This window comes from Micromonospora sp. URMC 105 (assembly GCF_051386295.1).
Taxonomy (GTDB): Bacteria; Actinomycetota; Actinomycetes; order Mycobacteriales; family Micromonosporaceae; genus Micromonospora.
Map to the genome: position 1 here is coordinate 1 of NZ_JBPQTL010000021.1, position 57671 is coordinate 57671.

General features: G+C 70.0%; 48 protein-coding genes and 4 pseudogenes (1 of these 52 running past the window's edge). 23 read left to right on the top strand and 29 right to left on the bottom strand.

From position 1 onward, the window contains the following. From ACSNN7_RS09865 to ACSNN7_RS09895, 7 genes and pseudogenes are all read right to left on the bottom strand, one after another. Positions 1-842 (bottom strand): FGGY family carbohydrate kinase (locus ACSNN7_RS09865; RefSeq protein ID WP_436680374.1); only part of this gene is annotated, 842 nt, incomplete at its 3' end. A gap of 85 nt (positions 843-927) precedes the next feature. Next, on the bottom strand, positions 928-1188 hold the full coding sequence (locus tag ACSNN7_RS09870; protein WP_436680375.1) for a hypothetical protein: 261 nt from the start codon (positions 1186-1188) through the stop codon (positions 928-930). A gap of 61 nt (positions 1189-1249) precedes the next feature. Next, positions 1250-2569 carry a PLP-dependent aminotransferase family protein gene (locus ACSNN7_RS09875; protein ID WP_436680376.1) on the bottom strand — a complete coding sequence of 440 codons (1320 nt, stop codon included), beginning with the start codon at positions 2567-2569 and terminating at the stop codon, positions 1250-1252. Between the two features lie 3 nt (positions 2570-2572). Beyond that, complete coding sequence (locus ACSNN7_RS09880; RefSeq protein WP_436680428.1) at positions 2573-3697, bottom strand: alpha-hydroxy acid oxidase; 1125 nt, start codon at positions 3695-3697, stop codon at positions 2573-2575. A gap of 220 nt (positions 3698-3917) precedes the next feature. Beyond that, positions 3918-4844: pseudogene (locus ACSNN7_RS09885) on the bottom strand (alpha/beta hydrolase); the annotation flags it as partial. A gap of 8 nt (positions 4845-4852) precedes the next feature. Further along, positions 4853-6073 carry a cytochrome P450 gene (locus ACSNN7_RS09890; RefSeq protein WP_436680429.1) on the bottom strand — a complete coding sequence of 407 codons (1221 nt, stop codon included), beginning with the start codon at positions 6071-6073 and terminating at the stop codon, positions 4853-4855. Positions 6074-6142: 69 nt separating this feature from the next. Continuing rightward, complete coding sequence (locus ACSNN7_RS09895) at positions 6143-7426, bottom strand: SGNH/GDSL hydrolase family protein (protein WP_436680430.1); 1284 nt, start codon at positions 7424-7426, stop codon at positions 6143-6145. A gap of 360 nt (positions 7427-7786) precedes the next feature. On the opposite strand from ACSNN7_RS09895, the gene ACSNN7_RS09900 reads away from it, so the two are divergent. From ACSNN7_RS09900 to ACSNN7_RS09915, 4 genes are all read left to right on the top strand, one after another. Then, the gene (locus tag ACSNN7_RS09900; protein WP_436680377.1) at positions 7787-9346 is read left to right on the top strand and encodes a class I adenylate-forming enzyme family protein; all 1560 of its coding nucleotides are present in this window, start codon (positions 7787-7789) and stop codon (positions 9344-9346) included. Further along, positions 9343-10566 carry an MFS transporter gene (locus ACSNN7_RS09905; RefSeq protein ID WP_436680378.1) on the top strand — a complete coding sequence of 408 codons (1224 nt, stop codon included), beginning with the start codon at positions 9343-9345 and terminating at the stop codon, positions 10564-10566. The genes ACSNN7_RS09900 and ACSNN7_RS09905 overlap by 4 nt, the downstream gene beginning before the upstream one ends. A gap of 381 nt (positions 10567-10947) precedes the next feature. Next, positions 10948-20100, top strand: coding sequence for a SpvB/TcaC N-terminal domain-containing protein (locus ACSNN7_RS09910; RefSeq protein ID WP_436680379.1), 9153 nt, complete (start codon positions 10948-10950; stop codon positions 20098-20100). Positions 20101-20157: 57 nt separating this feature from the next. Continuing rightward, a complete protein-coding gene (locus ACSNN7_RS09915) occupies positions 20158-20622 on the top strand; it encodes a hypothetical protein (protein WP_436680380.1) in 465 nt (154 codons plus the stop codon). Between the two features lie 283 nt (positions 20623-20905). On the opposite strand, the gene ACSNN7_RS09920 is transcribed toward ACSNN7_RS09915, so the two are convergent. The 4 genes from ACSNN7_RS09920 to ACSNN7_RS09935 form a co-directional block, all read right to left on the bottom strand. Beyond that, entirely contained in the window at positions 20906-21256 is a 351-nt protein-coding gene (locus ACSNN7_RS09920) for a hypothetical protein (protein WP_436680381.1), read from the bottom strand. A gap of 124 nt (positions 21257-21380) precedes the next feature. Further along, positions 21381-22190 carry a DUF5984 family protein gene (locus tag ACSNN7_RS09925; protein ID WP_436680382.1) on the bottom strand — a complete coding sequence of 270 codons (810 nt, stop codon included), beginning with the start codon at positions 22188-22190 and terminating at the stop codon, positions 21381-21383. Positions 22191-22379: 189 nt separating this feature from the next. Beyond that, positions 22380-23132, bottom strand: coding sequence for a GNAT family N-acetyltransferase (locus tag ACSNN7_RS09930; protein WP_436680383.1), 753 nt, complete (start codon positions 23130-23132; stop codon positions 22380-22382). Between the two features lie 368 nt (positions 23133-23500). Beyond that, complete coding sequence (locus tag ACSNN7_RS09935; protein ID WP_436680384.1) at positions 23501-23941, bottom strand: hypothetical protein; 441 nt, start codon at positions 23939-23941, stop codon at positions 23501-23503. A 175-nt stretch (positions 23942-24116) separates the two neighbouring features. On the opposite strand from ACSNN7_RS09935, the gene ACSNN7_RS09940 reads away from it, so the two are divergent. The 4 genes from ACSNN7_RS09940 to ACSNN7_RS09955 all read left to right on the top strand — a co-directional run bounded on the left by ACSNN7_RS09940 (position 24117) and on the right by ACSNN7_RS09955 (position 26659). Continuing rightward, positions 24117-24725 carry a YdeI/OmpD-associated family protein gene (locus ACSNN7_RS09940; protein WP_436680385.1) on the top strand — a complete coding sequence of 203 codons (609 nt, stop codon included), beginning with the start codon at positions 24117-24119 and terminating at the stop codon, positions 24723-24725. A gap of 92 nt (positions 24726-24817) precedes the next feature. After that, positions 24818-25378, top strand: a complete 561-nt coding sequence (locus ACSNN7_RS09945; RefSeq protein WP_436680386.1) for an SMI1/KNR4 family protein — start codon at positions 24818-24820, stop codon at positions 25376-25378. Between the two features lie 42 nt (positions 25379-25420). After that, positions 25421-25918, top strand: a complete 498-nt coding sequence (locus ACSNN7_RS09950) for a YcxB family protein (protein WP_436680387.1) — start codon at positions 25421-25423, stop codon at positions 25916-25918. A gap of 168 nt (positions 25919-26086) precedes the next feature. Beyond that, a complete protein-coding gene (locus ACSNN7_RS09955; protein ID WP_436680388.1) occupies positions 26087-26659 on the top strand; it encodes a GNAT family N-acetyltransferase in 573 nt (190 codons plus the stop codon). 90 nt (positions 26660-26749) lie between these two features. Here ACSNN7_RS09955 and ACSNN7_RS09960 read toward each other — a convergent pair whose 3' ends face one another. Next, positions 26750-27484 (bottom strand): glyoxalase, encoded by a 735-nt coding sequence (locus ACSNN7_RS09960; RefSeq protein ID WP_436680389.1) that lies wholly within the window; start codon positions 27482-27484, stop codon positions 26750-26752. A 266-nt stretch (positions 27485-27750) separates the two neighbouring features. Continuing rightward, a complete protein-coding gene (locus ACSNN7_RS09965; protein WP_436680390.1) occupies positions 27751-28251 on the bottom strand; it encodes a dethiobiotin synthetase in 501 nt (166 codons plus the stop codon). Between the two features lie 110 nt (positions 28252-28361). Between ACSNN7_RS09965 and ACSNN7_RS09970 the strand changes: the two genes are divergently transcribed. The 3 genes from ACSNN7_RS09970 to ACSNN7_RS09980 all read left to right on the top strand — a co-directional run bounded on the left by ACSNN7_RS09970 (position 28362) and on the right by ACSNN7_RS09980 (position 29704). Next, on the top strand, positions 28362-28910 hold the full coding sequence (locus tag ACSNN7_RS09970; protein WP_436680391.1) for a dihydrofolate reductase family protein: 549 nt from the start codon (positions 28362-28364) through the stop codon (positions 28908-28910). A gap of 66 nt (positions 28911-28976) precedes the next feature. Then, complete coding sequence (locus ACSNN7_RS09975; RefSeq protein ID WP_436680392.1) at positions 28977-29402, top strand: hypothetical protein; 426 nt, start codon at positions 28977-28979, stop codon at positions 29400-29402. 32 nt (positions 29403-29434) lie between these two features. After that, positions 29435-29704 carry a hypothetical protein gene (locus tag ACSNN7_RS09980; RefSeq protein WP_436680393.1) on the top strand — a complete coding sequence of 90 codons (270 nt, stop codon included), beginning with the start codon at positions 29435-29437 and terminating at the stop codon, positions 29702-29704. A 178-nt stretch (positions 29705-29882) separates the two neighbouring features. Here the strand turns inward: ACSNN7_RS09980 and ACSNN7_RS09985 are convergent, their stop codons facing one another. Both ACSNN7_RS09985 and ACSNN7_RS09990 read right to left on the bottom strand, forming a co-directional pair. Next, positions 29883-30056, bottom strand: coding sequence for a hypothetical protein (locus tag ACSNN7_RS09985; RefSeq protein ID WP_436680394.1), 174 nt, complete (start codon positions 30054-30056; stop codon positions 29883-29885). Then, entirely contained in the window at positions 30053-30271 is a 219-nt protein-coding gene (locus ACSNN7_RS09990; protein WP_436680395.1) for a flavin reductase, read from the bottom strand. Before ACSNN7_RS09990 ends, ACSNN7_RS09985 begins: the two co-directional genes overlap by 4 nt. Positions 30272-30676: 405 nt before the next feature. Between ACSNN7_RS09990 and ACSNN7_RS09995 the strand changes: the two genes are divergently transcribed. The 3 genes from ACSNN7_RS09995 to ACSNN7_RS10005 all read left to right on the top strand — a co-directional run bounded on the left by ACSNN7_RS09995 (position 30677) and on the right by ACSNN7_RS10005 (position 35038). Further along, positions 30677-31426, top strand: a complete 750-nt coding sequence (locus ACSNN7_RS09995; RefSeq protein WP_436680396.1) for a helix-turn-helix domain-containing protein — start codon at positions 30677-30679, stop codon at positions 31424-31426. Between the two features lie 1229 nt (positions 31427-32655). Continuing rightward, positions 32656-33918 (top strand): hypothetical protein, encoded by a 1263-nt coding sequence (locus ACSNN7_RS10000; protein WP_436680397.1) that lies wholly within the window; start codon positions 32656-32658, stop codon positions 33916-33918. 514 nt (positions 33919-34432) lie between these two features. Next, positions 34433-35038, top strand: a complete 606-nt coding sequence (locus tag ACSNN7_RS10005) for a hypothetical protein (RefSeq protein WP_436680398.1) — start codon at positions 34433-34435, stop codon at positions 35036-35038. A 122-nt stretch (positions 35039-35160) separates the two neighbouring features. Here ACSNN7_RS10005 and ACSNN7_RS10010 read toward each other — a convergent pair whose 3' ends face one another. Both ACSNN7_RS10010 and ACSNN7_RS10015 read right to left on the bottom strand, forming a co-directional pair. Continuing rightward, a complete protein-coding gene (locus ACSNN7_RS10010; RefSeq protein WP_436680399.1) occupies positions 35161-36261 on the bottom strand; it encodes a hypothetical protein in 1101 nt (366 codons plus the stop codon). A 238-nt stretch (positions 36262-36499) separates the two neighbouring features. Continuing rightward, positions 36500-37219: a hypothetical protein gene (locus ACSNN7_RS10015; RefSeq protein WP_436680400.1), complete on the bottom strand. Its 720-nt coding sequence runs from the start codon at positions 37217-37219 to the stop codon at positions 36500-36502. Positions 37220-37564: 345 nt separating this feature from the next. Here ACSNN7_RS10015 and ACSNN7_RS10020 point away from each other — a divergent pair, with 345 nt between their 5' ends. The 7 genes and pseudogenes from ACSNN7_RS10020 to ACSNN7_RS10050 all read left to right on the top strand — a co-directional run bounded on the left by ACSNN7_RS10020 (position 37565) and on the right by ACSNN7_RS10050 (position 45033). Beyond that, the gene (locus ACSNN7_RS10020; protein WP_436680401.1) at positions 37565-39289 is read left to right on the top strand and encodes an ATP-dependent nuclease; all 1725 of its coding nucleotides are present in this window, start codon (positions 37565-37567) and stop codon (positions 39287-39289) included. Between the two features lie 631 nt (positions 39290-39920). Further along, complete coding sequence (locus tag ACSNN7_RS10025; RefSeq protein WP_436680402.1) at positions 39921-40268, top strand: pentapeptide repeat-containing protein; 348 nt, start codon at positions 39921-39923, stop codon at positions 40266-40268. 485 nt (positions 40269-40753) lie between these two features. Beyond that, a pseudogene (locus ACSNN7_RS10030) lies at positions 40754-41710 on the top strand (replication initiator); the annotation flags it as partial. 222 nt (positions 41711-41932) lie between these two features. Continuing rightward, positions 41933-42991 carry an IS110 family transposase gene (locus tag ACSNN7_RS10035; RefSeq protein ID WP_436680403.1) on the top strand — a complete coding sequence of 353 codons (1059 nt, stop codon included), beginning with the start codon at positions 41933-41935 and terminating at the stop codon, positions 42989-42991. 16 nt (positions 42992-43007) lie between these two features. Then, positions 43008-43619, top strand: a pseudogene (locus ACSNN7_RS10040) (replication initiator); the annotation flags it as partial. Continuing rightward, entirely contained in the window at positions 43616-43813 is a 198-nt protein-coding gene (locus ACSNN7_RS10045; RefSeq protein ID WP_436680404.1) for a helix-turn-helix domain-containing protein, read from the top strand. The pseudogene ACSNN7_RS10040 and the gene ACSNN7_RS10045, both read left to right, overlap by 4 nt. Further along, the gene (locus ACSNN7_RS10050) at positions 43813-45033 is read left to right on the top strand and encodes a tyrosine-type recombinase/integrase (RefSeq protein WP_436680405.1); all 1221 of its coding nucleotides are present in this window, start codon (positions 43813-43815) and stop codon (positions 45031-45033) included. The genes ACSNN7_RS10045 and ACSNN7_RS10050 overlap by 1 nt, the downstream gene beginning before the upstream one ends. A 157-nt stretch (positions 45034-45190) precedes the next feature. Here ACSNN7_RS10050 and ACSNN7_RS10055 read toward each other — a convergent pair whose 3' ends face one another. The 3 genes and pseudogenes from ACSNN7_RS10055 to ACSNN7_RS10065 all read right to left on the bottom strand — a co-directional run bounded on the left by ACSNN7_RS10055 (position 45191) and on the right by ACSNN7_RS10065 (position 47209). Continuing rightward, a complete protein-coding gene (locus tag ACSNN7_RS10055; RefSeq protein WP_436680431.1) occupies positions 45191-45487 on the bottom strand; it encodes a hypothetical protein in 297 nt (98 codons plus the stop codon). Positions 45488-45495: 8 nt separating this feature from the next. Further along, positions 45496-45843, bottom strand: a pseudogene (locus tag ACSNN7_RS10060) (hypothetical protein); the annotation flags it as partial. A 154-nt stretch (positions 45844-45997) separates the two neighbouring features. Continuing rightward, positions 45998-47209, bottom strand: coding sequence for a helix-turn-helix domain-containing protein (locus tag ACSNN7_RS10065; RefSeq protein WP_436680406.1), 1212 nt, complete (start codon positions 47207-47209; stop codon positions 45998-46000). A gap of 429 nt (positions 47210-47638) precedes the next feature. On the opposite strand from ACSNN7_RS10065, the gene ACSNN7_RS10070 reads away from it, so the two are divergent. Then, positions 47639-48655: a hypothetical protein gene (locus ACSNN7_RS10070; protein ID WP_436680407.1), complete on the top strand. Its 1017-nt coding sequence runs from the start codon at positions 47639-47641 to the stop codon at positions 48653-48655. A 281-nt stretch (positions 48656-48936) separates the two neighbouring features. On the opposite strand, the gene ACSNN7_RS10075 is transcribed toward ACSNN7_RS10070, so the two are convergent. The 4 genes from ACSNN7_RS10075 to ACSNN7_RS10090 all read right to left on the bottom strand — a co-directional run bounded on the left by ACSNN7_RS10075 (position 48937) and on the right by ACSNN7_RS10090 (position 52362). Further along, on the bottom strand, positions 48937-49227 hold the full coding sequence (locus tag ACSNN7_RS10075; protein ID WP_436680408.1) for a hypothetical protein: 291 nt from the start codon (positions 49225-49227) through the stop codon (positions 48937-48939). A gap of 270 nt (positions 49228-49497) precedes the next feature. Then, positions 49498-49746 (bottom strand): hypothetical protein, encoded by a 249-nt coding sequence (locus ACSNN7_RS10080; protein WP_436680409.1) that lies wholly within the window; start codon positions 49744-49746, stop codon positions 49498-49500. A 366-nt stretch (positions 49747-50112) separates the two neighbouring features. Then, positions 50113-50637 (bottom strand): hypothetical protein, encoded by a 525-nt coding sequence (locus ACSNN7_RS10085; protein ID WP_436680410.1) that lies wholly within the window; start codon positions 50635-50637, stop codon positions 50113-50115. A 705-nt stretch (positions 50638-51342) separates the two neighbouring features. Further along, positions 51343-52362: a S1 family peptidase gene (locus ACSNN7_RS10090; RefSeq protein ID WP_436680411.1), complete on the bottom strand. Its 1020-nt coding sequence runs from the start codon at positions 52360-52362 to the stop codon at positions 51343-51345. A gap of 242 nt (positions 52363-52604) precedes the next feature. Between ACSNN7_RS10090 and ACSNN7_RS10095 the strand changes: the two genes are divergently transcribed. Further along, positions 52605-53300: an SGNH/GDSL hydrolase family protein gene (locus ACSNN7_RS10095; protein ID WP_436680412.1), complete on the top strand. Its 696-nt coding sequence runs from the start codon at positions 52605-52607 to the stop codon at positions 53298-53300. 49 nt (positions 53301-53349) lie between these two features. Here ACSNN7_RS10095 and ACSNN7_RS10100 read toward each other — a convergent pair whose 3' ends face one another. The 5 genes in view from ACSNN7_RS10100 to ACSNN7_RS10120 are tightly spaced (at most 2 nt apart) and all read right to left on the bottom strand, a layout consistent with a single transcriptional unit that may run on beyond the window. Then, complete coding sequence (locus ACSNN7_RS10100; RefSeq protein WP_436680413.1) at positions 53350-54708, bottom strand: hypothetical protein; 1359 nt, start codon at positions 54706-54708, stop codon at positions 53350-53352. Next, a complete protein-coding gene (locus tag ACSNN7_RS10105; protein ID WP_436680414.1) occupies positions 54705-55679 on the bottom strand; it encodes an alpha-ketoacid dehydrogenase subunit beta in 975 nt (324 codons plus the stop codon). Before ACSNN7_RS10105 ends, ACSNN7_RS10100 begins: the two co-directional genes overlap by 4 nt. Further along, entirely contained in the window at positions 55679-56650 is a 972-nt protein-coding gene (locus ACSNN7_RS10110) for a thiamine pyrophosphate-dependent dehydrogenase E1 component subunit alpha (protein WP_436680415.1), read from the bottom strand. Before ACSNN7_RS10110 ends, ACSNN7_RS10105 begins: the two co-directional genes overlap by 1 nt. Next, the gene (locus ACSNN7_RS10115) at positions 56647-57444 is read right to left on the bottom strand and encodes a DUF3050 domain-containing protein (protein WP_436680416.1); all 798 of its coding nucleotides are present in this window, start codon (positions 57442-57444) and stop codon (positions 56647-56649) included. The genes ACSNN7_RS10110 and ACSNN7_RS10115 overlap by 4 nt, the downstream gene beginning before the upstream one ends. A gap of 2 nt (positions 57445-57446) precedes the next feature. After that, positions 57447-57671, bottom strand: partial view of a phytanoyl-CoA dioxygenase family protein gene (locus tag ACSNN7_RS10120; protein ID WP_436680417.1) — the 3' end only. The gene runs 705 nt beyond the window's last position; the window shows 225 of its 930 coding nt (coding positions 706-930); its start codon lies off the right edge, out of view; it ends in the stop codon at positions 57447-57449.

Genomic DNA, 57671 nt, shown 5'->3' on the forward strand with positions numbered 1-57671 from the left:
ACCGCGCCCGCCGCCGCGGCGGTGACGTGCGCGTCGATGGCGCCGACCGCCACCGGGGTACCCGCCGGCAGACCGGTCCAGCCGGCCGCCTCGGCGGTCAGGGCGCCGGCCCGGGCGCCCAGCGGGACGATCGGCCCGTCGACCTTCGGCAGCAGGCCGGGCAGGGCCGGATGGAGCGCGCCGAGGAAATCGGGTGCCGGGTCGCGGCCGTCCTGGCGCAGCCCCTTGAAGCCGGCGGCGGAGACGTTGCGGGTCTGGTGCCCGCAGAGCCGCCACACGATCCAGTCGGCCGCCTCGATCCAGCGCTCCGCCCGGCCGAAGACCTCCGGGTCCTCCTCCAGCAGTTCGAGGGCCTTGGCCAGCTGCCACTCCGCGGAGACCCGCCCGCCGTAGCGGGCCAGCCAGGCCTCGCCGCGCTCCCGGGCGAGGGCGTTGATCCGGTCGGCCTGGGGCTGGGCGGCATGGTGCTTCCACAGCTTCGGCCAGGCGTGCGGCCGGTCCCGCCACCCGGGCAGCGCGCAGAGCGGGGTGCCGTCGGCGAGCGTCGGCAGCACCGTGCAGGAGGTGGCGTCCACCCCGATGCCGACCACGTCCCGCGGGTCGACCCCGGCGGCGGCGAGCGCGGCGGGCACCGCGACCCGCAGCACGTCGAGGTGGTCCTCGGGGTCCTGCAGCGCCCAGTCCGGCGGCAGCGGGACGCCGGCGGGCAGCCGCTCGGTGAGGACCCCGTGCCGGTACGCGTGCACCGCGCTGCCCAGTTCGGCGCCGTCGTGCACGGCGACCACCACCGCGCGCCCGGAGAGCGTGCCGAAGTCGACGCCGACGGCGTACCGCTGTGCCACCGCTTCCCTCCCGTCGCCGCGCCCGCAGCCTCCCGGGCCGGGAGGTCACGCTAGCAACAACGGGAGGTGAACGACCGGTGCCGGCTCAGTCGACCGGCCGCTTGAGGTGGTAGCGGTGCACCTCGGTGCTGCCCTGCACGTTGTTCACGTCCTCGGCGGCGGAGACCAGCTCCCAGCCCTCCCGGCCGGCCCGGTTGAGGTGCGCGATCGCCGTGTCGCCGTACGCCGTGATGTCTCTGCGCGTCCCGTCCGGGCCGTACCAGACGAACGAGACGTGGAAATTGCGTCCCTGCCCCTGGTAGCGGCGGACCAGCAGGGCGTACTCCCAAGCGACCATGGCGTCCATTATGGCCATTCGATCAGGAGTCAGAAGCCACGGGGGGTGGCGGATCGGCGACGGTGCGGCGTCACCCGGTGGGCAGCGGCGCGCGGTCGAGTTCGTCGGCGACCAGCGCGGCGAGCCGGTCCAGGCCGACGTCGATCTGGTCCGGGGTGACCGCGCTGACCGACAGGCGCAGCGAGTTGACGGGTGCCCCGTCGTCGTAGAAGTGCGCCATCGGGGTCCACAGCACGCCGTACCGCTCGGCCGAGCGGCGCAGCAGCGCGTCGTCGACCGGGAACGGCACGGTCACCACCACGAAGAACCCGCCGGCGGGCGCGTTCCAGCGCACCGGCGAGGGGGCGGGGAACCGCCGGGACAGGCCGGCGAGCAGGTGGCGCAGGTTGCGGCCGTACGCCGCGCGCTGGCGGACGGTGGCGGTGACCAGCGAGCAGTCGTGTTCCAGCAGCGCCCCGCCGACGATCGCCTGGGCCAGCGGCGAGGTGTTCACGGTGACCATGCTCTTGATCTTGGCGAGCTGGTCGGCGAGGAGGCCGACGGTGCCGTCCCGGCCGGCGACCCGCTGGTCGGCGACCACGTAGCCGACCCGCGCGCCGGGCAGCACGGTCTTGGCGAACGAGCCGAGGTAGACCACCCGGCGCCCGGAGTCCAGCGCCTTGAGGGTGGGCAGCCGGCCCTGGTCGCCCGCCGGGAAGAGGCCGTACGGGTTGTCCTCGATCAGCAGCAGCTCCTCCTCGGCCGCCAGGTCCAGCAGCCGGCGCCGGTCGTCGAGGGTCATGCCAGCCCCGGAGGGGTTGGCGAAGTCGGGCATCACGTAGCAGGCCCGGGGTCGCAGCCCCTGGGCGCGGGCCGCGCGGGCCCGGGCGCGCAGGTCGGCCAGGTCGACCCCGGCCGGGCCGCCGGCGACCGGGTGCACCGGCAGGTCGAGCAGGCGGGCCGCGCCGGTCAGCCCGACGTACGTCGGGGCCACCGCCAGCAGCACGTCCCGGGGCCCGGCGCGCAGCGCGCGCAGCACCAGGAACATCGCCTCCTGGCAGCCGGCGGTCACCACCACGGACTCCAGGTCGACGTGGACGCCCTCGTCGACGGCGAGGTTGCGGGCGACGAGGTGGTGGACGATCCCTTTGGTGCGGCCGTACTGGAACAGCGTGCGCCGGACCTGCTCCGGATGCTGGCCCAGGTCCTCGGTGAGGTGCCGGCGGAACCGCGCCAGCCACCGGGGCGGCGCGTCGTCGTCGAAGAACTCCTCGTAGGGCCGCCCGGCGGCGAGCGAGACCGCCTCCGGCCACTGCTGGGCGACCTCGTTGAGGAAGTTCATCGAGTTCAGGGCCGGGTCGTCGACCGCCGGGTGCAGGTCGGCGAGGTCCAGGTCCACCGGTTCGCCCACCGTTCAGCCTCCCGTCATGGTGCGCAACCGCCGGGCCTGCCCGGGGTCGGAACAGCCGCTGAGCGTGAGGGCGTCGCGCAGCTCGGCGGCAAGCAGCGCCAGGGCCGCCTCCGCGCCGGCCCGGCCGCCCGCCGCCAGGGCCCAGAGCATCGGCCGGCCCACCAGCACGCCGGTGGCGCCGAGGGCGAGCGCCCGCAGCACGTCCGGGCCGCTGCGCACGCCGCTGTCGAGCAGCACCTCGGCGCGGCCGTCGACGGCGGCGACCACCTCGGGCAGCACGGTGGCGGTGGCGGGAGCGCCGTCGAGCTGCCGGCCGCCGTGGTTGGAGACCACCACCGCGTCCGCGCCGACCTGCACCGCCCGCACCGCGTCGCGCGGGTCGAGGACGCCCTTGACCAGCAGGGGCACCGGGGTACGGTTCCGCAGCCAGTCGAGGTCGCCCCAGGTGAGCGCGGGCGCGAAGACCGCGCCGGTGTGCGCGGCGATGGCCGACACCCCGGGCGTGCCGGTGTGCGCGAGGTCGTCCCGGCCGCCGGGCAGGTTGGCGGCGGTGACGTGCGGCGGCAGCGCGAAGCCGTTGCGCAGGTCGCGCCGCCGCCGGCCGAGCACCGGCACGTCGACGGTCACCATCAGCGCGGCGCAGCCCGCGGCGTGCGCCCGGTCCAGCAGCTCGGCGACCAGCCCCCGGTCGCGCAGCCAGTAGAGCTGGAACCAGACCGGCCCGTCGCCGGCGGCGGCGGTGACCTCCTCGATCGTGCTGCTGCTCAACGTGCTGAGCGTGTAGGGCACCCCGGCCGCGCCCGCGGCCGCTGCCAGCGCCACCTCGCCGTCGGGGTGCAGCAGCCGCTGGTACGCCATCGGCGCCACCGCCACCGGCATCGCCTGCGGCCGGCCCAGCAGCGGCGCCGCCGTCCGGGGCTCGTCCACCCCGGTGAGCATCCGGGGCAGCACGGCGACCCGGTCGAGGGCGGCCCGGTTGGCGGCGAGGGTGGTCTCGGCGCCGCTGCCGCCGTCGACGTAGTCCCAGACACCCGGCGGCACGGCGGCCCGGGCCAGCTCGGCGAAGTCCGCCAGGCTGACCGGCGGCCGATCGTCGACCGGGCCGGTGGCGGGTTCGGTCGTCGGCAGGTCGGCGCGCACCGGTTCAGCCACCGGCCGGCCCCGTCGCGAGGCCGGCGGCCAGGCCACGGCCGGCCTCTCCGCCTGCGGAGGCGTCGGCGGCCCGCTCGCTGTCGGCCCGCCCGCCGGGCACGGAACCATCGCTGGCACGCCCGCCGTCCGGTGACGAGCCGTCGGGTGCGGAGGCGTCGGCGGCACGCCCGCCGTCCGGCCGCGCACCGTCGACTTCCCGGTGGAAGCGGTCCCGCAGGAACGCGGCGGCCTCGTCCTGCGCCCGGCGACCCGCGTCGAAGACGCCGGGCATCGCGAAGAAGCCGTGAATCATCCCCGGATACCGGCTGAGCGTGACCGGCACCCCTGCGGCGCGCAGCCGCTCGGCGTACCGCTCCCCCTCCTCGCGCAGCGGGTCGTACTCGGCGGTGACGACCAGGGCCGGCGGCAGGCCGGAGAGGTCGTCGGCGAGCAGCGGCGAGGCGAGCGGGTCCGCCGCGTCCGCCGGGTCGGGCAGGTAGTGCCGCCGGTACCAGTCGACGGAGTGCCGGTTGAACAGCAGCGGGTCCTCGTCGCCGGCCGGCGCGCGGCCGGCCCGCTGGTCGGTGTTCGGGTAGACCAGCAGTTGCCCGGCGAGCCGGGGGCCGGCGGCGCGGGCCAGCAGGGTCACCGCCGCGGCCAGGTTGCCGCCGGCGCTGTCGCCGCCGACGACGAGGCGCTGCGGGTCCGCCCCGAACTCCTCGGGGTGCGCGGCGATCCACGCGGCGGCGGCGTGGCAGTCGTGCACGGCGGCCGGGAAAGGGTGCTCGGGGGCGAGCCGGTAGCCCACGGTGACCACCTGTCCGCCGGAGGCGTTTGCCAGCCGTCGGCAGATGCCGTCGGCGGTGTCGATGCTGCCGAGCGTCCAGCCGCCGCCGAAGAAGTAGAGCAGGGTGGGCAGCGGGCCGTCACCGGCCGGCCGGTACACGCGTACCGGAAGGTCGCCGCCGGGGCCGGGCACGTGGGTGTCGCGTACCTCGTGGACCGGCTCGACGTCGCCGCCGCCGGCGCGGATCGCGGCCAGGTCGGCGGCGCGGGCCTCGGCGAGGGTCTGGGTGTACAGCGGCGGCGTGCCGGCCGCGGCCCGCGCGGCCCGGTACGCCACCACCTGGGGGTCGAGGGGCATGTCGTCTCCTATCCGCCGGTCGAGACGAAGAGCTTGTCGATGCCGCGCAGGAAGAGGCTCCCGCTGTAGCTCGGGGTCCGGGTGATCGTCAGTCGTGGGAAGCGGGCCAGCAGCCGGGGCAGGGCGATGCGGCCCTCCAGCCGGGACACCGCGGCGCCCAGGCAGAAGTGCGGGCCGAGGCCGAACGCGAGCGAGGGCGGCCCGTCGCGGCGCGGGTCGAACCGGTCCGGGTCCGGGAAGCGGGCCGGGTCGCGGTTGGCCGCCGCGATCATCAGCAGGACGTTCTCGTCCCGCGCGACGGGCACCCCGCCGAGCTCGGTGTCGTGGGGCGCGGCCCGGGCCAGGAAGTGCACCGGGCACTCCATCCGCAGCACCTCGTCCACGCAGCCCCGGGCGAGCGCGTCGTCACCGGGCAGCGCCGCGACGACGTCCGGGTGTGCCAGCAGCAGCGGCAGGCCGTTGCTGAACAGGTAGACGGTGGTGACGAAGCTGGCGTTGAAGAGCACGATCAGGTTGCCGATCAGCTCCTCCTCGCTCAGCGCGGCGTCACCGGAGTCCACCGCCTCGACCAGCCCGCTGATCAGGTCGTCGCCGGGCCGGGCGCGGCGGTGCGCGATCAGCTCCCGGTAGTAGCCGCGCAGCTCCTCGGCGGCCTGGTTGGCCAGGGCGAGGCGCTGCGGGGTCTTTCCGGCCACGTCCAGGAAATCGTCGATCCGGTCCACCCGCTGCCGGTACCAGGACAGGTCGGCTGCGGGCAGGCCGATGAACTCGGCCATCACCAGCGCCGGCGCGGGGTACGCGAAGTCGGCCACGAAGTCCGTCTCGGTGCCGTCGGCGCCCGCCTCGGCCATCCGGTCCAGCAGCGTGTCGACCACCCGGACGACCACCGGTTCGAGGGCGCCGAGCCGGCGCGGGGTGAAGGTCTTCGCGAAGACCGCGCGCATCCGGGTGTGGTCCGGCGGGTTGACGAACATCATCGAGGACTGGAGGGTGCGCAGGATCTCCTGCTCCTGCCAGCCGGGCGGGGCCTGCTTGTACCACTGCGGGTCGCGCAGCACCTGGCTGACCAGGTCGTACCCGGCGGCGACGGTGGTGATCGTGCGGTGCTCGGTGCGACTCGGGACGGTGCTGATCGGACCGTGCCGGTGCAGGGCCGCGTACCACGGGTAGGGGTCCTGACGGCCCTGCTCGCCGTAGAGCCCGGTCAGGATCTCGCCGACGTCCACGATGCTGCCTCCTCCCCAGGATGGACGGTGGGGGGGGGGGGGGGCCCCCCCCCCCCCCCCCCCCCACCGGTGTCACAGGCCGAGCAGTCGCAGCGGTACGGCGTCCGCCATCGCCTGGTTGCCGGCGTCGTTCGGGTGGATGTGGTCACCGGAGTCGTACGCGGGCAGCAGCCGGCTCGGCTGCGCCGGGTCGCGCAGCACCGCGTCGAAGTCGAGCACCCCGTCGAACTCACTCGCGCCCGCGCCGCGCAGCCAGGTGTTGACCGCCTGCCGGGTGGCGTCCTTCTCCGGCGTCCAGACCCCCGGGTTGCCGTGCCCCTCGTACGGGGTCAGGGTGGCCGCCAGGCTGCGCAGTCCGCGTGCCTTGACCTGCTGGTTGACCTGCCGCAGCGCGGCGATGATCTGCTCGGCGGAGTCGTTCGACATCCAGATGTCGTTGATGCCCAGGTGGGTGACGACGGTCCGCACCCCGGTCTGCGGGAAGACGTCCTCGTTGAGCCGGGCGAGCGCGTTCGGGCCCAGCTCGTTGTAGCCGGGGAAGCCCCCGGCGCCCGGCTCCGGGCCCTCGTGGTTGAGCCGGTTGCCGGCGAGGCTGAGGTTGAGCACGCCGGGGGTCCGCACCTCGGGCCGGGCGTCGACCAGCCGGTCGGCGAGCAGGTCGGGCCAGCGCTTGTTGGCGTTGACCGTGCTGCCGTTGCCGTCGCCGATCGAGTCGCCGAGGACCACGATCGAGCCCGGGCTGTGCCGGCGCTGCACGTCGAGGCCGGAGAGGAACATCCAGCAGCAGTTGGGCCGGATGGTGAAGCCGGCGCCGTCGGCGGCGGTGGTCAGGTCGGTGGCGCCGATGAAGTTGGTGACCTTGGACTGGCCGTGGAAGGTGACCGGCCCGGTGAGCACCGGGAAGTGCAGGGTGACGACGAGGTCCTCCTGCTCCTGCACGGTGAAGTCGAGCGGGTCGCTGAGCAGTTCGGCGCCTTTGTTGATGGTGGCCGAGTTGGCGCCGCCGAAGGTCAGCTCGCGCAGGGTGCCCGCGTCGATGTCGGAGCGGTCGTCCGCGGTCGCGGTGTTCGGCCGGGCGACGGTGGCGTGGCCGACCTTGACGGCCTGGTCGCCGTAGAGGTTGGTCAGTCGGACACGCAGCCGGTCACCGCCGACGCTGGTGTGCACGATCATCCGGATGCTCTGGTTGTTGAGACCGGTGTTGGTCAGGCCGACGGTGTTGCCGCGGGTGACCGCCGCGGCCCAGGTGCCCGCCCACTCGGCCCGCGGGTGCCGGGCGCTGTCGGTGTCGGACGGGCCGGCGCTGGCCACCACCGCCGGGGTGGCCACGACCAGCAGGGTGGCCGCGGAAGCTATGACGTGCCATCTCTTCGGGGTCGACATGGAACCTCCATCGTTGGCAGCCCGGGAATCGGCGTCCATGATCGGCACCGCCCGGACGATGGTCCAGAAACCTAGCCGCTGGCGCTGACGGGCGTCAATCAACCCGATCGACCCGATCAAATGTCCGGCGGGAGCCCTCGGACACCGTTCGGCTCTGTCCTGCCGGGACGTCACGCCCCTAGGCTCGGTACCGGCGGCGGTGCGGTCGCCGGGCCGCGCACCCCGTTGCGTCCGTGGCTCTGACCTGCCCGGATGCCATTGACTGCCGGTCGCCGCGACGCGTCCCACCGGGCAGCTCGCGCCGGCCGCCACGCATCGACTGGGGGCTGTGCGATGACCGATCGACCGACCAGCTACGTGCACCAGGCGTTGGACTTGTTCGCCGGTTTCGGTGAGCGTGAGGCGCTGGTCGGCGACGGCCGGCGGCTCAGCTACGCCCAGGTCGCCGACAAGGTGCGCGGGCTGGCCGGCGCGCTCGCCGGGCACGGCGTACGGCCCGGCGCGGCGGTGCTGGTGATGCTCGGCAACGCGGTCGAGGGGCCGCTGCTCCAGCTCGCCCTGCACCTGCTGGGCTGCCGGACCATGTGGGTCGCCCCGGTCACCTCGCGCCGGGAGGTCGACGAGTTCGTCCGGCTGGCCCGCCCCGACGTCTTCGTGCACGACGCCCGGGCCGACGACGACCTCGGCGCGGCGATCGCCGCCTCGCTGCCCGGGGTGCCGGTGCTGCGCCTCGGCGCGGAGCTCATCCCCGGCGTCCCGGTCGACCTGCCCGAGGATGCGCCCGCGCCGGAGTCGTTCCTGCAGACCAGCGGCACCACCGGCACGCCCAAGCTGGTGCACCACCGGGAGAGCTTCTACCGGCAGATCCTCGCCCTGGCCGCCAACTTCCGGGCGGCCGGGTTCCCGCTGCTGCGGCACCTGTCGCACTCGCCGATGTGGCTGGCCAGCGGGCAGATCACCACGCTGTTCAACCTCTTCACCGGCGGCGTGCTCTTCCTGCGCCGGCAGTGGGACCCGGTGGCGTTCATCGGCACCGTCGAGCAGGAGCGGATCAACTCGACCTTCGTCACCCCGCCGATGCTCTACGAGGTGCTCGACCACCCGGCCCTCGAGGGCGCGGACTTCTCCGCCATGTTCATGTTCAACGTGGGCGCCGGGCCCGCCGCGCCGGCCCGGCTGCGGCAGGCGATCACCCGCTTCGGCCCGGTCCTGCGCATCGTGTACGGGCTCAGCGAGGCCGTCGTGATCACCGCCCTGCCCGGCCTGACCGACGACCCGGCCCACCCGGAGCGGCTGCGCTCCTGCGGCACGCCGTACGGGGACGTCGCGATCGAGATCCGCGACGCCGACGGGCGGGTGCTGCCGGTGGGCGCCGACGGCGAGGTGTGGGTCCGCACCGACCTCAGCTTCGCCGGCTACCACGGCCGGCCGGAGCTGACCGCCGAGACGCTGGTCGACGGCTGGGTCCGTACCCGCGACATCGGCCACCTCGACGACGAGGGCTACCTCTACCTGGTCGACCGGCTCCAGGACCGGATCCTCACCCGGCAGCGCAGCTGGCCGATCTACTCGCGGCCGATCGAGGACGTCCTCGCCGGCCACCCGGGGGTACGCGCCGCCGCGGTGATCGGGGTGCCCGACCCGGTCGCCGGTGAGCTGCCCTGGGCGTACGTGGTGCGCGCGCCGGAGTCCACCGTGTCGGCCGAGGAGCTGATCGGGCTGGTGACCGCCGAGCTGAGCGAGACCTGGGCGCCCGGCGGGGTGGAGTTCCTCGACGCACTTCCGCTGAACCGCTCGGCCAAGGTGGACAAGCTGGCCCTGCGGGCCCGGCACGCCGCCGCGCACCCACCGGCACCGCACGCCGACGAGGCGGGGATCGGCAGCCGGGCGTGACGCCGCGCCGCGAGCTGACGATCCTGGTCGCCGCCGATCTGATCTCCAACCTGGGCAGCCGGATCTCGGTGGTGGCGATCCCCTGGCTGGTGCTGGAGACCACCGGCAGCCCGACGAAGATGGGCCTCGTCGCGGCGGCGGAGACGTTGCCGTACATGCTCTCCAGCACGCTGGCCACGCCCTGGGCCGACCGGTTCGGGCTGCGCCGCACCTCGATCGTGGCCGACGCGGCGAGCGCGGTGGCGATGGCGGTGGTGGCGCTGGCGCCCTGGCTGGGCTTCGGGGCGCTCGTCGCGCTGGTCGCGGTCGCCGGGGGGCTGCGCGGCATCGGCGACCGGGTCAAGCACGTCATGTTCCGTCCGGCCGCGCAGCGCGCCGGGGTGCCGCTGATCCGGCTCACCTCCGCCTACGACGGGCTGGTGCGCGGGGTGACGCTCTTCGGCGCGGTGCTCGGCGGGCTGCTGATCGCCTGGGTCGGGGTGACCCGGGCGATCTGGATCGACGCGGCGACCTTCGCGGTGTGCGCGCTGCTGATCGGCCTCCTCGTGCATCCGCCAGCACCCGCCGAGCCGCCGCCCCGGGAGAGCTACCTGCGGGCGCTGCGGGGCGGCTTCGGCTATCTGCGCACCGACCGGATGCTGCTGACGATGCTGGTGGTGGTCTCCGCGCTGAACATGTTCGCCAACGCCAGCGTGGCGGTCTACATCCCGCTCTGGGTGGCCGAGGTGTTCGGCGACCCGGCCGGCTTCGGCCTGGTGCTGGGCGTCTTCGCCGGCGGCGCGCTGCTGGGCAACGTGCTCTTCACCGCCGCCGGGCCGCGGCTGCCGCGGCAGCTGACGTTCGCGGTGGGCGCGGCGGCCAGCGGTACGCCCCGGCTGCTGGCGCTGGCGGTCAGCGACGAGCTGGCGGTGGTCCTCGCCGTGACGTTCCTGTCGGGAATGGCGATCGCGACGGTCAACCCGCTGCTCGGCGCGGCGCTCTACGAGCGGGTGCCGGAGGCGTTGCAGACCCGGGTGATCGGCATCGCCGGCTCGCTGGCCTTCCTGGGGTTGCCGGTCGGCGCGCTGCTGGGCGGCTGGACGGCGGCGGCACTCGGGCTGATCCCGGCGCTGTGGGTGATGTCGGCGGCCTGCCTGGTGCTGACGGTGGCTCCGCTGCTGGTCGGGGCGCTGCGGCCGGGTGCTCGGGAACCGGTGCCGACGGTGCCGGCGCGCAGCTGACACCCGGTCGCCCGGCGGGCGCGGCAGGCCCGAAGCGCCTCACGCTGAGTAAACGTTACATCCACTATCCGACAGATTTTTTGCTGTCCCGGCCCATGTCGCCCGGTCGTGAGAGCTGTCGATACTGCGTGAGCCCTCGTCCCACGTGTGCCGCCGTAAGGGGTCTCGACCATGTGGCATCCTCCCCTCCCCGGGTTCCGCCTCCACGCTCTGACGAGCCGATGGACCAGGCTGCTGGCCGTCCTCGCGGTACTCGCCCTCGTCTCCTCAGGACTGTCCGCCTCGGTCGCGCGCCCCAGACCGGAGGGCACCAGCGCCCATTCGGCGACCACGCCGGGCCCGGCCTGCGGCGAGAGCGCCAGCACCGCGGCAGTCACCAACGTGGCGGCGTCCCTGCCCGACTACCAGCAGGTGGTCGCGCCCGGCACGACCGCCACCGTCTCGTACGGCGGGGCGAAGCTGGCCATCGGGCCGAAGGCGGTCCGGCTGCCGACCGGGATCGGCGTCACCGTCCTGCCGCCGGGGCTGACCCCGAAGCTGGACAGCGGGATGACCAACGTGACCGGCAAGACGAAGGGCGGCGGGTACCGCTTCACCCCGCACCCGCAGCAGTTCGCCGCCGCCATCCAGGTCACGCTGCCGTACGACCCGGCGCTGCTGACCGAGGAGTTCACCGCCCAGGACATCTACACGTACTTCTTCGACGACGTGCAGACCTGCTGGCAGGTCCTGGAGCGGGTGTCGGTGGACGAGGTCAACCACACCGTCACCTCGCTGACCGACCACTTCACCGACATGATCAACGCGACCGTGACGGTGCCGGAGCACCCGGAGGGCGTGCAGTTCAACCCCAACCAGATCAAGGGCATCCAGGCCGCCGACCCCGGCGCCGGGATCAACCTGATCGCCCCGCCGTCGGCCAACAACCAGGGTGAGAACCACCTCGCGTATCCGATCCAGGTGCCGCCGGGCCGGCAGGGCCTGACCCCGCAGCTCGGGCTCTCGTACAGCTCCTCCTCCGGCAACGGCTGGACCGGCGTCGGCTGGGACCTCTCGGTGCCCAGCATCTCGGTGGAGACCCGGTGGGGCGTGCCCCGGTACGCCGCCGGCACCGAAACCGAGACGTACCTGCTCAACGGCGAGCAGCTCACTCCCGTGGCGCACCGCGGCGCGCCGGTGGCCCGCAGCGCCGAGAAGGTCTTCCACACCCGGGTCGAGGGCAGCTTCGCGCGGATCGTGCGGCACGGCACGAACCCGAAGAACTACACCTGGGAGGTCACCGACAAGAACGGCATCCACTGGCACTACGGCGCGGTGGCCGGTGCCGCCGGCCCGGCCGCCGACGCCAGCCTGGCCGACGACGCGGGCAACGTCTTCCTCTGGTCGGTCCGCGAGGTCCGCGACCCGCGCGGCAACGTCATGCGCTACCACTACGCCAAGGTGGACGACACCGGCCTGGCCGGTGGCAGCGTCCCGGGCCGCAACCTCTACGTCGAGAAGATCACCTACACCGGCCACGGCAACGACGAGGGCCGGTACGCGGTCAGCTTCGACCGGGACCGCGAGCGGGGCGAGGCGCTGCGCACCGACACGTCCATCGACGCCCGGGGCGGCTTCAAGCGGGTCACCGCCGACCTGCTCCGCGAGGTGAAGGTCACCCTCGACGACAGCCTGATCCGCCGGTACGAGCTGACCTACAAGCGGGGCGCGTTCGCCAAGACGCTGCTCGACGCGGTGATCCAGTACGACGCCGACGGCCACGAGTTCAACCGGCACAAGTTCAGCTACCACGACGACATCCGCGACTCCTCCGGGCAGTACCAGGCGTTCCGGTCGCTGCCCTGGACCTCGCCCGGCGACGGGCTGAGCAGCGCGGCGTTGAACCTCACCCCGGAGCAGGCCGGCAACGCCAGCGCGCTGAACGCCAACACCAACACCAGCGGCGGCGGTCACCTCTACGTCGGCGTGGGCAGTTCGCCGAGCAAGTCCGGCTCGGTCGGCGTGAAGCTCGGCTTCAGCCACGGCAGCGACAAGGGCCTGCTGGCGCTGGTGGACGTCGACGGCGACTCGCTGCCCGACAAGGTCTTCCGCGACGGCGGCTCGGTGAAGTACCGCAAGAACCTCTCCGGCCCGACCGGCGAGGCCACCTTCGCCGCCCAGGCGCAGCCGCTGAACCTGCCGGGGATCATGGGCGAGTCCAGCAACACGCTCACCCTGGGCGTCGAGGGCTACCTGGGTGCGGCCGCCGCCCAGCTCGACTACGTCAACTCGTTCGCCACCACCGAGCAGTACTTCAACGACGTCAACGGCGACGGCATCCAGGACCTGGTCAACGGCGCCAACGTGCTGTTCGGCCGGGTGGGCGCGGGCGGCGTCCCGGTCTACGGGGTCAGCGGCGACACGCCCGTCCCGATCGGCCAGGGCGAGGTCGACGCGACCGGGCTGTTCGACTCGTTCACCGCCGACCGGGACCGGATGAGCGACTCGTTCCCGCTGTTGGACAGCGTCCGCCGGTGGGTGGCGCCGTACGACGGCACGGTCAAGGTCGAGGGCGCGGTGCAGCTGGCCCCCGGCACCGCCGCCGCGCGCGCCGAGTCGCGTACCGCCGACGGGGTCCGGGTCGCGATCCAGAAGGAGGGCGCCGAACTCTGGTCGGCGCGCATCGAGGTCGACGACGACGGCGCACGGACGCCGACCGGCGTGGACGCGGTCACCGTGTCGCGCGGCGACCGGCTCTACTTCCGGGTCGGCTCGGCCGCCGACGGCGGACTCGACGAGGTGACCTGGGACCCGAAGGTCAGCTACGTCGGCGTGGGCGACCCGCTGGACGTCAACGGCCTGCCGTCGTACCGCTTCCAGGCCTCGCGCGACTTCACCCTGGGCGGCCGGGCCGCCACGGTGAAGGTGCCGCTGACCGGCACCATGCACCTCTCCGGCGACCTGGTGAAGTCCGGCCCCACCTCCGACGACGTGACCGTGCTGATCACCCGCAACGGCACGCCGGTGCTGGAGCAGACCCTCGCGGCGGGCACCACCGGCAGCGTGCCGGTGAACCTGGACGTCGACGTGCAGCAGGGACAGACGCTGCAGTGGCGGATCCGGGTCGACTCCCCGGTCGACGTGGACAAGCTGGCCTGGACGCCGCGCGCCTACTACACGGCCGCACCGGGCGTCGACCGGCTCACCGACGCCGACGGCAAGCCCTTCATCGACGTGCGCCCGCCGTACACCCTCGACCTGTACCCGGTCGACGGGCTGACCGCGCCGCAGCCGGCGTACACCGTGACCAGCGGCGGGACCCTGAGCGTGGAGCCGACGCTGAGCTTCGCCTTCGGCGCCGAGCACCCCACCGCCCGGGTGGCGTTCACCGTCAAGCGGCGCGGCGAGCTGGTCGCCAAACGGTTCTTCCAGGTCACCAACGGGGTGCTGACCTCACCGGGGGCCTTCGACATCAGCGCCGAGACCGGCGACGAGCTGTGGTTCGACTTCAGCACCACCGACCCGAAGCTGCGCGCGTTCCTCACCGGCCGGTCGGTCACCGTGGCCGGGTCGAGCGCACCGAGCGCCTTCCACAGCTCCGCCGAGGAGGGCGCCTTCCCGCAGCCCTACCGGGGCTGGGGCGCGGTCGGCTACAACGGCAACAAGGACCGGGCCACCCAGCCGATCGTCCAGGACGACCTGGTGGTCGACGAGAACTACGGCGACCAGCTGCCGGACAGCGTCGACCCGCAGGCGCAGAAGGACGACTTCGCCGCCGACCCCCGGGTCGACCCGCCGAAGGTCACCCCGTTCACCCCGTCGCCGAAGGACGGGCGCTGGGGCGCCGGCGAGCACTCCTGGATCGCCCGGAGCAGCGTCAGCAGCTCCCGGCTCGGCGGCGGCTCGATCAACCTGCCCCGCCCGCAGGACTTCGCCGGGGCGACCGCGGTGCCCCGGCTGTCCCGCTCGCAGCAGGTGTCGCTGACCGGCAGCGTCGGCGGCGTCATCGGGTCGATCGGCGGCAGCCTCGCCACCGGTGACAGCACCGGGCAGGTCGACTTCCTCGACCTCAACGGCGACCAGTTCCCCGACGTCGTCGGCGCCGGCGCGGTGCAGTACACCGATCCGGACGGCGCGCTCGGCGACACCCGGGGGACGCTGCCGGACGGGGCGGTGCGGCGCAGCACCAACGTCTCCGGCAACGCCAGCGCCGGCAGCGCGGCCCGGACCATCTCCACCGGCCGCGGCCACGACAGCCCGCCCGGCACCTCGGCGGCCACCAGCGCCCAGTCCGGCAACGACATGCCGCCGCTGGGCGTGGGCGGCAGCTTCGGCGGCACCCGCTCCGACGGCGCGTTCGACCTGCTCGACGTCAACGGCGACAGCCTGCCCGACCGGGTGTACGAGAACGGCAAGGTGGCGCTCAACCTCGGGTACGCCTTCGCCGGCGCCGAGCAGTGGCGCAACCCGGCCGGCCTGAACAAGGGCAGCGGCACCAACGCGGGGCTGAACATCGGCTTCAACACCGACTTCTACGGCTTCGCCGGTGGCGCCTCGTTCAGCCAGGGCCGGTCCTCCTCGGCCGGGACCCTCGCCGACATGAACGGCGACGGCCTGCTGGACCAGGTCCTCTCCGGGAGCCCGATCCGGGTCGGCTTCAACACCGGCAACGGGTTCGAGCCGCCGGTGCCGTTCCACGGCAGCCTCACCGACGTCAACGGTGACCGCAACGCCAAGCTGGGCGGCGGCGTCTACTTCACCTTCGGCATCTGCTTCACCGTGGTCTGTGTCGTGATCAACCCGGGCGCGGACATCGCCACCGGCGCCAGCCGCACCGAGCAGGCGCTGCGCGACATCAACGGCGACGGGTACGCCGACCACCTCTCCTCCACGCGGGACAACCAGCTCGTGGTGGCGGAGAACCGGACCGGCCGGACCAACCTGCTCGCCGCCGTGGACCGGCCGTTGGGCGGCCGGATGGAGTTCGACTACAGCCGCGACGGCAACACCTACGGCCAGCCGCAGTCGCGCTGGGTGCTGTCGAGGGTCTCGGTGGACGACGGCCGGCCCGGCGACGGCCAGGACGTGCAGCTGGTCACCTACGACTACGACGGCGGGGTCTACGACCGGCGGGAGCGGGAGTTCCGCGGCTACGGCACGGTGGTGGAGAAGCACCGCGACCACGCCAACGGCGACGCGGTGGGCCGCAGCGTCACCCGCACCTTCCGCACCGACAGCTTCTACACCAAGGGGCTGCTGGAGAAGGAGCTGACCGCCGACAGCGCCGGCAAGCCGTACCAGGAGACGGTGCAGACGTACACCGCCCGCAACGTCTCGTCGCCCGGCTCGCCGGCCGACCTGGCGAGCACCACGGCGACGCTGTTCCCGCAGAACACCCGCACCGACGTGAAGCATCACGAGGGGGCCGCCAACCCGGGCAAGAGCACCCACGTCACCCGGGAGTACGACGACGTCGGCAACCTGACCCGGCAGTTCGACGCCGCCGAGGCGGGCGCCGGCGACGACCTCGACGCGCGGATCGTCTACACCGCGCAGGACCCGGCGTGCCAGGCGGCGTACCTGGTCGGGATGCCGAAGCAGATCGACGTGCGGGGCGACGGAACGCTGATGCGGCACCGCGAGTCGACGATCGACTGCGCCACCGGCGACCTGAAACAGGTACGGGCCGCCCTCGCCGACGGCACCACGGCCACCACCGACCTGGAGTACTTCGGCGACGGCAACCTCAAGGCGGTGACCGGCCCGGCCAACAAGGCCGGCCAGCGCTACCGGCTGGACTACACCTACGACGACGTGGTCAACACGCACGTCGAGTCGATCACCGACAGCTTCGGCTACCGGTCGACGGCCACCCACAACCTGAAGTTCGGCCTGGTGGAGACCACCACCGACTTCAACAAGCAGCAGATCCGCAACACCTACGACGCGGTCGGGCGGCTCGACCAGGTCTCCGGGCCGTACGAGATCCCGGAGAACCGGTTCACCATCGACTTCGAGTACCACCCGGAGGCGGCGTACCCGTACGCGGTCACCCGGCACGTGGACCGGCAGGCCGACGGCAGCGTCCGCGACGACACCATCGACACGATCACCTTCGTCGACGGCCTGAACCGCACCACCCAGACCAAGAAGGACGCCGCCGTGCCGGCCACCCCGGACGGCGCTCCCCAGGACGTGATGGTGGTCTCCGGGCGGGTCGCGTACGACTTCCTCGGCCGGGCGGTGAAGAGCTGGTACCCGGTCACCGAGCCGAAGGGCCCCGGCAATCTCGCCTTCAACCCGGCGTACGACCCGGTCACGCCGACCGAGGTGCGCTACGACGTGCTGGACCGGACCACCCGCACCACCTTCCCGGACGGCACCGCCACCACCATGGAGTACGGCTTCGGCCCGGACCGGGACGGGGTGACCCAGTTCGAGACGGTGGTCACCGACGCCAACGGCAAGTCCAAGCGCACCTACACCGACGTCCGGCAGATCACCACGGCGGTCAAGGAGTTCAACCCGGCCGGCGGCCAGCCGGTCATCTGGACCAGCTACCGCTACAACCCGATCGGCGAGCTGGTCGCCGCGATCGACGACAAGGGCAACGTCACCCGCTCGACGTACGACAACCTGGGCCGGCGGACCTCGCTGACCAGCCCGGACTCGGGCACCGTCTCCTCCACCTTCGACCTGGCCAACAACCTGGTCCGGAAGGTGACCAGCAAGCTGGCGGCGGTGTCCAAGGCGATCGAGTACGACTACGACTACACCCGGCTCAAGGCGATCCGGTACCCGGTCTTCCCGGCCAACAACGTCAGCTACACCTACGGTGCGCCGGACGCGCCGGAGAACGCCGCCAACCGGATCACCGACCTGGTCGACGGCGCCGGCAAGGTCAGCCGCCGGTACGGCCCGCTCGGCGAGCTGATCAAGGAGACCCGGACCACCCCGGCCCAGGGCAGCCACATCCAGACCTTCACCACCGAGTACCGGTACGACTCGTTCAACCGGATGCTCTCGATGACCTGGCCGGACGGGGAGAAGCTCTCCTACCACTACAACAGCGGCGGCCAGGTCGACTCGGCCCGGGGCGTCAAGGGCGAGTTCAGCTACGACTACCTCAAGCGGCTGGACTACGACAAGTTCGAGCAGCGGATCCTGCTGGAGACCGGCAACGGCACCCGCACCCGCTACTCGTACAACACCGAGGACCGGCGGCTGAGCAAGATCCAGGCGAACCTCTCCAACGGCTACGTCTTCCACAACCTGGACTACAGCTACGACAACGTCGGCAACATCATGTCGATCGTCAACGACACGGTGGCCCCCAGCGGCCCCGAGGTCGGCATGCAGGTCGGCGGTCCGAGCACGCAGAGCTACACCTACGACGACCTGTACCAGCTCACCCACGCGGAGGGCAGCTACCAGCCGCGTACCCCGCAGACCGACCGCTACCGGGTCGACCTGACGTACGACAGCCTGCACAACATCACCAGCAAGAAGCAGACCCACGAGCTGGTCAGCAACGGCAACACCATCGTCGACGGCAAGCTCAGCTACAACTACAGCTACGCCTACGGCAGCGCGAAGCCGCACGCGCCGACCAGCATCGGCATCTACACCTTCCAGTACGACCAGAACGGCAACCAGATCAGCCGGGAGCAGCAGCCCCGGCCGCGCCGGCAGATGATTTGGGACGAGGAGAACCGCCTCGCCTGCAGCCACGAGAACGTGCAGAGCAAGACGCTGCCGCAGACCCCGGCGTCGTGCGACAACGCCGGCGGCACCCCGAACAGCGCCCGCTACTACTACGACGACCAGGGCAGCCGGGTGGTCAAGGACGGGGCGCAGTTCCACATCTACCCGAACCAGAACTACTCCACCCGGGGCAACCAGCAGTTCAAGCACGTCTACATCGGCCAGGACAAGCTGACCACCAAGCTGGTCGAGCCGGACTTCCGCCGCGAGGACCGGCAGTACTACTCGCACAGCGACCACCTCGGGTCGACCGGGTTCGTCACCGACGACCAGGGCGGCATGAGCGAGCACCTGCAGTACTTCCCCGGCGGCGAGACCTGGGTCGCCGAGCACTCGTCGCAGCCGGTGCCGCACCAGTTCAGCGGCAAGGAGTACGACCAGGAGACCAACCTCTACTACTACGGCGCCCGCTACTACGACCCCCGTACCCAGGTCTGGCAGACGCCCGACCCGGTGCTGGAGAACTACCTGGAGGGCACCCCGAACGGCGGCGTGTACGCGTCGATGAACCTGGCGCTCTACACGTACGCCTACAACAACCCGATACGCCTGGGCGATCCCGACGGACGGTTCCCCTGGAACAGGGTGCTCGGCGGGGTGAAACTCGTCGGCGGCGTCGCCGAGGCCGCCGCGGGTGTGGCGCTCGGGGCCGCCACGAGCTGGACGGGAGTGGGCGCGGTCGCCGGTGGCGCGGTGGCGGTGCACGGCGTCGACGTGGCCATCAGCGGCGCCCGGCAGTTGTTCAGCGGCGAGGAGACCAGCTCCTTCACCAGCTCCGGTCTCCAGGCGGCCGGGGTGAGCAAGTCCAACGCCGAGCTGATCGACGCGGGCATCTCGATCGTCGGCAGCGCCGGCGCGAGCATGGCCACCTCGGCGATCAAGGGGGCGGCCACCGCTGCGCCGAAGGTGGCGGCGGCCGCCGCGGACGACGTGGCGGCCCGGGCGGTGCCCAGCACCGCGGAGAAGGTGGTCGAGACGGCCGCCAAGATCCCCTGTGTCGGCAACAGCTTCGCCGCCGGCACCCGGGTGGTGCTGGCCGACGGCAGCACCAAGCCGATCGAGGACGTCCGCACCGGCGACCTGGTCCTCGCCGAGGACCCGGAGACCGGTGAGCGCGGACCCCGGGAGGTCACCCACCTGATCATCGGTCAGGGCGTGAAGCACCTGGTCGACGTGGAGGTCAACGGCGAGGTCATCACCGCCACCGACAAGCACCCGTTCTGGGTGGTGGGGGCCCGGGCCTGGATCGACGCCGCCGATCTCGCGCTCGGCGACGTCGTCCGGCTGGCCGACGGCCGCACCGCCATGGTGGACGGAGTCGCGCGCTACAGCCGGGTCGACCGGGTGCACAACCTGACGGTCGCGGGCATCCACACGTACTACGTGGTGACCGGCGACGGCCGGGCGGCCGACGCGGTGCTCGTGCACAACTCGGGCCCGTGCTCGGTGAACGCGAAGGCCCTGGCGGGAAGCCTCACCGCGGCGAACGTGGTCCGCCCGGCGGAGACCGCCGCGCACCACATCGTGGCCAGCGGCGCCAAGGCGGCGGCGCCGGCCCGGGCGCACCTGACCAGCCTCGGGGTGGGCATCAACGAGGCGGCCAACGGCGTCTACCTGCCCCGGTTCGTCAGCTCGGCCAATCCGCTCGGCGCGGCCGTGCACTCCACCACCCACAGCCCGGCCTACTACGCGGAGGTCAACCGGTTGATCCTGCAGACCAAGACCGCCGCCGAGGCGCGCAACGTGCTGGCGTACATCGGTAAGCAGCTGGCGGCCGGGCCGTGGCCGTAGGCCGGCCCGCCGACGCCCGGGCCCCGCGCACGGGGCCCGGGCGGGCAGGATGACGACATGACCCGACGACTGCCGATCGACGCCGCCGAGGCCGCCTTCCGCGACCTCGGCGGCTTCGCCGCGCCGGACACCACCGTTCCGTCGCCGGCCCGGCTGCTGGACGCCGTGCGGCGGTTCGCCGCCGTCGAGTTCGAGGTGTCGACCGAGCTGCCCGACCAGGACGGCCTGCTGTTCCAGTACGCGGCGGTCGGCGCGACCGGCGACGCCGCGTTCGTGCTGAGCGTCGTGCGGCAGTTCGAGGTGGTCGACGCCGACGGCGACCACGAGGGGTACGTCCAGCTGCACGCCGAGTACCGGTTCGGGCCGGACCCGCGGTGGTCCGGGCACCACGAGGACTGGTGGTTCCGGCGCGGGCCGGAGCCGTTCGACGACTGGTTCGCCCGGGTCTCGGCCCACCCGGTCTGGGACCGGTTCGCCGACCCGCCGCCGACCGGGTTCGAGATCTGGCAGGAGAGCGTCTGAGCCGCGTCAGTCGAGCTCGTCGCAGACGTTGTGCGTGGTGCCGTGCAGCATGGTGAGGGTCTTGTGGAACGTCGGGCTGAACTCCATGCGGTACACCCCGTCGACGAGCCAGTACCCGCGCGGCAGCGTCCCGCCGTCCGGCCGGAAGCCGAAGAGCGCCGGGCCGTGGGCGTACCAGGTCTGCGACCCGTCCGGGTGGTACTCGATCAGGGCGTACCCCTGCGGGTCGGCCGTGTCGTCCCCCGGGCCGGTCTGCCACCGGGTGTCGCCGCCTCCACGGGAGTCAGAGGTAGGTGCCGCCCTCGTCGGTAATGCGGGCGACCAGCAGGCCGATCCGGGCGGGGCCGGGCAGCCAGGGGGCGACGCCGGTCACCTCGGCGCGCAGGTGCTCATCCGCGACCCGGGCGCCGCCGTGCCAGGACGCCGGCCAGGTGGTGAACCGCCGTACCTCCACCAGGCCGTCGGCGGTCAGGCTCACCAGCGCCTCGGCGAGCGCCGGCACGGCCTGCTCGACGGTCGGCGACGCCGCTCCGTTGCCGAGCCAGGCGTAGGCGATCTCGGGCAGGGGCGCGTCGCCGTCGGACTCGTGCAGTACGAAGTACTCCACCTGGGTCAGGCCGGTCCGCTCCCTCATTCGTCCATTTTCTCCTGTTCGCCGCCGCAGCCGCATTCGGCCCCACCCCGAGGGGATGGTGAGGCTCCTGCACCTCGCGATGTCGTTGAGCGGATGCGGTCCGGTCAGGTGCTCGAAAGATTGCCTAGCCCGTTGCGGCGTCGGCCCGTCGGACGTCACCGAGCAGCAGGCGGGCACCTTGGCGGACAACGTTCCAGTCGGTCTTCGGGCAGCGGTCGAGGTTCTTGGCAAGCCAGTGCCGCCGGTCTTCGTGTTCCCGCCGCAGGTGGACGAGGTCAAGGTCCACGCCGGGTAGCCCGCCGCGGCGTTCCAGCTCCTCGACCCGCTGCCCCATGGTGTCCATCAGCTCGCGGTCGAGGGTGTGCACGGCCTCGAGGTATGCGGCGGTCGGGACGTTGAGCCGGACTGTGGGTTCGGCGGTGAAACCGGTCTCGCCGTCGTCCTCGTGCCGCCAATCCATGGTGACCTCGTCGCGGTCGCCGCGGGTGGTACGCCAGAGCCGGAGCTTGGGCGGATTGCGCAGGTAGCCGAAGTCCAGGTGGTGCTCGCCGTGCCAGATCGCGGCCGTGACGACTGGATGGTCGGGCACGTCCGCGTTGCCGTCGTCGGTCCGTTCCTCATCGAGTTCGGCCACGAACTCGAGCGGGTCACACGTCCACTGCGCGGGGTGGGAGGCGATGAACGGCTGCAGATCGTCGGGCACCGGCTCCAGCACCTCCGGGGTAAGGACAACGACGTCTTCCCAGAGCCGGGCGAGGTAGTAGTCGATGTAGGGATGCGGGTGAATCTGCCGGGTGCGGCGCAGCAGCTCCCGTCCGCTTGCGTCGAGCCAGTACCAGCCCTCGGTCAGCCCGAACCAGTGGAGCCTCGGCCGGTCACTGCCCCACGGCGACACCTCGTCCAGTGGGTGCAGCTCGAACCGGAACCTGATCATCGAGGCAGTATCCCGGAACGTCCGGCGGTCGATCGAGCGCCCGCATCTGCGGCAGGTCGGGCGCGGGGCGCGACGAAGATCCCGATCCCCCGCGCCCGGTCGTGCCGATGAACGAGTGTTCCGTGGTGAGCCGGAGAGGTGGCCCGGGCCTCGGTCGGTGGACCTCGGCGCGGGTTCCTGTGTCAGACCTCAGTTCATGGCGATGTAGAGCCGTTGCCCGGCGGGCCGGAAGCCGACGCGCTCGTACACCCGCCACGAATCCTCGCCGGAGGCTTCCAGCCAGGCGATTTCCGCGCCTTCGGTGAAGAGCCGCCGGGTTGTTTCGGCGGTGATCGCGCCCGCCAGACCTCGGCGGCGGTAGGGCGCTCGAATGGCGATGCCGGCAACCTCGCTCACCGCGCCGGTGGGCGGGACCGCCCCGCCGCCTCCCGCGCAGGTGCCGTCGTCAGTGACGGCCATGACGGCCACGCCGCCGGCGGCCTGCTGGCGCCGGAGCCGAGCTACGTCAGCCTCGGAGGCCACCGGGTCGCCGCCGAAGGCTTCGTTCTGCGCGCTGATCAGCGCGGCGCGCTGAGAATCGGTGCCTGGTTCGTGCAGATCGACGTGGTCGAGCGGGAGTGGTGTCTGCAATGTGCCGGGCACACAGAGCAGGTAGGTGTGCCGGGCTTCCACGGTGAAGCCGGCAGCGGTCAGAAGTGCCTCCAGGCCGGGGGCGCAACTGACGACGTACTCCAGGCGGGGTTTGCGATCAGCCGCGCGGAAGGCTGCGACCAGGGCGGTGACGTCGGCTGCGGTGATGGCAGCACCGGGACGTGGCGTCGCGTAGTTGACGCTGGGACTGGTCGTTGTCGGGTCCATGCCCAAGACGAACGACCCCACCTCTACGGGCGCGGGTCGGTTGGACAGGTTGGCGACGACGGACTGCTGGATGCGGACATCCATGATCAACTTGAACCTCGATGCATGAGAGAAGCTGCGCTGGGCGGAAGAAGCGTTGGACCGCTCAACCGTGATAGAGCCGCGCGACGATCGTCCGTCGCGTGGTCAACACTCAGGCGGCCGCTCGGCCTACCCGGATCACAGGCGTCATTCCCTCATGCAGAGTGCCCACGCCGATCGCGTGGTCGGTTGCAACGCTGCCGCAGCTGACTAGAGCTTGTCAAGCCTTGATCACTGCCGCATGCGCATTGCCGCCGACCGGGCGCCCACACTCATCACGGAACACAGCCGCTGTGCACGGGTGGCGGCGCGGTCGTGCCGAGTCGGGTCCATCGTTGTCGCGACGGCAGTGATGACGTGGCCTTGATCGCTCAGCGTGCTGTCGCACGCAACGCCTGCTCGTACTGGACACGATCGAAGGTGATCTCTCGCAGCTCGCGGTAGTCCCAGTCGCGATGCCCGGTGCGGTAGCCAGACCAGGTGACCGTGTCCTCAGCCACCGTGACGATTGCGGTCAGCGGCCAGCAGCCCCAGTCGCCGCAGGAGCATCCGAGCAGGACGGTGTCGCCATCGCCGAACCAGCTGAGGACTGGGTCACCCAGGTAGTGCCGGCTCGGCCACCGCACCTCGTTCTTCGGCAGGCCCACGTAGCTGCCCGCGAGGTCGGGTCTGCCCTCACCGCGTGCGAACGGCAGCTCAACTTTGCGCACCAGGTCGGGCAGAGGCACGCCATTGAGGTGCGGGACGAGCGTCGGAAACACCCCACCGATGCCGAGCTCCTGCTCGACAGTGCGGAACTCGATGTGTTCCATGCCACCAGGCTAAGCTCGTCCGCTGATGACGAGGCCATGTGGTCCCTGTCGTCGTTCCTGCCCCAGGTCGTGCCCCTGACCGTCCGCCGAACGACCGGCGCGCCGGCAGCCTGGCGGGTCGGGCCGACCCAGAGGCAGAGGCGGCGGCCACGGCGCAGCCGTTAGCCTCACCGTCATGGCGAGCGCCGAACTGGAAGAGTTGATCGTCGCGGACGCCGACGCGCTGCGCGCGTGGTTGTCGGCCAACCACGCCACGTCGCCCGGGGTCTGGCTCGCCCTGACCAAGAAGGGCGGCACAGTCACCACGCTGACCTGGCAGCAGGCGGTCGACGAGGCCCTGTGCTTCGGCTGGATCGACGGGCAGGCCCGTAAACGGGACCAGGAGAGCTCCTGGATCCGGTTCACCCCGCGCCGGCCCCGTAGTTCCTGGTCACAACGCAACGTCGCCCACGTGGCCCGGCTGGAGGCGCAGGGGCGCATGATGCCCGCAGGCCGCGCCGCGGTGGAAGCCGCGAAGGCGGACGGGCGGTGGGCAGCCGCCTACGCCCCGCCGTCGGAAGCCGAGGTGCCGGCCGACCTCCTCGCCGCCATCGCCGCCGAACCCGCCGCCCAGGCCATGTTCGACGTACTCACCAAGACGAACCGCTTCGCTCTCATCCACCGCGTCAATGCCGTCAAACGGGCGGAGACCCGCGAGCGGAAGATCGGCGAGTTCGTGGCCATGCTGGCCCGTCACGAGACGATCTACCCGCAGAAGGCCACGCCGCCGAACTCACCGCAATGATCTGCCGCTGGTCGCACGGCCGTCGGGTCCGCTGCCAGACGGTCGACTTCGCCGGTACACCCTGAGGCAGAGACCGTGGTATCAACGGCGGCATGAACACCGAGTACGTCCGCCCGGACGACCTCATCGAGCTCCGTACCGCCTTCGGCGTGGATGACGGGGGCGAATCGGCTCTGGGCTGGGCAGGGGTACACGACTTCGAAGCAGAGCACGGCATCGTTCTGCCGGAGCCGTACCGGACGTTCGTCGCCGAGATCACCGACGGATCCTTCTCCGGACCGCCGGACTACGGCCTGGTAGGTGTCGCGGAGATGCCCGACGACTGGGGCAACGGCCGTCCGGTCCGGAACCTGAGCGCGCCCTTCCCGCTGACCGAGGGGTGGCTATGGGAGGACGATCCTCGACCGTACGAGGAGATCGAGCCGCTGCTTGATCCGGTCTTCGACCACGGATCGGTCGTGCTGGGCACGGATGGCTGTGGGATGTATTGGCACCTGGTCGTGAGCGGCCGGCATCGCGGCCACATCTGGAACATCAGCGGTGAGGGGGCGGTCCCATTCGGGGCGGAGTTCGGTTACACCACCGCCAGCCCGGGGTTTGCTGGGTGGGTACGGCACTGGGCAGCCGGCAAGCCGTGGTTCGACGCCTCCTGAGGAACGTACTGTCGGGGCTGGTGCGGGCACTATCGTTCTGACGTGCACATCCGATTCGACGTCCCAGCCGATCCCGCCTACCCGGGCCGCGTGGCCGCTGCGCTGAGCAGTGCTCGGCTGCGCAGGTACCGCTATATCGGCGCGGTGCTGACGGCGGTCGGGGCGATCGGTCTCGTCGTCGCGCAAGGGGTCGAGTGGGGCGACCGGATCTCGCCGCTGTGCATGGCGCTGGTCGTGAGTGGTCTGCTCTCGATGCTGTACTCACCGCTGGTGCTGTGGCGCGCCCGGTACCGCTCCAGTCGCTACGCCGTCGAAGGCGCCTACGACATCACCGACGACAACATCATGATGCGCAGCGGCTCGGAGTCCGGCGGCATCGCCTGGGACGGGATCACCCAGGTAAGGGACACCCCTGAGTTCTGGATCCTGTACGTCGGCCGGATGCCAGCGACCGTGATCCCACGCCGCTTGATGTCTGCCGAGGACGCCGAGACGTTGCGAGCACACATGGCCGAACGTGGGCTGCTCCAGCTTCGGTGAACCCAGTTACCGCGTTCAGCGTGGAGAACAGGATCGTTCCTGGACGACAAAGCGGTGACCGCCGATGAACGGGCACGTCGTGCCGCCCGCCCCGCCGGAAAAACCCGTTGCGATCGGCCGGCACCGGATGTCTGGTTGATCGGCCACCAACCACAGGAGGGGACGTCCATGTCGCTGCCCACCCCCACCCTGCACACCACTCGCCTGACACTGCGCCCCTTCCACGACGGGGATGCGAACAATCTCTTCGCGTTGCAGAGCAACGCCTACGTGTTGCGCTACTGGGACGCGCCGCCGTGGAGCGACCGGGTACGCGCCGAGCGGTTCATCACCGCTTGCCGGCAGATGGCAGAGGAGGGCACCGGAGCGCGGCTGGCCGTGGATCGTGCCTCGGACGGGGCGTTCATCGGCTGGTGCACCCTGAACCGGTGGAATCCGGACTACCGCAGCGCATCGCTGGGCTACTGCTTCGACGATGCAGCGTGGGGCCACGGCTACGCGACGGAGGCGGCCCGAGCCTTGCTTCGGTGGGCATTCGACACGCTGGACCTGAATCGCGTCCAGGCTGAGGCCGATACACGCAACGTGGCATCTGCCCGCGTGCTGGAGAAGCTCGGGTTCGTGCGTGAAGGGACGTTGCGGGAAGACTGCGTCGTTGACGGCGAGGTCTCCGACTCGTGGGTCTACGGGCTGATCAGGCGGGAGTGGCGGCCGTCGTCCGAGCCGCTGCCCGCCGGCTGAAGCCTCGCTACCTCGCGCGACGTCCCCCGGCATCCGGCGGCTTCGCTTCGCTGCGTCGAGAACCGAATTCCCAGCGGTACCGCTTTGGGATCAGGGCAGCCACGGTTTGATCAGCTCAGGGTCGGCGACGAAGGCCGTGACCCGATCGCGTTCCGCCGCGGTGAGTTCGATCCGCCGCAGTTGCTCCCCCCATTCCGGCACCCGCTCGGATTCGTCCAGCGCGGTCGACAGCTCGACCAGTGCGGCGAGGGCCATCGCCTGTTCGACGGCGGGCGCGCCAGCGCCGTGTCGGCGCAGCCCCGAGTTCAGCGCCCGGAAGGCCGCGCGGTCGTCGGTTTTGAACTCACGCAGTATCCGGGCGTTGTCGAGCACCTTGGCGAGGCCGGTGAGCTGCTTCGATCCGCCGTACTCCAAGCCCTCCGGCTCATCCCGGCGTATGAAGACGATCGAGTTCCCGGACGGATCCGTGATGGTGAACCGGGAGGCCCCGGCCCGGTAGCGGGTGATCCGCGGCAGGCCCTTGGCGAGGACTTTGCCGTAGGCGCCGCGCATCGCGGCGGTGAATTGCGCGTGATAGGGAGCGACGGCGTCCACCATCACCAGGCATCCACCGGTCCGTTCCTGCGCCGGGTCGACACCCTCCGCGCCACGCCCGTAGTGCAGCTCGAAACCGCTCCACCGGAAGGCAAGATACAGATACGGCTTGTGCTGCTCCCAGGTCACCGCGAAACCCAGGGCACGCCAGAAGGCCAGGGTCTCCTCCGGGGCGAAGCACGGCAGCAGCGGCACGATCGTCTCGTTGGGCTCGACCAGTTCGTCGGTCATCGGCAGCACCTCGTCGCTCGGCAGCATCGGTGAGGCCAGAGTCTGCCCGAATCTCGATCGTGGCGCATATGAGTGGGCACGAAGTGGCGTTCAGCAGGGCGCTTTCCGCGATGCCGGTCAGATCGGGTGGGCCAATTCCTGCAGCATGCACTTGACACACCTCCATGGGCCGATCCAGAGCGCGACCGGCCACCCGCCACGGGCCCACCGCCTCACCGACTCGACCGCCGGGGAAACGCCGACCGACAACACCTGATTATGGGGGGTTACGCGCGCCGCGCCGGAGCGGAGCCCGGCCGGTCGGCCAGCGCCACACCGACCGCTTTTTCCGGCGTATCGACGTGGCGTGGGCCGGACACCGGCGCCCCGTTGGCGTCCACCACCCGCCAGCCGCCGAGCACCACCACGGGTACACCGCCCCGGCGCATCGCCAGCGCCACCTCGCTGAGGGTGCCCCAGGAGCCGCCCACCGCGATCACCGCGTCGGCGCTCCACACCAGGACGGCGTTGCGGGCCTGTCCCAGGTTCGTCAGCAGCGTCGCCGAGGCGTCGGCGACCGGGCCGGGGGCGGTGCCGTCGTCGGGGCGTACCGCGATGACCAGGCCGTGGTGGGCCCGGGCGCCGGCGGCGACCGCGGCCATCACCCCGCCGCCACCTCCGCAGAGGACGGTCGCGCCACGCGCGGCGAGCAACTCCCCCACCCGGCGGGCGTGGGCCAACTCGGCCGGCGTCGCCGACGCCGGGCCGCAGACCGCCACCTGCACCATGCGGCCTCACCTCCATGGCGAGGTTAGTACTCGAGCGGTAGATCGTGACGGGATCGGCGGTTCGGAGGCAGTCCGAGCACGGGCTGCCGCATCGGCGGTACTCTCTCGACGTGCGCCCGCTTCGCTATTCCATCAACGTCACCTTGGACGGGTGCTGCGATCATCGCGGAATACCCCCCGACGAGGAATTGCATCGCCACGCGGTCGAGAATCTGGCACGGGCCGACGCTCTCCTCTTCGGCCGGGTGACCTACCAGATGATGGAGGCAGCGTGGCGGCCACCGGCGCAGCCGGGAGCGAGGCCCGATTGGACGGAGCCCTTCGCCCGGACGATCGACGCCGCCAAGAAGTACGTCGTGTCAACCACCCTGGACCAGGTCGACTGGAACGCGGAACTTGTCCGCGGGGACCTGGAGAAGGCCGTGCAGCAGCTCAAGCGCGAGCCGGGTAAGGGACTGTTCGTCGGCGGCGTGATGCTCCCGATGGCGTTGACGGAGCTGGGGTTGATCGATGAATACGAGTTCGTGGTGCACCCCAGGCTGGCGGGCCGTGGGCCGACGTTGTTCGCGGGCATGTCGCACTTTGTCGACCTGAGGCTCGTGAGCCGCCTCGAATTCCGTTCGGGAGCGGTGGCGATGAGGTACGAACCGAGAAGATAGCCGACGGCTGGCTCCGGTGCCGCAGACAATGAGCCTTTTCATCGTGACGGTGCAGGTCACGGCCAAGTGGAGACCCCGTTCGTGGAGAACGCGAGCCCCGGCCGACCGGTCACCGACTACTCCGTCCCGGAACGCGAACGGATGGCGGTGCTCGACTACGTCAGCGGCAACACCGACCGGCACATGGATAACTACCTCACCGGTCCCGACGGACGCCTGGTCGCCATCGACCACGGCTACTCGTTCCCCCAGTCGAACGCCGAACCGTTGCGCTCCGACTTCGTGCAGCAGCAGATGAACCGGCCGCTCGGCCCGGAGACGATGGCCCGGATCCAGGCCACCGATCCCGCCGTGCTCGCCGACCGGTTACGCGCCACCGGCCTGGACGAGAGGGCGGTCTCCGGCGCGATGGACCGCTTCAACGAGATACGCAGCCGAGGCACGATCACCGGCGAGGCGTGGACGGCGTTCCGTCCGCCGAGCCCGTGGTGACCGAAGGAGCAGGGGTGAACCAGGAGGCAGGAATGACGGAGCAGGCACCGACCCGCGTGGCGCTGTACACGTTCGCGCAGCACACCAACCGACGCGTGGCCGAGTTCCGGTGGCAGCCGGGCCAGGCGGTGTCGCTGGCCGTTCTCGACCCCGAGTGGGGGGCGCTGGCGCAGGACTTCTACGACAACGGCGTACCGGCCGGGTCGGGGCGGGTGCCGCCGCAGTCCGGTGCGGAGTTCATGCGCGCCCTGCTGCAGCGGTTCCGCATGAGCTACTACAAGTTCGTGGACGAGAGCGACTGAGGCGGGTCGTCTGACCCGGGTGGCCGCACCTCGCGGTCCCCTGGCTGCCGGCGGCGGGCTGCGAGGTCAGACGGCTTGGTGGCACGCTTCTCGGTCCGGTCCGGTCCGGTCCGGTCCGGTCCGGTCCGGTCCGGTCCGGCTGGCACGGTTGCCGTACTTCGCTGCTGTACTGCTGGCATCAGATGAGCCGCTGGATGCGGACCTTCGGGCGTTCGTTCCTGAGGTGGCCGTGCTTGTGCTGGCGGAGCTGCTCGTCCCAGACCTCCTGGTCGTAGTCGGGGTCGGGCGGGATCCACTTGTGGGAGCCATCGCTGTAGTGGAACTTCTCGTCGCCGGGCCGCAGGATGCTCATCGGGTCCAGCCGAGGAATCGGTGGTGCAGGTGGCCTGCGGGGACGTGGGCCAGGTCCTGGGCGGCGTCGACGAGCTGGGCGGCCAGGTAGAGGGCCAGCGAGATGGGGGCGCTGTCGTACTCCGCTCGCAGCTCCCGCCGCCGAGTCTGGCAGGGCCACTCACCCGCGCAGCCTCCGCACGTCCAGGCCGGCTTGATCGGGTGGTGAGTGGTCATCTCGGCCCCGTCCGGCTGGGCCAGGGGCCGCGCTTGATCGGACGGCCCCGCCAGTACGCCACCCGCCACCCCACCGGCAACAGCTCAACGCCGCCCACGAAGCCACCGCCGATCCGGCACCGCCCGCGTGGTCTCCTCCGCCGGAATCCGATCCGCCTCAGCCTCGGCAAGAAGCCGCCGCTTGGCCGCCTCTCGCTCAGCCGCCTGGATCCGCTCGCCCCGGCTCACCGCTGGCTCGCCACCCTTACCCGGCATCCCCACCTCCGTCAGCGGAACGCGGCGGCACGCTCCGCCATCGCAAGCTCACAATGACGCCGAAGCGTCACCGACCGCGACGGCGCAAGATGCGACAATCAGGCCACATCGGCGACGACATTCAGACGACATGGCGCTATCGTGGCGGTCATGGCCGCCCCCAACACCGCCCTGCGCGCTGTCCGTACCGGAATGCGCATGAGCCAAGACGACTTCGCTCGCGCGCTCCAGGCCGCCGGCCACCGCGTCGGCGAGCCCAACGACGCCAACAAGAGACTCGTCCAGCGATGGGAGTCCGGCGCGATCGCCGCGCCGCGCCCCGTCTACGCCCGCGCGCTGGAGGTCGTCACCGGCCTACCCATCTCGCTGCTGGGCTTCGCCGCAATGCCGGGCGAGCACGTCACGAACGACGAACACGGTGGCCATGACCTGACCTCTCCCATGTCCAGCCTGGCCACGCCGACGCCAACGTCCAAGCCCGCGACGGTCCACAGGTCATACGAAGGTGTCTGGCTCAGCCGCTACCAGTACTACTCCAGCGGCCGGGGAGACTCCTTCGCCGGTCAACACTTCGTCGTGATGCTTCAGCACGGCGACAGGCTGACCGCGCGCAGCCTGCCAGGCTCGGCGGCATCGTCGCTTTCGCTGGACCTGACCGTGGACGGTGCCGTTGTCACCGGCACGTGGGTGGAGCAGACCGACCCCGCCGGCTACTACCGGGGCGCCCGGTATCACGGTGCGATCCAACTCCTGGCTGAACCTACGGGCCGACGGATGGCCGGAAAGTGGGTCGGGTTCGGCAAGGACATGGACGTGAACACCGGCCCGTGGGAGCTTGTCTTCCAGGACGCCTCGACGTCCAAGGCAACGCTCGATCGCTACAACACGTCAGCGATGTAGCGCACTGCTGCCCCAAAGGCCTTCGACCTCTCGCTTGTAAGTTCTGGGCGCTCCGTCCGGGTTGTTCGGCCAAGTCCACCACCTCGGGCGGCTGTCCCGCGCTTGCTCGCCGGCGGTGGTCTTCGGCCGGGACGGCTGCTGTCACCGTTGCTGTCAACGGCATCTAGGCCCCTCGCCGTTATTGGTGAGCGGCGGGTGCTCGCAAAATGTAACGAGGTTCCGGCCGTTAGCGCCTTGCATGGTGAAAGGTCGAATGCGCTCCCTCGGCCACGACCATGGCCGCGTAGACGGCCATGGAGAGTTCGTATGCAACCAAACTGGGCGAAGGTCATCTTGCGGTGCAAGGACCGTGGGCAAACGCTCGGCCCCATTTGCGTACAGGTGTCGCGTGGCGTTCCCGAGGAGCTCCGGTGCGAGCCCGTCTCCGGGTCGGCATCCGGTAGCGGGCCAGACGTCTGCCGAGAGTGCCAGCGACTCCTGTCGGAACGGGGCCAGCTTCGGGAGGTAGTGGAGGACTTGACCCGGCGGGGTTGGAGCGATCACATCAGGGCCGGCGCGGTCGTCGTCGCTTGTTAGGCGAGGGTGGTATTGCGCCACCACCAGGGCTGATCGCCGCGCTCCTGTAGGTGTCCAGCTCCGTCGGCCGTCTTCTCGGCGAGTTCGACTGCTCTGTCCCGAAAGTACGCTCACCCGGCGATGAGCTGTGCGAGCATCCATGGCTGTCCGTCCTCGCTCGCGTCCGTCGTCACCCAGTTGGTCACCCGAACCCGGTCCTCAGACGTTGAAGCGGCACTTAGAGCCACTACGCCGCCACCAGCGGGAATGGCCTCGACACCTGCTCACGGGGCGTCTCAGGCTGCCATCGTTGGTGGCTGGTTGACGACGTTTGTCTTGTGCCCCCTGTGCCCCACACTGCCAGGAGCGGGCGAAGGGCAGTCAAGCTCGCCCGGCGCTGGTCGACTGGTCCGACGAGGTACGGGGCAATCCGGCCGCGTCCACCGCCTTGGCTACTCGCTTGGCTACCCAAGTCCACTGGCCGTCCATGGAACTCTTGCGGACTAGATCGGACTGCCACCTCGCCGCACCTGCCTTGACCATGTCTGGCCGAATGCGCGGCTATGCGGTTGGATGAGCACCTGGCTGAGTTGCTGGTCCAGCTCGATGATTGCGCCTGGTCGCCCTCCATCACAGCACTTCTAGCCCAGCGATCCACGTTAGGAGGCAACCCCTTGGCACTGGATTTCGAGACGTATACGAGCCTGGGCTCGCCAGAGGTTATCTGGTCGACTGACGCCAACGAGTGGCTACACCGACTCAGGTCGGCGCTTCCCGAACTAGCCGCAGACCTTTCTGGAGCTGGAATTCTTTACGACTCCACAACGCAGCCATTCATCAAAGTTACAGCAGTTACGAACGAGGGGACAGCGAAAGACGCTCCTTTACTAATAGCGCCGCTGATCGATGGCAGGATTGCACTTTTCGTTGGCCACAGGGGGTCAGATGATGAAATGATCGAGATTTGGCGCAGAGTCACCGATTACGCCACAGCAAACCTTGGGCAAGAAGGCGACCTGCACGAGTGGAGTGCGGTTTTAGGACCTCCCGCCACTAGAGTCGGAGGCATGGAGGTCTCCCTCTTAAAACCAGGCGAGGTAGGCCCCTTCAGGCTGGCGTCCGCCGACCGCCCCCTCCGCGAGGGATCATTCTCGGTCGGAATGCCAAGCTTTCACGGAATGAGCAGCGATTTATCATGGCCCATCCTCGCTCGTGGCAGCCACCGAGGATATTCGTGGCAGTCCACCAGCAAAAAGGCAGCTCGAGAACTCAACCAGCTGTGTGCACTACTCTCCGTCGCCTGGGATACTTGCCTTGTAATCAGGGAGTCACCAGCACCGATGGACTGGGGGGAACGGCTACCGCCTGAGAAAATTTTCTGGCAAGAAATTCCGACGTTGTCTGATGAGGTGCCTAGACCGGAGCCAACTAGCGGGCGAGAAATCCCCAACTGGTCCGAGGCGGGGTGGGCGCGCATAACGAAGACTCCGCGACTGGCGGATGCAGTTTCCGCTCACCACGAAGGACTTCGCGCCCAAGTCGAACACCCGAGCCTCGCACTGGTTGCCTTCATTGCATCTATCGAGGCGATTAGCCAACTCCTTTATCGCGAAGACCGCTGCAATACCTGCAAGGGCCATCTCCATATCTCTGCCAAGTTCCGTCAAACCCTAAGGCTTGTACTCGACGAGGAGGAGGCTGCGGAACTCGGAACGGCCTATTCATCTCGGTCGCTTACTGTACACCGAGGCCGTCTACACGGAACCGAGACAACCATCGGCGCCCTCAACACCGGCCTTTGGTCTTTTGACAGCGCTTCGGAATTCCAGTGGCAAGTGCTGTACAAGATGAACCGCGCTAGCGCCAGCCTTCTCAAGATCGCCATTCAAGGCCAATTGCCCGGCAAGACCCGCTTCGAGCTCGGACCTGACCACTAGCCAGCTAGACGTTGAAGCGGAACAAGAGCCGCCGTCCCACCACCAGGGTGAACGGCCCGCGACGCCTGCTCGCACGGCGTCTCGGGCTTCCATCGTTGGTGGCTGGTTGACGACCGTTTGACAGTGTCTTGTGCCCCCTGGTGCCCCACCGTGACGGGAGGCGGCAGCGCTTGCAGCGTGCCCTGGACCAGCGGATTAAGAGACACAGTCAGGGTTGGGTCAAGCTCGGCAGATCTCGGCTCCCCCGGGCAGCAGGTGCCCGACGTTCGGCGGTGTTGGGTGGCTGGGTTGCTGTCAGCGTTGCTGTCGGCATTTGCCCTGGTCGAAAGCCAAGCCCGTAGGCTACCGGCCGCGCCAGCACAAGAAGGTTGCCACAATCCGGTACAACGGAACGATGAGTAGAGGCGAAGTTGCGCGCCGGACGGGGGTCCGTACGGCCATCGAGGTCGGGACTGCGGGTCTGGGCCTTCTTGGCCCGGTAGGCGCACTAGCCGCTGCGGCTATCAAGCCGGCGTTGGAGCTCGTCGCCGTCCGCGAAGACATGGGTCTTCGCAACATCGGGCGGCTGGTCCAGGGCGTGACAGAGGCTACAGGGCTGACACCGGCGGAGTTTGCCGGATGGGCCAATAGCAACGACGGCCGTTTGATGCTGACCACCAGCGCAATACAAGCAGCCAACAACACTGTGCACGAGGGCAAGATTAGAGCGTTGGCGGCAGTCTTGCGTGACAGCATCTATGACGACGCGCAACTCGACCTCGGTGCGCTAATTGTCGCAGCCATGTCAGACCTTGAAGCGCCGCACATAAGAATCCTAAACGCCCTGGTGAACGTCAATCCTGGGAACAACTACAAGGGCCCGTTCAAGAATCCATGGCATGATTCTGATCTCGAAAACCACTTTCCTCAACTTGGAGCCGGGATCACTCCAATTATGGCAACCCTTCAACGTCACGGGTTGGCCAGAGAGGCATCGACACTGGAGATCGTAGGAAAGGGTTGGCTGGTGACCAACTTCGGACACGAATGCCTCGACTACCTGACCTCGCCGTCGCTCCTGGACCGCCCGGTCGGGTCGGAAGCCACGGCAATCAGTGAGTTGGCTTCCGATGTTGGGTAGGTTCTCCAACAGGTGAAAACCAGCCGAGGCCGTGGCGGCTGCCGTCGGCTCGCGCTCGAGGCCGGCCTAGCCAACGCCGGCGGTAGGCCGCCAGCAGGCTGGGGCGGGGCCTACGCGATCGGTTAGTCACTCAACGGAGGGTCGGCGGAGGACGGCGAACCTACCACGACCGCGTCATCGAACCGCTCGGCAAGGTCGCCGACTGCCTCGGCGTCGAATGCGCCGGGCGGCCACAGCCGGGGCGTTTTATCAAGAGGCCATAGAGGCATGAGCAGGTGCCCGACGTCCTCGCTTGCGGTTACGTCGTACACCCCTCGGTAGAGAGTAATAACCACCTGGAAGACGATGCGGAATGCAGTGAACGTGATGCAGACGGCGTTGGGCTCGGCTGGAATCTGCCCGTCGCGGGGCTTTAGTCGGAGCGGCTTTGCCCAGGCTGATAGGTAGTTCGTCGGGCCAACAAAGCCACTGGCCCAGACCCACGTCCCCGTAGGCGGTCGTCGAGTCACCCTCAGTTCGTGCGCAAGGCCACGGAGGATCAGAGGCTGTGGAGCAGAACCGTCGACGAGGACAGCCATCTTCGTCGCCCAAGTAGCCAGGACCTCCTGGTCGTGGGGCTCCAATTCCCTGCGATGGTCCCACATGTCGGCGATCAGCGGCTTGGCATCGATCTCCAGAACGCTCATCCATCTGGTGTTGCAGTCGAGACAAGCCCGGGCCTTCGGACCCATCGGTGAGGTCTCCCGGCCACGGCCGTTCCCCGGGAAGGTGGCGCCTCTACCAACGAGCTGCTTCTGAAGCCACTCCGGCCAGACGTGCTCCTCCGTTAGCTGGGCACCCGTCATCCGTTCACAGAACAGGCAGTCCGACGGGCCAGAGGGGAGATAGAAAGGTGTGACATCCTCAGCCTGGATCGCATCGGCTCGGACGTCAACCAGCCCCGCTGCAAACCTCACCGCTCCGGCTCTGATCCGGAGGAACGCCGAGTCGACGCAACGATGATGGGCCGCGCCGAGCATGCAAATGCCACTTAGCGGGATCGAGTCTGGGTCTGTCGAGACGCTGCGGCCAGCCGCCATGGGCGCAGCAAGCAGCCAACTCCCCGAGGGGGTACCAATCACCTCGGCCCATGAACCTCTGTGCCGCTTGACCACCTCGCCACAGCCGAGACACGGGCTGCGCTTCCAGTCGGGCAAGAGCGGGGGGTGCTCCTCGATTGTCACCAAGCAATTGTCCCGCAGGGCAAGGACGCCAGGTGCAGCATGATCTCCGTCCGGAAGCACCACCAGCAGCAGACGAGATGGGTAAGGCTGCCAGCGCTTCACCCCTCGACGACTCCTTGACCCCCAGGCAACAAACACGGGGCGCTCACCTGCTGCTCTACCGACTCCGGACTGCAAGAACACTCCACGCTCGTCCGTGCTCGTCCGCTGGCGTCCGACCCGATCGTCACCCAGCTAGTCACCCGCGGGCACCCGGGGGCAGCCCACTGGGGCCGCCCTCCAAGATGGCTCGCGTACGGAAGTCACGCTCCAGAGTTCGTTGAACTTCGTGAGCGATCTGGCGCATCCACGCAGTGACGAATGCCCGCCGAGGAATCGATGCCTGCTGGCCATTTACCACCAGTCCGACGACTCCGTCGTGGTCCACCAAGGCCTGATAGTGATCCGACATTTGTGGGTCCACATGCGCACCACCATCCTTGTTCGCCATCTGGAGCACCACGTTCCGCCGGCTGTAGGTGAAGGCCCTCCGCCCGACACGGAGAGGCGACTCGTTGGTCAGGAACCGGGTGACCCACCACTCATCGAAGGCTTGAAGCGGGTTGGTCCGATCGGGGCCAAGGTCGTCCAGCACTGGAGTGGGGGTGGCAGTGCCGGCGTCAAAATTTACGCGAACCGTACATAGCCCCGGGTTGATGGCGAAGGAACCGGGGGGAAGGTCCGGCAGTTGGAGGGCCGTGTTGACGAATCGGAGCCTCTGCGGCAGAAGCCCGAGCTGGTGCAACAGGGACCGGCTGTTTGCCGTCTGGTGACAGAGAACGCGAACCGTCGTCGCGAGCCGGAACGCCTCATCTGTGGCACCCTCGTCGTACGCGGCGGCGGAGCGTCTGAGATAGGCCACCTGGCGGCGCAGGTGCTCCTCTAGGTCGGCGAGGGCAAGTACATGCTGCCCGCCCATGTCGACTCCTCCTCTCGGCGACGCTCCGATCCAATGCCGGCGGTACACCCTAAGCCCGAGCGGCGCGGCCTCCAACAATGCCAGCGCTCACCCTCGGCGAGGTGTCGGCTTTTGGCGGTCAGCGTCGACGAGCAGGTGCCGGGCACCGTCCGTTGACGCTCGGGCCGACGCTCTACCAACTGACCAGACAGACTGGGGCGGCTGGCGACGCGGTTGCGCCAAGTCCATGATGGTGGGATGACGAGCTCGCAGCCCTCGGATCCCCCCAACCAGTCAAGATGGTCCTTCAGCATTGAGAAGATCCATACCAAGGGTGGGGACACGATCGAGGCACCCCCCTGGGGTGTGACAGTATTCGTTGGCGGAAACAACGCCGGCAAATCCACCATGCTTTCAGATGTCGTCAGGATTCTCTCAAGCACCCCGGGCCATCGTCAGGACACCTTAGGCGTTAGTCACCTCACCATTCGCGAGGAAGGTGGCGTTGAGGGATTTCAAGCGTGGCTGCGCGAACATACTTTCATTGACCGGAATCCTGGCGAAGATGCCGACCATTACTCGCGACCAAAAGGTAATGGCGAGATCGTCCGAGTGCCCGGCCTCCTCGACTATTGGACACGTAGGGCTCAATATAGTCAGGACGCCTTAGGCCCGCTCTTCAGCTTTTTGGTGCACGTGTCAGATATCGGCCAACGCATCTCCGCAATAAGCGGCAGCACTCAGCAGCGAGCAAGCCTTAAAGCCTCTCCCCATGGCATCTTAAACTTATTCGAGGAAAATTCGAATCTGTTTAGAGAGTTCTCGGCACTGAGCGAGCGCATATTTCGCAGGCCACTCACCCTGGACTTCTTGGTAGGACAACTTCAGTTACGCGTTGGGCGCCTGGACATGTCGGCACCACCGATCGATCGCATCACGTCTGATTATCGGGAGGCAATGCATGAACTGCCGCTGTTGAGTTCGCAAGGTGATGGAATGAGAAGTCTCCTTGGCCTTCTCTTGCCTATTATCACCGCCTCCTATCCAATCATCATTATGGACGAACCCGAAGCCTTCCTTCACCCGCCACAGGCTTACGAACTGGGAAAGGCTATCTCCCTTGTTGCACGAGACCGACGGGTGCAGGTGCTTGCGGCAAGCCATGACCGGAACTTCTTGGTGGGCTTGTTACAGCCAGAGGTTCCCATATCCGTGGTGCGACTTGAGCGTACGGAAGGTCCGGCGCGAGCAGTTCAGCTAGCGAGCAGCCAGCTGATGCAACTTTGGCAAAACCCGATCATCCGCTACAGCAATATATTGGATGGACTCTTTCATCGAGTTGTGGTAATCGCCGAAGGCGATAGAGATTGCCGCTTCTTCGGTGCGGCTTTAGATGCCGCCAATGACGAGAAGTTACAGAACGAACGGGGATTGAAGGGTACCTCAATCCCGCCGAGCGAGGTGCTTTTTGTGCCTTCCAACGGCAAAGCGGGAATGGCAGAGATCGCCAGGACTTTACAAGCGCTCGGAGTATCGGTCATCGCGAGTCCGGACCTTGATGTAGTCAACGAAGAGACGACCCTGTCCAACCTCGTCCAAGCACTCGGAGGCAAGTGGGAGGACTTTACGGATGACTACAGGACCGCTACTCGTCGATTCCGCGAAAAGCAGGGGCCAGCAACGGCAGCCGACGTACTGACTGCGTTAAGAGCAGTTCTTGAATCGGATCTCACGGCAACGTATGACGCCAAGCTAAAGAAGGCCGTGACTGCACAGATGAGGACCGCCGGAAGTCCATGGGAAGCCCTAAAGCTACATGGAATGTCGGCGTTTAGAACTGGGCAAGAGCGAGCTGCCGCTACTCGCCTTATCGCCGCCCTAGCCCAAGTGGGCATCGTGGTCGTACAGGATGGCGAGCTGGAGTCGCTCGCACCTGACCTAGAGGTAAAGAAGGGGGCGAGGTGGCTTCCGGCTGCACTTGAGGCTGGCGCTCATATGGACACAGCGGCACAGGGCCACGTTCATCGAGTTATTGCTGCCGCAGAGTTAAGGTTTGCAAAGAACCCTGCGGATCAAAGCACCCCCAATTGAGCTTCTTGCCATCCCGTATGCCGTCGACCCGCCCTGCTGGGGAGCGGGCCGCCGCCCGGCCCGCCACGTCAAGCGGACCTTGACGGCTCGTACGGACGCTGGCGGGTCGGGTGGTGGTCTGCTCGGCTCGCCCGGGTCGACGGTGGGCGGGATGGCATACCGCAACCACCCACGGACCTGGACCCGTCGGCGGAGCCGGCCATCCTGGAGCCGGCGCGCCCCCGCCGGAGGCGCACTAACCGCAACCCCGCGACCGCCGCCAGCTCGCCGACGCGCCCGGCGTCCGCTCTCCTACGCCGCGCGGGCTCGTGGCCGCGCGGCACGGCCGGCTGCCGGCCCATCACACCACCGGTCAAGAGCCTGCCGTTCTGCGGCGGCCCACCGGGCATCCCGCCTTCCGCGCCAGCCGCCGGGCGTCCGGCGTGACGGCCGCAGAGCGACAGCGGCAGCGGCCGACGCGCGCCCGGCGGCGGCGCGGAAGGCGGGATGCCCGGTGGGCCGCCTTGATAGACGTACAGAAAGTCCTCCCACACAGACCGGCAGGCGGCTGTCCTGCGCCTGTGAATACCTCGCAAGTGAGTGCGTAGAAAGCCGATGGTCCGGCAACGGGCGACCACGCTACGGTTCGCGGATGAGCATCCTGCCCGGCGCGACGAGGAAATCGTTCGCGGGTCGCGATCTTCGGCATCGCATCCTTGATGGGCACTCGTTCAAGTTGTGTGACTTCCGTGGCGCCGACCTCCGGGGCGCCTCCCTCCGTGGTGTCAGCTTCGCTGGCTGCGATCTGCGGGATGCCGACCTGCGTGACACGGATCTGTCCTACGCGCGGTTCAGCTACGTCATGACGCACGATCCGGAGTACGGACGCACGGACGTTACCGGGGCCCGGTGGGACGGGGCCGACCTTCGAGGCGTCACCGCCGAGCGCGTCATTGGGTGGCCGCACGGCCTCTCAGACTCCGGGGTTACGTCGGGTTGACGTGTCGGCACCCGGTGCTACTCTGGCGCTCGTCGAGCACGCCAGCCCGGCCTTCCCGCCGCGTCGCTGGACTCACATCGGAGATGCCGAACGGCCTTCCTGCCGCTGATGCTGGCCACGTCCCGCCGGCTCTCGATCACACCGGCCGCTGTGCCGGCCCCCTGAGTCCGTTGAGCGGCCCAGTACGGCCTTTCCTGCCGTCCACGATGGCCCGGATTCGCTCATCTCCACGGGTGGGGTCAGCCTGCGGGTACCCGCCGGATGCCGATATCCCGGGCTCCCCACCCGTGCCGGCCCCGATCACCGAGTTCACGAGCGCGAAAGGACACAACCAATCGGCGGAAAGTGGCACCACCACGATTCCGTCCTCCGGCGTCAGCCGCCCTCTCGGCGGTGCCAGGAGACACGACGAACACCACCAGCGGACCCAGGTCCACGGCGGTGGTGCTTCGTCTCCCGTCCCTGCCGCCCCTGAGGAGGAAGTCCTGTCCACCCCGCTCGGGCTGTACCGGCCCGCGCTCGCCGCCGGCCGTGACGCCCAAGCCCTGCACCGCGCCGCCATGCCGGAGTTCTCCGGCTGGCTGGAGCACACCGCATCCGTTGGCGGCTGCTCCCGCCCGATCCGCCTCACCGGCACCATCGCCGCCGTCGACACCGACACCGGCCGAATCACCAGCCGGCTGCACACCGACGAGCTGCCTGACCGGGCGCTCTACAAGGCGTGCGGCAACCGCCGCGAATCGGTGTGCCCGGACTGCGCCTGGGTCTACCAGGGCGACGCCTACCAGGTCGTGCGCTGCGGCCTGACCGGCGGCAAGGGTGTCCCCGTCTCGGTCGGCCGGCACCCGGTCGTCTTCGCCACCTTTACCGCCCCGTCATTCGGCGCGGTCCACCACCGGCACGTCGCCCGCCACACCTGCCGCAGCCGGCAGCGCTGCGACTGCCGCCCGGCCCCGTGCCGCGCCCGCCGCAACGTCGACACCTGTCAGCACGGGCAGCCCGCGGTGTGCTTCGCCCGCCACGACGCCGACGATCCGCGGCTCGGGCAACCGTTGTGCCTGGACTGCTACGACCACGCCCACCAGGTCGTCTGGAACTACTTCGCTGGCGAGCTGTGGCGGCACACCAAGCAGGCCATCGAACGCCACCTCGCCGCCCTCTGCCGCCGACGCGGCATCCCCTTCCTCCGGGTCGTCACCGCCTCCGGCAAGGCCCGCTCGGTGCCGCCGGTACGGGTGTCACACGGCAAGGTCGCCGAGATGCAACGTCGAGCAGCCGTGCACTTCCACGCCCTGCTGCGCCTCGACGGCATCGATCCCGCCGACCCGGACGCCCTCGTGCCGCCACCCGCCGGCATCACCATCGACGACCTGGAGGCTGCCATCCACGCCGCCGCCTCCCAGATCACAGTCACCACACCCCCGCACCCCGACAGTGAGGATGTAGGGGCGGTCACCCGGTTGTCTGACCCTTGCCCTGACCGACGGTTGCTGTCCTTGGCTGGATTTGTCGACTGTCCGGGTGACCGCTCCTGCACGTCACTGGCTGGGCGTTCGTGACTTTATAGGAGCCTGTGCGAGAGGCCCCGTCACTGTCTTGTCCACCTGCCCGGCGGGTGCGTGCCGACCCTGTTCGGTGCGAGCGAAAGGGACGACGAGTCCAGCATGGCAGCCAGGAAGCGCCCGGTCACGGGTGGGATAGACACCCACGGCAAGACTCACCACGCCGCCGCCGTTGATGAGACCGGCCGGGTACTCGGCGATCAGCAGTTCGCCGCAACAGCGGACGGATATCGGGCGTTGCTGGCCTGGCTGCGGTCGTTCGGGCGATTGATCAAGGTGGGAGTGGAGGGCACCGGCACCTACGGCGCAGGACTGGCCCGCTACCTGGCCGGCGAAGGCGTTGACCTGGTCGAGGTCGACCGGCCCGACCGCAAGACCCGCCGCAGCAAAGGTAAGTCCGACCCGATCGACGCGATCGCTGCCGCCCGCGCGGCGGTGTCCGGGCAGGCCGCTGGCACACCCAAAACCCGCACCGGGCCGGTCGAGGCCATCCGGGCGCTGCGCGTGGCTCGCCGGGGCGCGGTCAAGGCCCGCACCGCCGCCCTCAACCAACTCCACGGACTGATCACGTCCGCGCCCGAGGCCGTGCGCGCCAGCCTGGCTGGACTACCCAGGCACGCGATGATCACCGCCTGCGCCAGCCTGACCGTCGATGACACGGCCATGACCGACCCCATTGAGGCGACCAGGGCAGCGCTCCGCGCCGTCGCCACCCGGGTGCAGGCTCTCGACACCGAAATCGCCCTGGCCGACCGGCGGCTGCGCCCGGCGGTGGCAAAGACCGCCCCGCGCCTGACCGCCCTTTACGGCGTCGGACCCGAAGTCGCCGGCCAGCTACTGACCACCGCCGGTGACAACCCCGACCGGCTGCGCTCCGAAGCCGCCCTTGCCCACCTCTGCGGCGCCGCCCCGATCCCCGCAAGCTCCGGACGCACCGACCGCCACCGCCTCAACCGCGGCGGCGACCGAGCCGCCAACAACGCCCTCTACACCATCGCGCTAACCCGCATGCGCTACGACCCCCGCACCCGCGACTACGTGCAACGACGCACCAAACAAGGCCTCGCCAAGACAGAAATCATCCGCTGCCTCAAGCGATACATCGTCCGCGAGGTCCACACCGCACTCATGGCCGACTTCACCGCCCTCAGCACCGCTTGACGTCCATAGGAGCATCCGGCCGCAGGGCTGGATGGTCGCCTGGGGCGAGCAGGTCGACGTCCGGCGCATCAATAGCGCCAGCGGCGAGCTGACCAACGGCAAGGTCGCCGCCTACCTCGCCAAGTACGCCACCAAGGCCACCGGCCACTGCTCCACCCGACTCACCCCCGCCACGGTCGACGACTACGCCAACCCGGAAGGCGACCACCTGGCCCGCCTCATCGACGCCTGCTGGCGACTCGGACGCCCCACCCAGCACGCCACGGCCATGGGCACCCCAACGGTCGACGACCGTCAAGGCCACCTTGACACCACACCGAACCCCTACGCGGGGCTGCGGCGCTGGGCGCACATGCTCGGCTTCGGCGGCCATTTCCTAACCAAGGCCCGCCGCTACTCCGTCACCTTCGGCCTGCTCCGCGACACCCGCGCCACCTACCGCCACATCGAGGACGACCGACCCGCCGACACCATCACCGTCGGCACCCTCGCCTACATCGGGGCCGGCTGGCTCACCGAAGGCGACGCACTCCTCGCCAACACCGCCGCCAGACAACGACGCGAGAGCAGACGCGTCGGCCGGGAAGAACTCGCCCACGAAGCTTGGCTCATCGGGGCCGCCGCATGAGCCGAGACCTCAACCCTCGCTGGTACTCCCCTGCCGAGGTTGCCGTCCTGCTCGGCTTCGGCATCTCCAAGGTGAAGACGAAGATCGCCACCGGCGAGCTGCGCTCCATCAAGGACGGCAAGTACCGCCGCATCCTCCCCGAATGGGTCGACGACTACATCCGCGAACAGGTCGAACGCCAGGAGGCCGCCTGATGCCCGCCCGTGCCCGCGCTAACGGCGAAGGCTCCATCTTCCCCTACCGCAACGGCTTCGCCGCCTACGTCTGGGTCACCAAGCCTGATGGCAAGCGTACCCGGAAGTACGTCTACGGCAAGACGCGCGAGGCGGTCCACGACAAGTGGATCAGGTTGCATCAGCAGGCGAAGCAGGGGCCGGTGGCGACCAGCGTCCCGACGGTCGGCAGCTTCCTCACCTACTGGCTGTCGGAGATCATCGAGCCGAACCGGGCGCCGTTGACCTACGCGACCTACGAGACGTTCGTCCGCCGCTACCTCGCCCCTGGCCTCGGGTCCAAGCGGCTCGACCGGCTCCAGTCCCGGGACGTGCAGACTTGGATCAACCAGGTGGCCCGTACCTGCCAGTGCTGCGGCCGGGGCAAGGATGCCGCCCGGCCGAAGGACAAGCGGCGCTGCTGTGCGGTCGGTCGCTGCTGCCAGGCCGTCCCGTCGACGCGCACGGTCAGCGACATCCGGGCCGCGCTGCGAGCAGCCCTCACCCACGCCCAGGCCGAAGACCTCATCACCAAGAACCCGGCCGTCCCGGTCACCCTGGCCACCGTCCGCCGACGGAGGGGAAAGTCCTGGTCGAGCGACGAGGCCCGGAGGTTCCTGGAGTCCGCCCGCCACGACGAGGACCCGCTCTACGCCGCCTACGCCCTGGTCCTCGTCGTCGGTCTGCGCAAGGGTGAGGCGTTGGGCCTCACCTGGGACGACGTCGACCTCGACGCGGGAGAGCTGACCGTCGGCCGCCAACTGCAACGGGGCCGGGGAAGACTGCTTCACCGTGACACCAAGACCCAGGCGTCCGACGCCACACTCCCCCTCCCCGATATCTGCCTGACCGCGCTCAAGTTGCGAAGCGAACAACGCGACGAGGCACGAGAAACGGCCGGAAAAGCGTGGCAGGAAACCGACCTCGTATTCACCACCCGCTATGGCACACCGATCGAGCCACGCAACTTCCAACGGAGTTGGCAGACCCGGTGCGACAAGGCGGGCACACGGCCGATCACCGTTCACGACGCCCGGCGCACCTGCGCCACGCTCCTGGCCGACCTCGACGTCCACCCGCGCGTCGCCATGCAGGTCCTCCGGCACGCCCGCTTCTCGGTGACCATGGAGATCTACACCCAGGTCTCGCCCAAGGCGACCCGGGAAGCCCTCAAGCGTCTCGGTGACTCACTCGGCCGCTGACGGGAACTGCTGTGCTTAGCTGCTGTACGACAGCAGAAAGGCCACCTCCCGCTTCCGGGAAGTGGCCTTTGACCTGCGTGGGCGATACTGGGATCGAACCAGTGACCTCTTCGGTGTGAACTCTCGGCGAGCCGGTCGGATCGGGCCTGATGCGAGGTCAGAGGGCCTGGTGACGCTCGTCTTGGTCCCTTTTCGGCGGCCATGGTTGCTGTACTGCTGGCGTCGATCGGTCAGCCTCCCGGGTCCAGCCGAGGAAGCGGTGGTGCAACGCGCCGGCCGGCATGCAGGGCATGTCTTCGGCGGCTTGGACGAGGTAGGAGCCGAGGTAGAGGGCCAACGACACGGGGGCGTCTGCGTACTCCGCCCGCAGCTCACGCTTCCGGGTCGGGCAGGGCCAGGGCAGGTCGCAGCCGCCGCAGCTCCAGATCGGCATGACTGGGCCGTGGGTGGTCACTCTTGGCCTTAAAGGAAGCGCGCGGTGATCGTTCGGGCCTGCCGGCTGGTCGCCCAGTTCACCTGCCAGCACGGGTACGGAGCCAGCCGCAACCACCACGCGCGGCAGCCAGCGCACATGCCGTCGAGTCCTCGGACGTGCAGCGCGAGGATCGTCTGCTCCTGGCGGTCTTTCACTGCTCCCCCTCCCCGGGCCAGTGGCCTCGGTTGATCGGGATCCGGTGCCGGGCATGACACGGCAGGTCGGCTCCGCAGCGGCAGACCCGCCGCCATCGCCGCCAAGACCAGACGGGCCGGTGCCGCCGCGCGAGGGTCATGGCGGCGGCGAGCAGGTACTCCTCGTACGAGACGCGCCGCACCGGATCTCCCTCGTCAGTCACGAGGGCACGCTGTTTCGCCCCTGAGTTGAGAGGAACGCGGCGACCAGGCCAAGCCGCACCGCCCGCCGCATTCCGTGAGGAGGAAGGTACGCAGCGTGGTAGAGCTGAATGGGTAAGGTTCGTACCCCTGATCAGGCGACGAGGCCGACCTTCAGCGCGAGGTCATGCACATCGCCTCGCAAAGAGCGCGGTCCGTCCAGTAAATCGAGGGTGATCTGCCTGGCGTAGCCGTTGAAGCGGATCGTCTCCGGCGCGGACTCGTATGCCTGACGAAGAGTCGCCACAGTGGTCTCGTTGTCGCCCTTGCCGTAATGGCCGCGGGCCACCTCGATCAGGTGCCGGGCACGGCGCGGTTTCGACGGGATCGCTGCCGGGTCAAGGCGGTTGGCTTGTCGCACCGCCTCACCGGACTTCTGAAGCTCCACGGCGACGGTCACGGCGTGGGCGCCCATGATGACCCGCGAGAACGAAGTCTGCGGCTGGTAGAAGTTCTCCGGCAGCCGCTGCGCCACCCGATCCGCACGGTCCCAGTACCGCCAGGCGCGACCCTCCTCACCGGCCCGAGCGGCGGTATAGGCAGCTTCGAAGTTCAGGGCGCCCCAAAGAGCGAGCAGGTTCGGGTTCGCGTCGGTCGTTCGGGGTTTGAGCGCCGAGACCACGTCGAGCGCCACCGCCATACCGGTGTCCCAGTCCCCGGCGTCCCGGTGAACCTGGCACAGGAACCATCCCGCGCAGGCCAACGCCTCCGGATCTCCCGACTCCTGCGCCGCCACCATCGCACGGTCAGCTACGCGCCACAGCAACTCGGCGGCAGGCTGGTAAGCAAGGAACATCTGGGCCAGGCCGAGCACTTCGGCAAGCAGCGCCTGAGCCTGACGACGCTCGTCACCCTCATACGTCAGCGCGGCACGCTGAGCGTCCCGAACCAAATCCGGCAGCAGAGCGCCGAGCACCGTTCGATGATCTGACGCCTGATGACGGGCACGCCAGGCTGCGGCGAGCCGGCCCTTGATCTGCTGTAGCGGTTGCGGTGACATGTCGTCGGACAACGCGCAGCGGTTGACGGCGTCACGTACCGAGGCGAGTGCTGGATGCTCGGGCCCGTTGACCACCTCAGACCGATCGCTCAACTCCCCGATCAAGGCGGACACGTCGACCTTGAGGGCGCGGGCGATCCGATCGAGCATGTGAACACGCGGCGGCAGGATCCGATCGCTCTCCACGGCCTTGACCCACTCGGCGCTACGGCCTACTAGCCCCCCGAGCACAGCGCGGGTCTTGCCCGAGCGCTCACGGTAGACCTTGAGTCGCTGCCCAAAGGTCAGCCCCGGCATGGGATCCATCCCGAACCTCCTCGTAGCGCGGGATGCGTCGCCGGCCTGTCGACCGCCGTCGTGCCCCCACGGTACCCACGGGCTCCCCACCCGGTAACCCTTCGCGTCGCCGACAGGCGGGCTTATTAACTCGTCGACCGTCTCGCGCTGACCCCCCCGTTAGGGCCGGGTAGATGCAGTCGAAGAGTGAGGGTCAGCAGTGAATCGCGCTGGTGAGACATCTGCTGCCACCGCTTGTTGGCAAGCCTCCGCAGTTGGAGCCAAGGCTTTCGCTGCCTCCTTGAGGCCTCAGCCGCTCACATCGCACGACGGATCACTGTCGCGAGGCGGGTTGAGTCGACAAGCCTCGCGGCAGCGCCTGTCGGCAATCCGTCGCCCGGGCCGCCCCCGGGATAACGGTGCTTCCGGTGTCCGAGCCCTCAGTGGGAGGCTTTAGCCATGGCCCAAGACCAAGCCGCATCCGACCACGTCCGCACCGCGGTTGACGAGGTGCCTGTTCCGGACCGGCGCGCCGAAGTGAGCCTTGTCCGCTCAGCGGCGGGGTGGATGAGGGATGCGCTCAATGCCTGGGCACTGGACGACTACGGGAAGGTAGCCGCCCTCGCTCCGCTGGCCGTCGAGCACCTGGGGAAAGCGGTGCTGTGGCGGACGAACCCCGTCCTGGTCGTCCCGCTGAGCCAAGACGCGGAGGCTTCCCTGTTCAGTCTCGCGACCCAGCCCGACCTGGCGTACTCGAAGCTGAGAACTGTCGGTCTCGCGGTCCTCCTCCGCCGCCTTGAGCCGATGGTCAACTTGCCGATCGACGGGAAGCAGCGGACCCGGATGGTGGAGGTCCGTAACGGGGCGATGCACGTCGGATTGCCAGCGCAGTCGAGGCACATTCTCCAGGACTGCTTGGCCGTATGCCGCGTCTTGCTTGAGCACCTGGGCGAGGAGCCCAGGGTTTTCTACGGCCGCGACCACTACGCGAGCGTAGTCAGGCTGCTGGATGCGAAGCGCAGTGAGGTGGGACACCGGGTCGCGGCGAAGTTCGCGAGGGCGAGCCGCCATCTCAGGGGACTTTCGAGACGCCTCGATAGCGGCCTGTTCGTGTCCACCGTCAGCCAGCTTGAGCAGTCGGCGGCCGACGCACTGGACCCGAGCGCCTTCGGCAGCGGACTGTGGGGTGTCGACGCTAAGTGCCCCCAGTGCAGGAGGAAGGGCCGGCTGTTCGGCCGTGTCGACGTGGATCCCGAAGTGGACTACGACGTCGAGCCGCTGGGCAACGGCGAGTATGAGGGCCACCCGATTGTCACTGGTTGGCTGGTTGAGCTTTTCCCGCAAGCCTTCTCGTGCAACGTGTGTCGGCTGACCCTTCACGGGCCAGAGGAACTAATTGAAGCCAAACTACCGGCTGCCCGGCACATGGTCGACGTAGGGGAGCTAGGCGAAGATTTCGACCCCGAGCAGCTGTAGCTGACCCGGCAAGATAGCCGGTTGGTGAGCGGAAAAGAAACACGCCGAACGGCACTAGACCCGGCTCTCAGTTAGCCGGCGCGGCTCGGCTCGGGCTGTAGTCCGCCAACCGGATCCGCGTCGGCCGCCGACCTGCTCATTACGAGTCAGTCCCCGCGCGCACTTTCACCGCCTGGTCCTCCTGCCCGACCTGGTGGCGCGGTCCGCCATCGTCCGCTGCTGCTCGCGAGTTTGGCTGCTCGGATTGGCTGCTCGTCAGGCCGGGTCACGTCCGGTGCGACCTACGATCGCCGCTGGTCGTCCCAGTGCTTGTAGCAGGCCTGCTGTTCCGCCTTCGCATCCCCGATGAAGGCTTCGCCCGGCTGACTGGTATCGCCGCGGGTCACCAAAGCAGCGAGCGATGGCTCGCCGTGATCAAAACAATCTTGTGATAGGACATCCAGCAGATCACCGAGCTGCCGGTAGTGATATCGCTTGTCGATCGCAATCGACAGCTCCTTGTAGGTGATCGTCTGCCCTCGAAGTGCGACGAGAATCAGGACGCCTCGCATAATGGGCAGAGCCTCCTGCATGAGCTCTGTGAAGTGGACGGTCCGACCCCGCCACTTGCTGTCGACTCGCTGGCCAACCGTGTAGGCGAAGTGTCCTTTGCTTCCCACGACTCGTCCCTCCTCTACGCTCCAAGTCCGACTGTGCCTTGCAGCGCGCAAGGCAGCATCAACCCTTCGGCCAGTGCTCTGCTGCCGTCAGCCCGTCCTTTCTGGTCCGCAACATAGGCCAGAGCCACTGTGTTTGGTCGCCTGCGACGTCGACGAGCGCACCTGGGTCGCGTCGCTGCTGCATCAGAACTCGTGGTGTCTCCTAGCTGCCGCGCTACCTGCGAATGGGAATCCGCCGCCGGGTGCCCCCATGTGGGGTTGGGCGCCGTCCGCCCCGAACTCCCCCGAGCCGTTCCAACGCGTCAGGACACGGGCGATCTCGTCGGTCGTCATGAAGGTCGCGTAGTAGCCCACACCGTCGCTGCGGTGGATGCGGGCATCGATGTTCTCCACCGTCGCGGGGTCGTCACCCGCGCCCGGCAGGAACTCCACCCTCGCGCCTGCGGTCGTGGCCGCCCAACGCCCCGTGTCTCGCACGCCGTCTCCATCTCGACGCAACGGTCCTACCGCGGCCCATCGCTGGTGAGCCTGCCCCCGGTTGCCCGGCCCGGCGGCGCCCCACCAGCGGTCGTCCGTCGGCTCACCACGGTTCCGATGCCGAGTGCGCCGCGGCGATCAGCCAGAACAGGATGACCCGTTGGTAGACCAGCGCAAGGCCGAGCAGCACGATGCCGGCGATCGCCAGGGCGACCAGCGCCCCGAGGACGCCCGCGTTCGTAAGCGCGTACCGCCAGGCGGAGCTGGGTGGGGCTCCTCGGCCGGCGCGGCGGTCTCCTCGAAGAAGATCACGGCGGGATGCTACGCCCGCCGGCCGCCGGTGCCGGCCCCGCGCACCGGCCGGTCCGCCAGGGCCGCCCGCACCGCCTCCTCCGGCGTGTCGACGTGGCGCGAACCGGGCGCCGGCTCGCCGGTCGCGTCGACCACGCGCCAGCCACCGAGCACCACCACCGGCACCTGACCGCGGCGCATCGCCAGCGCCACCTCGCTGAGGGTGCCCCAGGAGCCGCCCACGGTGATCACCGCGTCGGCGCTCCACACCAGGACGGCGTTTCGGGCCTGTCCCAGGTTGGTCAGCAGCGTCGCCGTCGCCTCGGCAACCGGGCCGGGGGCGGTGCCGTCGTCGGGGCGTACCGCGATGACCAGGCCGTCACCGGAGCGGGCGCCGGCGGCGACCGCGGCCATCACCCCGCCGCCACCTCCGCAGAGGACGGTCGCGCCACGCGCGGCGAGCAGCTCCCCCACCCGGCGGGCGTGCGCCAGCTCGGCCGGCGTCGCGGACGCCGGGCCGCAGACCGCCACCTGCACCACCGGCCTCACTTCCACGGCGAGGCTAGCGCCGGGCGCGGCCATCCCGCCGGTACGCCACGGGACCCGCATGGTGGACCGGTACCCATACCATCCCTGGCCATGGGGCGTGAGCTGGCGGAACAACCGAGACGATGGCGGCTCGGCGGCGTCGACTGGCAGGTGCTGCTCATCATCGGCGGCTTCGTCGCGTTGCTCGCGGTGCCCGGCCTGCTGCTGCTCGCGCAGGGGTGGCCGCCACCCTCGCCGAGTACGCCGGGTCGTCCGGTGAGGTGCGGGTCACCCGGTGTGTCCCGTTCGAGGGAAAGAGCAAGGGGTGGACCTGCTCCGGGGAGTTCGTTGCCGACGGCGGGAAGTTCCGCATCGCCGACGTGACGATCGAGCCGTCCCTGGAGGAACGCCCCACCGCCCCGGTCGCGGCGCGAGTCGCCGACGGTCGATCCGATGAGGCGTGGATCCCGAGCCTGGTGCCGCTCACCGCCGGCGGCGGCGGCCTGGCGTTCCTGGGTATGGCCGGGTGGTTCGTCTGGAAGGTGTTCCGTCCCGACGACCCGGAGGAGGGCCTGTCGAAGCAGGCCCGCCGGCGCCTGGCACGGCAGCGGCGGGGCCCCGCCGGACCGCCGCAGCTGGGCAACCGGGCCCGTGGCCGACGCCGGAGGCGGCGCGGTCCGAAGGCTGACGTGGCTCCCCGGTGTGGGCACCGGGGAGCCACCGGAACAGGGATCAGAAGACGGCGACGCCGTACTTGCTCAGGGCCTCCTTGACCGGCTGGAAGAAGGTCTGGCCGCCGGTACGGCAGTTGCCGCTGCCGCCGGAGGTCAGGCCGAGCGCGGTGCTGCCGGCGTAGAGCGGGCCGCCGCTGTCGCCGCCCTCGGCGCAGACGTTGGTGGCGATCATGCCGCGTACGGTGCCCTCGGCGTACCGGACGGTGGCGTTGAGGCCGGTCACCGTGCCGGTGCGGGTGCCGGTGGTGCTGCCGCTGCGGGTCACGGCCTGGCCGACGTACGCGTCACCGGCGGCGGTGATGTCCTGCGAGCCGACGGAGCCGTTGATGGCGACTGAGGTGTTGGTGTAGCGGACGATGCCGTAGTCGTTGCCGGGGAAGCTGCTGCCGGTCCGGTCGCCGAGCTTGGTGCTCAGCGTCGAGTTGGCGTACCAGGCGCTGGCCAGGTTGGTGCAGTGCCCGGCGGTGAGGAAGTAGTAGGTGCTGCCGCTGCGCACGTTGAAGCCGAGCGAGCAGCGGTAGCCGCCGCCGTAGACGGCGTCGCCGCCGGAGATCCGCATGCTCAACTTCCCGGCCAGGTCGGTGGTGCGGGCGCTGCCGCCGGAGGCGGCCACGGCGTCCCGGATGCGGGCCTGGTCGGCGGCGCTGACCGTGCTGTCCACCCCGACGACGACCTGGTTGGTCACCGGGTCGAGGTACGTCGCGGTGCCGGTGACGCCGAGGTCCACCCGGGACTGCGCGCGCTGCAGCGCGGTGGTGCTGCGGGTGACCAGGCGGGCCTGCCCGCCGGCGGCGCGGACCGCGGCGGCGGCCCGCGCGTCGGTGACCGCGACGACGGTACGCCCGGAGGCGTCGACGTAGGAGCCGGCGGTGCGCTCGGCGCCGAGCGCGGCCGTGAGGGTGGCGGCCCGTTCGGCGGACAGGGGTGCGGGGGCGGCATGTGCGGGTGCCGCGGCGACGGCGCCGGTGAGCAGGGTGGCGGTGACGGCGGACAGCACACCACGTCGAGTGAGTCTCACGCGTTCCTCCTGGGGAGGGCTGGACGGCCGGGGTCGGCCGATCGACGACTGCCCATGCTTCTCGCCGGGGCCGGGGCGGATCCAGGCTGCCGGTGCGGTTGTTCACCCGCGGCCGGACCGGACGTGGCCGCGTAACGCACCGAGATCGATCGACGCTGTTGGAAGTGGGCCACCACCGGCTCACGGTCGTGCTCCCGACGGGATGTCGACGCCCGCGGTCCTGGTCGGTTAGCCTGCCGGCCATGTCATCGACGCTGACCGAAGCGACCGATCCGTACTGCCTGGGCGAGGGCGAGAGCGTGACGCTGCTGGCCGGGCATCCGTGGCGCCGGTTCGTGGTGCTGGGCGACAGCGTCGCCGAGGGGATGTGCGAGCCGGTCGACGGGTACCCGCCGGTGCAGTGGGCGGACCGGATCGCCGCGGAGCTGCGGGCGGCACGCCCCGGGCTGGCGTACCTCAATCTGGGCCGGCGGGGGCTGCGGGCGCACGAGGTGCGCGCGGCGCAGCTGGACGCGGCGCTGGCCTTCGACCCGGACCTGGCGCTGGTGGTCTGCGGCGGCAACGACGCGTTCCGCTCGGCCTTCGACCCGGACGCGGTCGACGCCGAGCTGGCGGCGATGATCGGCGCGCTGCGGGCGGCCGGGGCGGACGTGGTGACCGTCGGCATGTTCGACGTCTCGTACAGCCCGGCCGTCCCCGAGAAGGTCCGGCCCGGACTCGGCGAGCGGATGCGTCTGCTCTCCGCCCACACCGGGCGGCTGGCCGCCCGGCTGGGGACGGTGCACGTGCACCTGACCGACCATCCGGCGGGCGCGGAGCCGTCGCTGTACAGCAGCGACGGCCGGCACGGCAGCGCCCGCAGCGACGCGATCGCGGCGGCGGAGACGGTACGCCGGCTCGGCGCGCACCTCGCCGCCCGCCGCGCGCCCCGGCCGTGACTCGGTTGTCGTCTCCCGGCCCCGGCCGCGCCGGGAGACGACAGCCGGGTCAGTCGGTGAGCAGCATGCCGGTCATCAGGACGCCGCGGGCCAGGTTGAGCACCCCCTCGCAGCCGGGGTAGCCGACCCGGGCCAGCGCGCCGGAGCCGGTGCGGCCGAACAGGTACGGGGCGATGCTGTACGGCACCTCGGCGGTGACCACCTCCCCGGTCTCGATCTGCACGAAGTCCATCGCCACCCGGTCGGCGGGCATGTACCGCTGCAGGATGTTGCCGCCCCGCGCCACGGCCGCGCGCACCCCGTCGGCCCAGGCCGCCGCGCTCAGCTCCGGGCCGATCAGCACGTCGTGCCCGGCGGAGCCGTCGGCGGGCTTGGCGACCAGCTCCGCCTGCTCGGCCAGCGCCCGGTCCAGCTCGGCCTCGGTGAGCAGCACGGTGTGCGGCACGTACCGGCGGACCAGTGCCTGGTCGTCGGCGGGCAGCAGCTCCAGGTCCTCGTAGAGCCAGGCGAAGTTGACCTTGTTGCCGAGCAGCCAGGCGGCGGTGCTGACGAACATCGGCAGGGTGCCGGCGGCGAGCGCGCCCGCCACCGCCTCCAGGCCGGCGCTCGGGGTGACCCGGTTGGGCACGAAGAGCCGGAACAGCGCGTCCACCGGTGCGCTGCGCACCACCAGCCGCCGGTCGGCGTCCAGGGTGGCGGTGGCGACCGGGGCGATGACCAGGTCGATGCCGAAGCGCCGGGCCTGGTCCACCAGGGGCGAGAGGATCCGGATGAAGGTCTCCGGGTCGTCCAGCCCCGGGTAATCGGCGTCGAAGTCCATCAGCAGCGCCACCCGGGCCCCCTCGGCCAGACCCAGCTCGTCGCGGATCGCCACGAACCGCTGGTCCAGCAGGGAGGGCGCCGGCCGGGCCGGCACGCCGTCGAGCAGGCCGCGCTCGGTGTAGAGCTGGGCGAAGCGCTGGATCACCGTGTCCGCGTCGAAGCCGCCGCCCAGGCTGCTGTCGATGTTGTACTCGACGATCCGCGGCTCCCCGCCGGAGAGCAGCACGTCCGGCCGGTACGCGGCCAGCAGCGCCTCGGTCAGCGGCTCGTCCTCGTCGAGCAGCCGGGTCTCCCCCGCCGGTACGCCGAGCAGCCGGCGCAGCTCTCCTGCCGTGCGGGCCCGCCGCCGGCAGGCGTCCAGCACGAGCTGGGCGATCCGGTCGCAGACCTCGTTGAGTTCGCGGAAGGAGTCGGCGGTCATCACCGTCGGCCGGGCCAGCCGCCACTGCTTGTTGTACGTCGCCCGGCCGTGGAAGATCCGCTCCCACTCCTGCGCCCCGGCGGCGACCATCGCCCGGCGGGTGGCCTCCGGCAGGTCGGTCCACGCCCGGCCGGCCGGCGGCCACGGGTAGTTCACATCGATCATGATCCGTCCTTGGTCACGTGGTGGATGGCGGCGGTGAGGGCCGCCCGGCCGGGCTGCACGGCCCGGTCCAGCGCGGGCGCGAACGGCAGCACCGCGCCGTCCGGGCGGGTCACCCGCCGGGGCGGGGCGGCCAGCGGCACCCGCTCCACGACACTGGCGATGATCTCCGCGGCGATGCCGCAGGAACGGTTGGAGTCGTCGAGCACCACCAGCCGCCCGGTCCGGCCCACCGAGTCGACCAGCCCGTCGAGGTCGAACGGGTAGAGCGTGCGCGGGTCGAAGACCTCCACCGACACCTGGTCGGCCAGTTCCCCGGCCACCGCGAGCGCGTCGTGCACCAGGTGCCCGACGGCGACCACGGTCACGTCGTCGCCGGCCCGGCGCACCACGCCCCGCCCCAGCGGCACCGGGGCGAGGGCGGCGAAGTCGACGTCCTCGCGGACGTCCAGCGCGCCGGCCGGGGCGAAGACCACCACCGGGTCGTCGTGCCGGATCGCCGACACCAGCAGCCCGTACGCGTCGGCCGGGGTGGCCGGCACCGCGGTGACGATCCCGACGTGGGCGAAGAGCGAGTACGGGTGGTCGGAGTGCTGCCCCGCCCAGCCGGTACGGGAGCCGGAGCCGGGCACCAGGTAGGTGACCGGGGCGGCGCACTGCCCGCCGGTCATCAGCGGGAACTTGTGCGCGTGGTTGACGATCTGCTCGAAGACCAGGAACAGCAGCGACGGGATCTGGAACTCCACCACCGGGCGCATCCCGGCCAGCGCCGCGCCGGTGGCGAAGCTGGTGAACGCCTGCTCCGACAGGGGGGTGTCCAGCACCCGCTCCGGCCCGAAGCGCTTCAGCAGGCCGGCGGTGACGTTCGACGCGGCCACCCGGATGTCCTCGCCGAGCAGGAACACGTTCTCGTCGCGGGCGAGTTCGTCGGCGAGCGCCCGGGTCAGCGCCCGGCGGTAGGACAGCCGTGGCATCAGCCACCTCCCGTCCGGGCGGTCAGCCCGCTGGCGTACAGGTGATCCAGCGCGCCGGCCGGGTCCGGCTCGGGGCTGGCCAGGGCGAACGCGACGGCCGCGTCGAGCGTCGACTCGACCTCGGCGTCGACGGCCGCCCGGTCGGCCGGGGCGAGCCGGGCGCCCTGGATGTCGACCGGGTCGCGGGAGCGCCCCTCGGCCACCTCCTCGGGCGGGCGGTAGTCGAGGCGTACGGCGTGTTCGAAGGTGTGGTGGGCGTCGAAGCGGTAGGTGCGGGCCTCGACCAGCTCCGGGCCGCCGCCGGCGCGCATCCGTGCGACGGCGGCGGCTGCGGCGGCGCGTACCGTCTCCGGGTCCTGGCCGTCGACGACGGCGGCCGGCATGCCGAACGCCTCGGCCCGGCCGACGATGCTGCCGGCGACCGCGCCCTCGACCGGCATGGTAGTGGCGTAGCCGTTGTTCTCGCAGACGAAGAGGACCGGCACCCGCCAGAGCGCGGCGAGGTTGAACGCCTCCAGCAGCATCCCCTCGTTGACCGCGCCGTCGCCGAAGAAGGTCGCCCCCACCACGTCGTCGCCGCGCCGCCGGCGGGCCCAGACCGCGCCGGTGAGGATCGCCCCGGACGCGCCGACGATGGCGTTGGCGCCGAGCACCCCGAGGGCGAAGTCGGCGGCGTGCATCGAGCCGCCTCGGCCCCGGTTCAGCCCGGTCTCCCGGCCCAGCAGCTCGGCCATCATCCGGGCCGGGTCGGCACCCTTCGCGAGCACGTGCCCGTGCCCGCGATGGGTGCCGGTGACCAGGTCGCCGTCGTGCAGCGCGGCACACACCCCGGCGGCGATCCCCTCCTGACCGAGGTACGGGTGGATGCCGCCGACGATCGCCCCGGAGTGGACCAGCTCGATCGCCCGCTCCTCGAACCGGCGGATCAGCCGTACCGTGCGGTAGAGCCGGACCGGGTCGGCGGCCGTCACGTGTCGCGCCCCTCCTTCACCGCGGCGAGGATGTCGTCCCAGAGCGCGGCCCGGGCGGTGAGCGCCAGGTTGACCGTGTCGGCGCACTCCTGCCACTTGGCGTCGTCGTCGCCGCAGAGGTCGGCCAGCATCTGCATCGCCATCGGGGTGTGCTGCTCCCCGTCGACCTCGATGTGCCGCTCCAGGTAGTCGACGAACGTGTGCAGCCGGTTGCTGCGCTCGTTGACGGCGACGACCTGGGTGAACATGTCGGGGATCAGGTCCTCCCGGCCGAAGGCGAACGCGGCGGCCTGGCAGTGCACCGGGGTGGACTCGATGATCGTCCAGGTGGTGGCGGCGAATCGCGCCGACGGGGCGGCGACGCCGGCCTCGGCCAGCGCCCCGGTCACCGGGCGGCCCGCCCGCAGCAGGTCGACCAGCGCGTCCACGGCGGTGGTGTCCGCACCCGCCTCCCGCATGCCGCGCACGTAGAGCTCGAAGTGGCTGATGTAGCCCTCACCGAGCTCGTCGCTCTCCTCCACCATCACGATGTCGTTGATCAGGCGGCGGCTGCCGGACGGGCCGGTCGGGATCCACGGCACGGTGACGCAGGTGAGCTGCCGCTGCAACGACTTCAGCAGGGACATGAAGTCCCAGACCGCGAAGACGTGGTGCTCCATGAAGGTGACCAGCGCCTCGTGGGTGTCCAGGTTGGCGTAGAGCGGGTGCTTGACCACCACGTCGCGGCGGTCGGTCACCGCCTTCTCCAGCCGTTCGATGCCCGGGTGGGTCCTACCCCAGTCGTACCGTGACATTGTCAGCCTCCCTGCTGGGCGCGGTCGCGCCAGATGACCGGGCAGTATTCGGGGTCCGCGTAGTCGGGCCGCCCCTCGTGGGTGCGGCGGACCAGCACGTCGTGGTTGTACGCGGCGAGCGTGCCGTCCGAGAGCGGGTACTCCCGCCAGGCGTTGTCGCCGTCCTGCAGGTGCAGCGAGACCGCCTGCCGGGGCCGGCCGCTGACGTTCGCGCCGCTGCCGTGATA

What these genes read in the sequence shown, in the direction of transcription:
- ACSNN7_RS09925 (WP_436680382.1), bottom strand. Translation starts at nt 22,190, where the DNA reads ATGATCAGGTTCCGGTTCGAGCTGCACCCACTGGACGAGGTGTCGCCG.
- ACSNN7_RS10105 (WP_436680414.1), bottom strand. Translation starts at nt 55,679, where the DNA reads ATGCCACGGCTGTCCTACCGCCGGGCGCTGACCCGGGCGCTCGCCGAC.
- ACSNN7_RS09915 (WP_436680380.1), top strand. Translation starts at nt 20,158, where the DNA reads ATGACCCGACGACTGCCGATCGACGCCGCCGAGGCCGCCTTCCGCGAC.
- ACSNN7_RS09965 (WP_436680390.1), bottom strand. Translation starts at nt 28,251, where the DNA reads ATGGTGCAGGTGGCGGTCTGCGGCCCGGCGTCGGCGACGCCGGCCGAG.
- ACSNN7_RS09985 (WP_436680394.1), bottom strand. Translation starts at nt 30,056, where the DNA reads ATGAGCATCCTGCGGCCCGGCGACGAGAAGTTCCACTACAGCGATGGC.
- ACSNN7_RS09990 (WP_436680395.1), bottom strand. Translation starts at nt 30,271, where the DNA reads ATGACCACTCACCACCCGATCAAGCCGGCCTGGACGTGCGGAGGCTGC.
- ACSNN7_RS10100 (WP_436680413.1), bottom strand. Translation starts at nt 54,708, where the DNA reads ATGATCGATGTGAACTACCCGTGGCCGCCGGCCGGCCGGGCGTGGACC.
- ACSNN7_RS09940 (WP_436680385.1), top strand. Translation starts at nt 24,117, where the DNA reads ATGGCGAGCGCCGAACTGGAAGAGTTGATCGTCGCGGACGCCGACGCG.
- ACSNN7_RS09930 (WP_436680383.1), bottom strand. Translation starts at nt 23,132, where the DNA reads ATGGATGTCCGCATCCAGCAGTCCGTCGTCGCCAACCTGTCCAACCGA.
- ACSNN7_RS09920 (WP_436680381.1), bottom strand. Translation starts at nt 21,256, where the DNA reads ATGAGGGAGCGGACCGGCCTGACCCAGGTGGAGTACTTCGTACTGCAC.
- ACSNN7_RS09870 (WP_436680375.1), bottom strand. Translation starts at nt 1,188, where the DNA reads ATGGACGCCATGGTCGCTTGGGAGTACGCCCTGCTGGTCCGCCGCTAC.
- ACSNN7_RS09955 (WP_436680388.1), top strand. Translation starts at nt 26,087, where the DNA reads ATGTCGCTGCCCACCCCCACCCTGCACACCACTCGCCTGACACTGCGC.
- ACSNN7_RS10015 (WP_436680400.1), bottom strand. Translation starts at nt 37,219, where the DNA reads ATGGGCGGGCAGCATGTACTTGCCCTCGCCGACCTAGAGGAGCACCTG.
- ACSNN7_RS10025 (WP_436680402.1), top strand. Translation starts at nt 39,921, where the DNA reads ATGAGCATCCTGCCCGGCGCGACGAGGAAATCGTTCGCGGGTCGCGAT.
- ACSNN7_RS09945 (WP_436680386.1), top strand. Translation starts at nt 24,818, where the DNA reads ATGAACACCGAGTACGTCCGCCCGGACGACCTCATCGAGCTCCGTACC.
- ACSNN7_RS10050 (WP_436680405.1), top strand. Translation starts at nt 43,813, where the DNA reads ATGCCCGCCCGTGCCCGCGCTAACGGCGAAGGCTCCATCTTCCCCTAC.
- ACSNN7_RS10070 (WP_436680407.1), top strand. Translation starts at nt 47,639, where the DNA reads ATGGCCCAAGACCAAGCCGCATCCGACCACGTCCGCACCGCGGTTGAC.
- ACSNN7_RS09935 (WP_436680384.1), bottom strand. Translation starts at nt 23,941, where the DNA reads ATGGAACACATCGAGTTCCGCACTGTCGAGCAGGAGCTCGGCATCGGT.
- ACSNN7_RS10045 (WP_436680404.1), top strand. Translation starts at nt 43,616, where the DNA reads ATGAGCCGAGACCTCAACCCTCGCTGGTACTCCCCTGCCGAGGTTGCC.
- ACSNN7_RS10065 (WP_436680406.1), bottom strand. Translation starts at nt 47,209, where the DNA reads ATGGATCCCATGCCGGGGCTGACCTTTGGGCAGCGACTCAAGGTCTAC.
- ACSNN7_RS09900 (WP_436680377.1), top strand. Translation starts at nt 7,787, where the DNA reads ATGACCGATCGACCGACCAGCTACGTGCACCAGGCGTTGGACTTGTTC.
- ACSNN7_RS09980 (WP_436680393.1), top strand. Translation starts at nt 29,435, where the DNA reads ATGACGGAGCAGGCACCGACCCGCGTGGCGCTGTACACGTTCGCGCAG.
- ACSNN7_RS10035 (WP_436680403.1), top strand. Translation starts at nt 41,933, where the DNA reads ATGGCAGCCAGGAAGCGCCCGGTCACGGGTGGGATAGACACCCACGGC.
- ACSNN7_RS10115 (WP_436680416.1), bottom strand. Translation starts at nt 57,444, where the DNA reads ATGTCACGGTACGACTGGGGTAGGACCCACCCGGGCATCGAACGGCTG.
- ACSNN7_RS10095 (WP_436680412.1), top strand. Translation starts at nt 52,605, where the DNA reads ATGTCATCGACGCTGACCGAAGCGACCGATCCGTACTGCCTGGGCGAG.
- ACSNN7_RS09960 (WP_436680389.1), bottom strand. Translation starts at nt 27,484, where the DNA reads ATGACCGACGAACTGGTCGAGCCCAACGAGACGATCGTGCCGCTGCTG.
- ACSNN7_RS09995 (WP_436680396.1), top strand. Translation starts at nt 30,677, where the DNA reads ATGGCCGCCCCCAACACCGCCCTGCGCGCTGTCCGTACCGGAATGCGC.
- ACSNN7_RS10075 (WP_436680408.1), bottom strand. Translation starts at nt 49,227, where the DNA reads ATGCAGGAGGCTCTGCCCATTATGCGAGGCGTCCTGATTCTCGTCGCA.